This window comes from Streptococcus oralis (assembly GCF_004127215.1).
GTDB lineage: Bacteria > Bacillota > Bacilli > Lactobacillales > Streptococcaceae > Streptococcus > Streptococcus oralis_BD.
The window spans coordinates 1-56,975 of the sequence record NZ_QEWJ01000003.1; the positions used below are offsets into that span (position 1 = coordinate 1).

Annotated in this window: 59 protein-coding genes, 2 tRNA genes and 5 pseudogenes (1 of these 66 running past the window's edge); 10 read left to right on the plus strand and 56 right to left on the minus strand. The window is 41.1% G+C overall.

Features of this window, described 5'->3' with window-relative positions; translation table 11 throughout:
- From DF216_RS03340 to parE, 22 genes and pseudogenes are all read right to left on the minus strand, one after another.
- Positions 1-116: pseudogene (locus DF216_RS03340) on the minus strand (transposase); the annotation flags it as partial.
- A 68-nt stretch (positions 117-184) separates the two neighbouring features.
- Positions 185-1,582, minus strand: coding sequence for an APC family permease (locus tag DF216_RS03345; RefSeq protein ID WP_129325974.1), 1,398 nt, complete (start codon positions 1,580-1,582; stop codon positions 185-187).
- Positions 1,583-1,797: 215 nt separating this feature from the next.
- The gene (locus tag DF216_RS03350; RefSeq protein ID WP_129325975.1) at positions 1,798-2,367 is read right to left on the minus strand and encodes a hypothetical protein; all 570 of its coding nucleotides are present in this window, start codon (positions 2,365-2,367) and stop codon (positions 1,798-1,800) included.
- An 18-nt stretch (positions 2,368-2,385) separates the two neighbouring features.
- On the minus strand, positions 2,386-3,798 hold the full coding sequence (gene sufB, locus DF216_RS03355; protein ID WP_000797070.1) for a Fe-S cluster assembly protein SufB: 1,413 nt from the start codon (positions 3,796-3,798) through the stop codon (positions 2,386-2,388).
- A gap of 35 nt (positions 3,799-3,833) precedes the next feature.
- Positions 3,834-4,274 (minus strand): Fe-S cluster assembly sulfur transfer protein SufU, encoded by a 441-nt coding sequence (gene sufU, locus DF216_RS03360; protein WP_129325976.1) that lies wholly within the window; start codon positions 4,272-4,274, stop codon positions 3,834-3,836.
- Positions 4,261-5,487, minus strand: coding sequence for a cysteine desulfurase (locus tag DF216_RS03365; RefSeq protein ID WP_129325977.1), 1,227 nt, complete (start codon positions 5,485-5,487; stop codon positions 4,261-4,263). Before DF216_RS03365 ends, sufU begins: the two co-directional genes overlap by 14 nt.
- Before the next feature lie 10 nt (positions 5,488-5,497).
- Positions 5,498-6,760: a Fe-S cluster assembly protein SufD gene (gene sufD, locus DF216_RS03370; RefSeq protein ID WP_129325978.1), complete on the minus strand. Its 1,263-nt coding sequence runs from the start codon at positions 6,758-6,760 to the stop codon at positions 5,498-5,500.
- Between the two features lie 27 nt (positions 6,761-6,787).
- Entirely contained in the window at positions 6,788-7,558 is a 771-nt protein-coding gene (gene sufC / locus DF216_RS03375) for a Fe-S cluster assembly ATPase SufC (RefSeq protein ID WP_045615100.1), read from the minus strand.
- A 152-nt stretch (positions 7,559-7,710) separates the two neighbouring features.
- On the minus strand, positions 7,711-7,905 hold the full coding sequence (locus tag DF216_RS03380; protein WP_001081600.1) for a DUF3272 domain-containing protein: 195 nt from the start codon (positions 7,903-7,905) through the stop codon (positions 7,711-7,713).
- Between the two features lie 27 nt (positions 7,906-7,932).
- Entirely contained in the window at positions 7,933-9,591 is a 1,659-nt protein-coding gene (gene dnaX, locus DF216_RS03385; RefSeq protein WP_129325979.1) for a DNA polymerase III subunit gamma/tau, read from the minus strand.
- Positions 9,591-10,088 carry a GAF domain-containing protein gene (locus DF216_RS03390; RefSeq protein WP_129325980.1) on the minus strand — a complete coding sequence of 166 codons (498 nt, stop codon included), beginning with the start codon at positions 10,086-10,088 and terminating at the stop codon, positions 9,591-9,593. Before DF216_RS03390 ends, dnaX begins: the two co-directional genes overlap by 1 nt.
- A gap of 82 nt (positions 10,089-10,170) precedes the next feature.
- Positions 10,171-11,373, minus strand: coding sequence for a 30S ribosomal protein S1 (gene rpsA, locus DF216_RS03395; RefSeq protein WP_001001617.1), 1,203 nt, complete (start codon positions 11,371-11,373; stop codon positions 10,171-10,173).
- Positions 11,374-11,536: 163 nt separating this feature from the next.
- A tRNA-Gln gene (locus DF216_RS03400) sits at positions 11,537-11,608 on the minus strand.
- A gap of 8 nt (positions 11,609-11,616) precedes the next feature.
- Positions 11,617-11,697 (minus strand) — tRNA-Tyr (locus tag DF216_RS03405).
- Positions 11,698-11,746: 49 nt separating this feature from the next.
- Positions 11,747-11,977, minus strand: a complete 231-nt coding sequence (locus DF216_RS03410; RefSeq protein ID WP_000037107.1) for a DUF2969 domain-containing protein — start codon at positions 11,975-11,977, stop codon at positions 11,747-11,749.
- A gap of 112 nt (positions 11,978-12,089) precedes the next feature.
- Positions 12,090-13,127 carry a branched-chain amino acid aminotransferase gene (locus tag DF216_RS03415; protein WP_346427532.1) on the minus strand — a complete coding sequence of 346 codons (1,038 nt, stop codon included), beginning with the start codon at positions 13,125-13,127 and terminating at the stop codon, positions 12,090-12,092.
- Positions 13,128-13,242: 115 nt separating this feature from the next.
- A complete protein-coding gene (gene parC / locus DF216_RS03420) occupies positions 13,243-15,723 on the minus strand; it encodes a DNA topoisomerase IV subunit A (RefSeq protein ID WP_129325982.1) in 2,481 nt (826 codons plus the stop codon).
- Between the two features lie 207 nt (positions 15,724-15,930).
- Positions 15,931-16,491 carry a GTP pyrophosphokinase gene (locus DF216_RS03425; RefSeq protein ID WP_125827147.1) on the minus strand — a complete coding sequence of 187 codons (561 nt, stop codon included), beginning with the start codon at positions 16,489-16,491 and terminating at the stop codon, positions 15,931-15,933.
- Positions 16,492-16,520: 29 nt separating this feature from the next.
- Positions 16,521-17,384 (minus strand): aminoglycoside 6-adenylyltransferase, encoded by an 864-nt coding sequence (locus tag DF216_RS03430; protein WP_129325983.1) that lies wholly within the window; start codon positions 17,382-17,384, stop codon positions 16,521-16,523.
- The gene (locus DF216_RS03435; RefSeq protein ID WP_129326069.1) at positions 17,374-17,886 is read right to left on the minus strand and encodes a hypothetical protein; all 513 of its coding nucleotides are present in this window, start codon (positions 17,884-17,886) and stop codon (positions 17,374-17,376) included. The genes DF216_RS03430 and DF216_RS03435 overlap by 11 nt, the downstream gene beginning before the upstream one ends.
- A 406-nt stretch (positions 17,887-18,292) precedes the next feature.
- Entirely contained in the window at positions 18,293-18,769 is a 477-nt protein-coding gene (locus DF216_RS03445; protein WP_129325984.1) for a hypothetical protein, read from the minus strand.
- A gap of 12 nt (positions 18,770-18,781) precedes the next feature.
- On the minus strand, positions 18,782-20,725 hold the full coding sequence (gene parE, locus DF216_RS03450) for a DNA topoisomerase IV subunit B (protein ID WP_129325985.1): 1,944 nt from the start codon (positions 20,723-20,725) through the stop codon (positions 18,782-18,784).
- Between the two features lie 135 nt (positions 20,726-20,860).
- Between parE and plsY the strand changes: the two genes are divergently transcribed.
- Positions 20,861-21,502 carry a glycerol-3-phosphate 1-O-acyltransferase PlsY gene (gene plsY / locus DF216_RS03455; protein WP_061453715.1) on the plus strand — a complete coding sequence of 214 codons (642 nt, stop codon included), beginning with the start codon at positions 20,861-20,863 and terminating at the stop codon, positions 21,500-21,502.
- Positions 21,503-21,535: 33 nt separating this feature from the next.
- Here plsY and DF216_RS03460 read toward each other — a convergent pair whose 3' ends face one another.
- From DF216_RS03460 to DF216_RS03495, 8 genes are all read right to left on the minus strand, one after another.
- A complete protein-coding gene (locus tag DF216_RS03460; protein WP_125827152.1) occupies positions 21,536-22,492 on the minus strand; it encodes an ABC transporter permease in 957 nt (318 codons plus the stop codon).
- 2 nt (positions 22,493-22,494) lie between these two features.
- Positions 22,495-23,550 carry an ABC transporter permease gene (locus DF216_RS03465; RefSeq protein WP_129325986.1) on the minus strand — a complete coding sequence of 352 codons (1,056 nt, stop codon included), beginning with the start codon at positions 23,548-23,550 and terminating at the stop codon, positions 22,495-22,497.
- Positions 23,543-25,078, minus strand: coding sequence for an ABC transporter ATP-binding protein (locus DF216_RS03470; RefSeq protein ID WP_061453718.1), 1,536 nt, complete (start codon positions 25,076-25,078; stop codon positions 23,543-23,545). The genes DF216_RS03465 and DF216_RS03470 overlap by 8 nt, the downstream gene beginning before the upstream one ends.
- Before the next feature lie 137 nt (positions 25,079-25,215).
- Positions 25,216-26,271 (minus strand): BMP family lipoprotein, encoded by a 1,056-nt coding sequence (locus DF216_RS03475; RefSeq protein ID WP_129325987.1) that lies wholly within the window; start codon positions 26,269-26,271, stop codon positions 25,216-25,218.
- Between the two features lie 77 nt (positions 26,272-26,348).
- Positions 26,349-26,738, minus strand: coding sequence for a cytidine deaminase (locus tag DF216_RS03480; protein ID WP_125827155.1), 390 nt, complete (start codon positions 26,736-26,738; stop codon positions 26,349-26,351).
- Positions 26,725-27,387: a deoxyribose-phosphate aldolase gene (gene deoC / locus DF216_RS03485; protein ID WP_129325988.1), complete on the minus strand. Its 663-nt coding sequence runs from the start codon at positions 27,385-27,387 to the stop codon at positions 26,725-26,727. The genes DF216_RS03480 and deoC overlap by 14 nt, the downstream gene beginning before the upstream one ends.
- A gap of 19 nt (positions 27,388-27,406) precedes the next feature.
- A complete protein-coding gene (locus tag DF216_RS03490) occupies positions 27,407-28,684 on the minus strand; it encodes a pyrimidine-nucleoside phosphorylase (protein ID WP_129325989.1) in 1,278 nt (425 codons plus the stop codon).
- Positions 28,681-29,271, minus strand: coding sequence for a class I SAM-dependent methyltransferase (locus tag DF216_RS03495; RefSeq protein WP_129325990.1), 591 nt, complete (start codon positions 29,269-29,271; stop codon positions 28,681-28,683). The genes DF216_RS03490 and DF216_RS03495 overlap by 4 nt, the downstream gene beginning before the upstream one ends.
- Positions 29,272-29,505: 234 nt before the next feature.
- On the opposite strand from DF216_RS03495, the gene coaA reads away from it, so the two are divergent.
- The 3 genes from coaA to DF216_RS03510 all read left to right on the plus strand — a co-directional run bounded on the left by coaA (position 29,506) and on the right by DF216_RS03510 (position 31,316).
- Positions 29,506-30,426 carry a type I pantothenate kinase gene (gene coaA, locus DF216_RS03500; RefSeq protein ID WP_129325991.1) on the plus strand — a complete coding sequence of 307 codons (921 nt, stop codon included), beginning with the start codon at positions 29,506-29,508 and terminating at the stop codon, positions 30,424-30,426.
- A 67-nt stretch (positions 30,427-30,493) separates the two neighbouring features.
- A complete protein-coding gene (gene rpsT / locus DF216_RS03505; protein WP_001274000.1) occupies positions 30,494-30,730 on the plus strand; it encodes a 30S ribosomal protein S20 in 237 nt (78 codons plus the stop codon).
- Between the two features lie 52 nt (positions 30,731-30,782).
- Positions 30,783-31,316: a DNA topology modulation protein gene (locus DF216_RS03510; protein ID WP_129325992.1), complete on the plus strand. Its 534-nt coding sequence runs from the start codon at positions 30,783-30,785 to the stop codon at positions 31,314-31,316.
- A gap of 177 nt (positions 31,317-31,493) precedes the next feature.
- Here DF216_RS03510 and DF216_RS03515 read toward each other — a convergent pair whose 3' ends face one another.
- From DF216_RS03515 to DF216_RS03545, 7 genes are all read right to left on the minus strand, one after another.
- Positions 31,494-32,498 carry a DUF6287 domain-containing protein gene (locus DF216_RS03515; protein ID WP_240659315.1) on the minus strand — a complete coding sequence of 335 codons (1,005 nt, stop codon included), beginning with the start codon at positions 32,496-32,498 and terminating at the stop codon, positions 31,494-31,496.
- Complete coding sequence (locus tag DF216_RS10930; RefSeq protein WP_240659316.1) at positions 32,455-32,742, minus strand: hypothetical protein; 288 nt, start codon at positions 32,740-32,742, stop codon at positions 32,455-32,457. Before DF216_RS10930 ends, DF216_RS03515 begins: the two co-directional genes overlap by 44 nt.
- Positions 32,743-32,878: 136 nt before the next feature.
- A complete protein-coding gene (locus tag DF216_RS03520; RefSeq protein WP_129325993.1) occupies positions 32,879-33,805 on the minus strand; it encodes an aldo/keto reductase in 927 nt (308 codons plus the stop codon).
- Positions 33,806-34,060: 255 nt separating this feature from the next.
- A complete protein-coding gene (gene metG / locus DF216_RS03530) occupies positions 34,061-36,058 on the minus strand; it encodes a methionine--tRNA ligase (RefSeq protein ID WP_129325994.1) in 1,998 nt (665 codons plus the stop codon).
- Positions 36,059-36,193: 135 nt separating this feature from the next.
- Complete coding sequence (locus tag DF216_RS03535; protein WP_129325995.1) at positions 36,194-37,453, minus strand: ABC transporter permease; 1,260 nt, start codon at positions 37,451-37,453, stop codon at positions 36,194-36,196.
- Position 37,454: 1 nt separating this feature from the next.
- The gene (locus tag DF216_RS03540) at positions 37,455-38,156 is read right to left on the minus strand and encodes an ABC transporter ATP-binding protein (RefSeq protein WP_129325996.1); all 702 of its coding nucleotides are present in this window, start codon (positions 38,154-38,156) and stop codon (positions 37,455-37,457) included.
- Positions 38,140-39,291, minus strand: a complete 1,152-nt coding sequence (locus DF216_RS03545) for an efflux RND transporter periplasmic adaptor subunit (RefSeq protein ID WP_129325997.1) — start codon at positions 39,289-39,291, stop codon at positions 38,140-38,142. Before DF216_RS03545 ends, DF216_RS03540 begins: the two co-directional genes overlap by 17 nt.
- 264 nt (positions 39,292-39,555) lie before the next feature.
- On the opposite strand from DF216_RS03545, the gene gor reads away from it, so the two are divergent.
- Positions 39,556-40,902 (plus strand): glutathione-disulfide reductase, encoded by a 1,347-nt coding sequence (gene gor, locus DF216_RS03550; RefSeq protein WP_129325998.1) that lies wholly within the window; start codon positions 39,556-39,558, stop codon positions 40,900-40,902.
- 143 nt (positions 40,903-41,045) lie between these two features.
- A complete protein-coding gene (locus DF216_RS03555) occupies positions 41,046-41,582 on the plus strand; it encodes a biotin transporter BioY (RefSeq protein ID WP_129325999.1) in 537 nt (178 codons plus the stop codon).
- A gap of 35 nt (positions 41,583-41,617) precedes the next feature.
- Here the strand turns inward: DF216_RS03555 and DF216_RS03560 are convergent, their stop codons facing one another.
- On the minus strand, positions 41,618-41,836 hold the full coding sequence (locus DF216_RS03560) for a YdbC family protein (protein ID WP_000807436.1): 219 nt from the start codon (positions 41,834-41,836) through the stop codon (positions 41,618-41,620).
- Positions 41,837-41,940: 104 nt separating this feature from the next.
- On the opposite strand from DF216_RS03560, the gene DF216_RS03565 reads away from it, so the two are divergent.
- Positions 41,941-42,261, plus strand: a complete 321-nt coding sequence (locus tag DF216_RS03565) for a hypothetical protein (protein WP_129326000.1) — start codon at positions 41,941-41,943, stop codon at positions 42,259-42,261.
- A gap of 26 nt (positions 42,262-42,287) precedes the next feature.
- Here DF216_RS03565 and DF216_RS03570 read toward each other — a convergent pair whose 3' ends face one another.
- From DF216_RS03570 to rpsP, 8 genes and pseudogenes are all read right to left on the minus strand, one after another.
- The gene (locus DF216_RS03570; RefSeq protein ID WP_001196053.1) at positions 42,288-42,626 is read right to left on the minus strand and encodes an ATP cone domain-containing protein; all 339 of its coding nucleotides are present in this window, start codon (positions 42,624-42,626) and stop codon (positions 42,288-42,290) included.
- 11 nt (positions 42,627-42,637) lie between these two features.
- On the minus strand, positions 42,638-43,357 hold the full coding sequence (gene trmD, locus DF216_RS03575) for a tRNA (guanosine(37)-N1)-methyltransferase TrmD (RefSeq protein WP_061453853.1): 720 nt from the start codon (positions 43,355-43,357) through the stop codon (positions 42,638-42,640).
- Positions 43,347-43,865, minus strand: a complete 519-nt coding sequence (rimM, locus tag DF216_RS03580) for a ribosome maturation factor RimM (protein ID WP_129326001.1) — start codon at positions 43,863-43,865, stop codon at positions 43,347-43,349. Before rimM ends, trmD begins: the two co-directional genes overlap by 11 nt.
- 75 nt (positions 43,866-43,940) lie before the next feature.
- Entirely contained in the window at positions 43,941-44,798 is an 858-nt protein-coding gene (locus DF216_RS03585) for an alpha/beta fold hydrolase (RefSeq protein ID WP_129326002.1), read from the minus strand.
- 148 nt (positions 44,799-44,946) lie between these two features.
- Positions 44,947-45,150: pseudogene (locus tag DF216_RS03590) on the minus strand (EamA family transporter); the annotation flags it as partial.
- Positions 45,150-45,254: pseudogene (locus tag DF216_RS11140) on the minus strand (MazG nucleotide pyrophosphohydrolase domain-containing protein); the annotation flags it as partial. The pseudogenes DF216_RS03590 and DF216_RS11140, both read right to left, overlap by 1 nt.
- On the minus strand, positions 45,251-45,490 hold the full coding sequence (gene kphA, locus DF216_RS03595) for an RNA-binding protein KphA (RefSeq protein ID WP_000379617.1): 240 nt from the start codon (positions 45,488-45,490) through the stop codon (positions 45,251-45,253). The gene kphA and the pseudogene DF216_RS11140, both read right to left, overlap by 4 nt.
- Positions 45,491-45,509: 19 nt before the next feature.
- Positions 45,510-45,782 (minus strand): 30S ribosomal protein S16, encoded by a 273-nt coding sequence (gene rpsP / locus DF216_RS03600; protein ID WP_000268760.1) that lies wholly within the window; start codon positions 45,780-45,782, stop codon positions 45,510-45,512.
- 216 nt (positions 45,783-45,998) lie between these two features.
- Here rpsP and DF216_RS03605 point away from each other — a divergent pair, with 216 nt between their 5' ends.
- Positions 45,999-46,802 (plus strand): peptidylprolyl isomerase, encoded by an 804-nt coding sequence (locus DF216_RS03605; RefSeq protein WP_129326003.1) that lies wholly within the window; start codon positions 45,999-46,001, stop codon positions 46,800-46,802.
- A gap of 56 nt (positions 46,803-46,858) precedes the next feature.
- Here the strand turns inward: DF216_RS03605 and DF216_RS03610 are convergent, their stop codons facing one another.
- The 7 genes from DF216_RS03610 to DF216_RS03640 all read right to left on the minus strand — a co-directional run bounded on the left by DF216_RS03610 (position 46,859) and on the right by DF216_RS03640 (position 53,353).
- Positions 46,859-48,400 (minus strand): ABC-F family ATP-binding cassette domain-containing protein, encoded by a 1,542-nt coding sequence (locus tag DF216_RS03610; RefSeq protein WP_129326004.1) that lies wholly within the window; start codon positions 48,398-48,400, stop codon positions 46,859-46,861.
- Position 48,401: 1 nt separating this feature from the next.
- Complete coding sequence (locus DF216_RS03615; protein WP_129326005.1) at positions 48,402-48,881, minus strand: VanZ family protein; 480 nt, start codon at positions 48,879-48,881, stop codon at positions 48,402-48,404.
- A 1-nt stretch (position 48,882) separates the two neighbouring features.
- Positions 48,883-49,968 carry a 23S rRNA (adenine(2503)-C(2))-methyltransferase RlmN gene (gene rlmN / locus DF216_RS03620; RefSeq protein ID WP_129326006.1) on the minus strand — a complete coding sequence of 362 codons (1,086 nt, stop codon included), beginning with the start codon at positions 49,966-49,968 and terminating at the stop codon, positions 48,883-48,885.
- Positions 49,969-49,988: 20 nt separating this feature from the next.
- On the minus strand, positions 49,989-50,519 hold the full coding sequence (locus DF216_RS03625) for a YutD family protein (protein ID WP_001224374.1): 531 nt from the start codon (positions 50,517-50,519) through the stop codon (positions 49,989-49,991).
- A 153-nt stretch (positions 50,520-50,672) separates the two neighbouring features.
- Positions 50,673-51,278 carry a superoxide dismutase SodA gene (gene sodA, locus DF216_RS03630; RefSeq protein WP_129326007.1) on the minus strand — a complete coding sequence of 202 codons (606 nt, stop codon included), beginning with the start codon at positions 51,276-51,278 and terminating at the stop codon, positions 50,673-50,675.
- Positions 51,279-51,347: 69 nt separating this feature from the next.
- The gene (holA, locus tag DF216_RS03635; RefSeq protein ID WP_129326008.1) at positions 51,348-52,385 is read right to left on the minus strand and encodes a DNA polymerase III subunit delta; all 1,038 of its coding nucleotides are present in this window, start codon (positions 52,383-52,385) and stop codon (positions 51,348-51,350) included.
- A gap of 32 nt (positions 52,386-52,417) precedes the next feature.
- Positions 52,418-53,353 carry a dihydroorotate oxidase gene (locus DF216_RS03640; protein ID WP_129326009.1) on the minus strand — a complete coding sequence of 312 codons (936 nt, stop codon included), beginning with the start codon at positions 53,351-53,353 and terminating at the stop codon, positions 52,418-52,420.
- A gap of 204 nt (positions 53,354-53,557) precedes the next feature.
- Between DF216_RS03640 and gdhA the strand changes: the two genes are divergently transcribed.
- Complete coding sequence (gdhA, locus tag DF216_RS03645) at positions 53,558-54,904, plus strand: NADP-specific glutamate dehydrogenase (protein WP_129326010.1); 1,347 nt, start codon at positions 53,558-53,560, stop codon at positions 54,902-54,904.
- 30 nt (positions 54,905-54,934) lie between these two features.
- On the plus strand, positions 54,935-55,420 hold the full coding sequence (locus DF216_RS03650; RefSeq protein WP_129326011.1) for a GNAT family N-acetyltransferase: 486 nt from the start codon (positions 54,935-54,937) through the stop codon (positions 55,418-55,420).
- A gap of 166 nt (positions 55,421-55,586) precedes the next feature.
- Here DF216_RS03650 and DF216_RS03655 read toward each other — a convergent pair.
- The 3 genes and pseudogenes from DF216_RS03655 to DF216_RS03665 form a co-directional block, all read right to left on the minus strand.
- Positions 55,587-55,914: pseudogene (locus DF216_RS03655) on the minus strand (EXLDI protein).
- Between the two features lie 106 nt (positions 55,915-56,020).
- Positions 56,021-56,251, minus strand: a pseudogene (locus DF216_RS03660) (DUF2268 domain-containing putative Zn-dependent protease); the annotation flags it as partial.
- Between the two features lie 63 nt (positions 56,252-56,314).
- Positions 56,315-56,975, minus strand: partial view of an ABC transporter substrate-binding protein gene (locus tag DF216_RS03665; protein WP_129326012.1) — the 3' portion only. 410 nt of this gene lie beyond the right edge of the window; 661 of the gene's 1,071 nt are visible here — the last part of the coding sequence; its start codon lies beyond the right edge, outside the window — the gene reads right to left on this strand; the stop codon is at positions 56,315-56,317.

Consider the following 56,975-nt stretch of genomic DNA (forward strand, 5'->3'; position numbering starts at 1 on the left):
ATCATGTACCTAAGATTAGAATTGTTTATCCCAAACTTATTTGAAAGTTGCTCTAAGCTATATCCTTGTTTTCTAAGTTCATAGATCTGAACTTTATCCTCATAACTCAATTTCATAATAAAACACCCCAAAAGTTAGATTTTTTCTGTCTAACTTTTGGGGTGCAGTTCAAATTCCCAGCTTTTTATTCTTCTTCTGCGAGGGTTGAATGGCGGAACCCGTACGTAAAGTAGATGACTAGACCAACTACAAGAGCGATACCAAAGGCAATCCAGGTATCTAGACTATATTGAAGCATAAAGGAAAGACAGATAAGAATGGAAAGGATTGGCAAGAGGGGCACCAAAGGAGTTCTGAACTCTCCTTCTTTAGGCATTCCCTTATCCTTTCTGAGTTTTATAATGCCATAGGCTAGTAAGATGAGATAGGCTAGTGTACAAATATTTAGAAAGGCTGCTATACTGGCCAGTGGAAAGACTCCAGCTGCAATGGCTGAAGCAACTCCTGTTAAGATGGTTGCATTTTTAGGAACTCGACTGGTTTTGCTTAGTTGTTTAAAGCTTTGAGGTAAAAGCCCATCACGTGCTAGGCTGTAAATCATTCGAGAAAGGGCGTAGGTCATGGAAATACACACGGTAATCAAGGTTAGAATGGCTATGAGTGAAACATAGTTGGCGGCCCAACCAATCCCAATACTACGCAATGAAAACGCTACCGCATCATCCACATTGAGCTTACTGTAGTGAACAATCCCTGTCAATACTAGGGTTACCAAAGCATAGAGAATGGTTACGATTGACAGAGAAAGCACAATTCCGCGAGGAATATTTTTTTGTGGACTTTGAATTTCATCAACTGCCATTGAAATAGACTCAAATCCGAGAAAACCAAAGAACATCAAAGATGCACCTGCCATTATTCCAGTACTCCCACCATAAATTTGACCAAAGCCAAAGGGAGCAAAATTCGTCCAATTTTCAGGTTTGATATGCCAAATCCCAACCAGGATGAACAGAGCCAGAGCAGAAAATTTCAAGACCACTAGAAGCGAATTAAAGCGCAAGGCTGCCTTGGAATTTAATAAAACCAATCCTGTTACCAAAGCAAGCACCAAAATAGGTAAAAGGTCGATATAGGTACCTTGTTCGGGGTTGAAGGTCCCATTTAAGACTTGGGGCATAGAGATGCCATAATTACTGAGTAAGCCCTTAAAGTAAGCGGCCCAGCCAGACGCAACACCTGATATGGCCGTCATGAATTCCATGATGGTCAACCAGCCAGCAATCCAAGCTGGCAATTCGCCTAAGATCGCATAGAGATAACTATAAGCACCTCCCGTTGCAGGTACACGAGAGGCGAATTCAGCAAAAAAGAGAGCTGATAAAGAAACACACAGGGCAGAAATCACAATGGAAACCACTAGTGATGGGCCAGCTAGTGTAGCCGCAGCTGTTCCTGTAATGGTGAAAATTCCTGTTCCTACCATGGCACCAATTCCTAGTAAAATCAAATCCCATAATTTCAAATGGCGACGCATTTCCGTTCGTCCCAGACTAACATCCTTGGTTCTAAAAATATTCATTCTTCATCTCCACTAAATGTAATTGTTTTATTTTACCACATAAAAGTATTTTTGTGAATATTTATTAGTTTCTTTTTTGAAAAAAATCTGAACAGGAAGAATTCCTGTTCAGATTTTGCATATTCTTATCCGACTGAACCTTCCATCTCATAGCTAATCAAGCGATTGAGCTCAACTGCGTATTCCATTGGAAGTTTTTTGGGGATTTGGGAATCTTAAACTTCAAAGTAAGGGAACGGACGATCACTATCTAAAGGACGATTTGGAACTTCTTGTTCCAAAATAGCGCGCCAACCTGATACCAATTCTTCAAAAGTCAATTGGGCTTCAGGAGAAGATGTTGTCAGCTTCCGCCCAAACCAAGCCATGGTTGCAGTTTCAAACTGAAGCATAGCGTACTGGATTACTGGAACCTTCGCTTCTTCATAATTTTCATTAACTGCACGTGCCACACCTGGTGCTTGTGGAAGGAGTTGATTGCTGATTTTATCGACAACAGTCGCATCCATCTCTCTCCATGAAAGAAGTTGACCATTTACCTGATAAAAGAGCTCAAAGGTTTCTTGATTTTCCTTAAAATTTGCAAGAACAAAAGCACGTTCTACTGCCTCAGGACCACCAACAGCTTTTACAGCGTTTATCAAGAGGTTTTGTTCCATTTGTCGCCAATAATCATCTGCTTCTTCTACTAAATCAACTGTAAAAGGTGGAACAATTTCCTCGGCAGGAATCTCGCCTTTATTCGCTTTTTCAACATTACCAAATAATTTTTTTAAGAATCCCATTTGCTTCTCCTTTATCTTTTACCCAACAGAGCCTTCCATTTCATAGCTAATCAAGCGGTTGAGCTCAACTGCGTATTCCATTGGAAGTTCTTTTGTGAAGGGCTCCACAAATCCCATGACAATCATCTCAGTTGCCTCGGATTCTGATAAACCACGACTCATGAGGTAATAGAGTTGTTCTTCTGAAATCTTAGATACTTTAGCTTCATGCTCCAAAGCTACTTGCGAGTTGTGAATTTCATTGAATGGAATGGTATCAGATGCTGACAAGTCATCCATGATAATGGTGTCACACTCGATGTGAGAGACAGATTTTTTAGAGTTTTTGTTAAAGGTTACTTGTCCGCGGTAGTCCACCTTTCCTCCGCCTTTAGCGATTGATTTTGACACGATAGACGAGCTGGTATGTGGAGCATTGTGGATCATCTTGGCACCAGTATCTTGGTGTTGCCCTGCATTGGCAAAGGCAATCGAAAGCATGGTTCCACGCGCTCCTTCTCCATCAAGGTAAACAGATGGATATTTCATGGTCGTTTTGGCACCCAAGTTTCCATCAATCCACTCAACAGTTGCATCTTTCAAGGCTTTGGCACGTTTGGTTACCAAGTTATAGACATTATCAGACCAGTTTTGGATGGTCGTATAACGCATATAAGCTCCGTCTAAGGCAAAGATTTCTACAATGGCTGCATGCAAGCTGTTGCTTGAGTAAGTCGGTGCTGTACATCCTTCTACATAGTGGACACTTGCTCCCTCATCTACAATAATCAATGTACGTTCAAACTGACCTGTATTTTCATTATTGATACGGAAGTAGGTTTGAAGCGGAATATCTACCTTGACCCCTTTTGGCACGTAGATAAAGGTTCCGCCAGACCATACTGCTGAGTTAAGGGCAGCCAACTTGTTATCAGTCGGCGGTACCAACTTAGCGAAGTATTGTTTAAACAAGTCTGGGTATTCCTTGAGGGCAGAATCTGTATCTGTAAAGATAATGCCTAACTTCTCAAACTCTTCCTTCATGTTGTGGTATACCACTTCTGACTCGTACTGAGCAGAGGCTCCTGCTAGATAGGCACGCTCAGCTTCTGGAATCCCGATACGTTCAAAGGTTTCTTTGATTTTTTCAGGAACTTCATCCCAAGAACGGGCTGGTTTGTCAGATGGTTTTTGGTAGTAGATCAAATCATCAAAGTCAATCTCTGACAAGTCTGCTCCCCAAGTTTGCATGGGCATTTTCTTGAAGGTTTCATAAGACTTCAAACGGAACTCCAACATCCACTCAGGCTCACCCTTGGCAGCAGATAATTCACGAATAACACCTTCGTTGAGTCCTTTTCCTGTCGATAGGACAGGCTCTACATCATCATGGAAACCAAATTTATATTCACCAAGGTCAATTGGTTTTGGTTCTACTCTTTCTTCAGCCATAATATCCTTTCTTTCATTATATATTTCTATGTTTCTTATTTATCTTCTTGATTTTCAATTGTCTTCTTAAGAGCGTTCCAAGCTAGGGTTGCACACTTTATTCTTTGAGGGAATTTGGCAACACCTGATAAGAAGGCTGCATCACCAAGTTGGTCTTGGCGTTCATCTTTCTGCCCTTGAACCATTTCAGAAAAAATAGTCGCAAGTTCTAAAATTTCTTGTTTGTTTTTTCCAAAAACGGCATCAGTCATCATGCTTGCAGAAGCAGTTGAGATGGTACAACCTGAATTTAGAAAAGCGATATCTTCCAAACGACCCTCTGCATCAAACTTGACAGAGAGGTTGATGACATCACCACAGGTCGGATTGTTGAGACTGATTTGTTCAGCGTCTTCTAACTTCCCTTGGTGATGTGGATTTTTCGAATGGTCTGCTACCACTGCCATATAAAGGCTATCTAGTTTAGAAAGTGCCATTGAAAAACTCCTTTGTCTTTTGTAAGGCATCAACTAGCTTGTCGCAATCTGCCTTAGTATTGTAGATATAAAAACTTGCGCGAGCTGTTGCTGGGACGTCCAAATACTGAAGCAAGGGTTGGGCGCAGTGGTGACCCGCACGAACGGCTACTCCTTCATAATCCAGAGCCGTAGCAAGGTCGTGAGGATGGAGATCGCCTAGGTTAAAGGCAATCACTCCCGAACGTTGAGCCAAGTCCTGAGAACCATAAATAGTCAGTCCTTCAATCGCCTGCAGTTTTGGAAAGACGTATGCTATCAATTCTTGTTCATGGGCTTCAATAGCATCCACACCAATCTTTTCCAGATAATCCACTGCAGCAGCAAGTCCGATTGCACCTGCCATATTAGGAGTTCCAGCCTCGAATTTCCAAGGCAATTCCTTCCAACTAGCAGTTTGCTCGTAGACGAAGTCAATCATCTCTCCACCGAACTCGACAGGTGACATTTGTTCCAGATACTTTTCTTTGCCGTAAAGGACACCGATACCAGTTGGACCAGCCATCTTATGACCTGAAAAGGCAAAGAAGTCCACATCCAAGTCCTGAACATCGATCTTCATATGAGGCGTAGATTGAGCACCATCCACCACCATGATGGCTCCAACTTGGTGGGCCATCTGAGTGATTTCTTTGATTGGATTGACCACACCCAGAACATTTGAGGCGTGAGCAAGGGAGACAAACTTAACTTTATCAGTCAATTTAGCTCGCAAATCATCCATATCTAGAGCTCCGTCCTTGAGATAAACATAGACAAGCTCCGCTCCAGTCTTGCGACAGGCTTCCTGCCAAGGAATGATATTGGAATGGTGTTCCATGACGGAAATCAAGACCTGATCTCCCTCAGTCAAAACTTCCTCAGCGAAGCGCGCCACCCAGTTAAGACTGGTTGTCGTTCCTCTAGTAAAGAGAACTTCCTTCGTAGACCCTGCATTGATAAACTTACGAATGGTTTCACGAGCCCTCTCATAGGAAGCTGTAGCCCGTTCCGCCAAGGTATGGACACCACGGTGAACATTGGCATTGTCCTGCTCATAGTAGTGATTAATTTCTTCCAGAACAGCTAATGGTTTTTGTGTTGTCGCAGCATTGTCCAGATAGACCAAAGGTTCATCATTGACAACCTGGTCTAAAATCGGAAAATCCTTGCGAATCGCTTCTACATCTAACATAGGCTTCCCCTTAGCGTTTTGACAATTTTTCTTCGATGGTTGCAATCATTTCATCACGAACTTCCTTGACTGGAATCTCCACGATAACAGAGCCTAGGAAACCACGAACAACCAAACGTTCTGCAGTTGCCTTGTCCAAGCCACGGCTCATAAGGTAGTACATATCTTCTGGATCCACCTGACCGATAGAAGCCGCGTGACCTGCAGTAACGTCATTTTCATCAATCAAAAGAATTGGGTTGGCATCTGAACGAGCTTGGTCTGAAAGCATGAGAACACGACTTTCTTGTTGGGCATCTGCTCCCTTAGCTCCCTTGATGATGTGACCGATACCGTTGAAGGTCAAAGTTGCTTTTTCAAGAATAACCCCATGTTGGAGAATATTTCCGATAGAGTTGCAACCATAGTTTGTTACGCGAGTGTCAATCCCTTGCACCTGACGGCCACTTGAAAGAGCTACGACTTTAAGGTCAGCATGGCTACCATTACCAATCAAGTCGCTATCAAAGTCCGCAACGACGTTTCCTTCGTTCATGACACCAATCGCCCAGTCAATACTTGCATCGTTACCTAATTTACCACGACGGCTAATGTAGGCCGTAACATTTTCTCCTAGACGGTCGATCGCTGCAAACTTGACTTGCGCACCAGAACGAGCGATGACTTCTACTGTGATATTGGCTGTTGCCTTAGCACTACCTCCGCCACGTGACTCTAATCGCTCCAGATAACTAATCTTAGAATTTTTACCAGCGATAATCAGGATATGCTTGTTAAATGGAACATCGCTATCACTGTCTTGGTAGAAAATACCTTCGATTGGCTCTTTAATCTCAACATTATCAGGAATGTAGAGAACAGCACCACTATTGAAATAAGCTGTGTGGTAGGCTGCCAACTTGTCATCGTCATATTTAACTGATGACATGAAGAACTCCTCAATAAGCTCTGGAATTTCTTCTAAAGCTGAGTGGAAGTCTGTAAAGACCACCCCTTGCTCAGCCAATTCTACTGGAATTTGTTCAAAAACTGTTTGAGTACCTACTTGAACCAATTTCAAGTGATTGTCTAGAGTTGTGAAGTCAGGAACATTTGCTGATGGCTCGCTTTCTGTAATCGTACCATCTCCCAGATTCCAACGGTGAAATTTCACACGCTCGATAACTGGTAATTCCAAACTCTCAATCTTATCAAAAGCTTTTTGACGGAGGTCAGCTAACCAGCTTGGTTCAGCGTACATTTCTGAAAAAAGTTTAATAGTTTCTTTAGTCATTTACTTCTCCTAAAAGATACGAGGGAATTACAATTCTTCCTTGTAGTCATAGCCAAGTTCTTCAGCTAGTTTTGCGTATCCTTCACGTTCCAAACGCGCTGCCAATTCTGGACCACCAGAAAGGACAACACGACCTTCCATCATCACGTGTACCACGTCTGGTGTGATGTAATTCAAAAGACGTTGGTAGTGAGTAATGATCATGGCACCAAAGCTTTCACCACGCATGGCATTGACACCTTTCGATACAACTTTAAGGGCATCAATATCAAGACCTGAGTCAATCTCATCCAAAAGTGCAAAAGTTGGTTCCAACATCAAGAGTTGAAGAATCTCATTACGTTTTTTCTCACCACCAGAAAATCCTTCGTTAAGATAACGCTCTGCCATTTCTTCTTTCATGTTGAGCAATTCCATTTTTTCGTCTAGTTTAGTGATAAACTCACGAACTGAAATCTTTTCATCGTCTTCTTTACCAGCATTCATAGCTGCACGAAGAAATTCTGCATTGGTAATTCCAGGAATTTCAGACGGATATTGCATAGCAAGGAAAAGTCCCATGCGCGCACGCTCGTCCACTTCCAACTCAAGAATGTTTACGCCATCAAACAAGACCTCACCTTTTGTGACTTCGTAGTTAGGGTTCCCCATGATAGCAGCAGAAAGAGTCGATTTACCAGTACCATTTGGTCCCATAATCGCTGCAATTTCTCCTGTTTTCAGAGTCAGATTGACTCCTTTCAAAATTTCTTTTCCTTCAATCTCAACGTGAAGATCTTTGATCTCTAATACTGACATGATAGTTCCTTTCTTTTTCTGGCCTACTTCCTTTATCCTTAGAAAAATCACTTACATTTCTCAAAAAAATACATGAAAAGGTCCATAAATATACTCTACTAGTATAACAAAAAAAAGCCTAAAAGGCTTTGATTTTGTCTAGAAGCTGGGGGCTAATCCTTGCGGTTTAAATGCTGATCAATGGCGTCTACAATTTTTCCCATTACATAACTTAACCTAAAATTTCGAAAAAGTAAAATGGCCCAAAAAGCTGCCATAATGTAGCGACCAGTCATCCAAGCTTCATTGAAAAAATAAGTTTCAGCAGCCGTGAATAACGCTATAATGATAAATTGTTGTCTATTCATAAGATTATTGTACCATGAAATCCATTTTTAGTCTTCTTCAACCATGACTTTATCAGCCAGAAATTCAAATCCTTCTGGAATCAGTCTCTCTTCTTCCACCTCTTGGTCAGCTTGAGAAGACTTGTTTTTAGCTGAAAATGCTGCTCGAACTTCTTTCCATTCCTCTAGGGAAATAGCCAGAATCTCAGGTGAGAATCCAGCTGCTTGGCTGAGAATATTGCCGAACATAGTATTGAGGTTATCCCGTTTCATGGTTTGACCAGCATTGAAATTAGACTCAAAGGCTAAAATAGCATGGTGTTCATTGGCCGCAACTGGTTGAGAACCTACGAGAAGAGCCTTATCAGGTCCAGCTAGACTTTCAATCACTTCTCCCCATGCATTCTGGAGGCGGATTAAGTTTTGCCGTGCCAAATCAGGATTTTCGACAGCTTCTTGCAGGATAGACTGAACTTTGTTGCGATCCACTCGATAGACTGTCTTGGAAGTGACTGAACGACTAGGAACTGGCGCAACTTGTTTAGGAGCCGTGCCCACATTGGCAAGTTCTTGTTTGAGACGGACGACTTCCTGTCTTAGTGCAGAAATTTCACTTTCAACAACTCCCGAAACCGCAGATTCAGGCTTGATTTCCGCTAAACGAATGGTCATCATCTCAGCGTAAATCTTAGGTTGCAAGCTAGCCTTCATATCCGCTAAACTTACTGTCGCTAGACGAATCATTTCAAAAAGACTTTCCTGGGAAAGAGCTAGATTGTCCATAAAAACTGGACTATGATGAGTATTTTCACCACCTGTCTGAACAACCAGTAAATCACGCAAATACTGCAAGAGATCCGTCACAAACCGAGTCATGCTTTTGCCATTTTCAAACAAAAGATTCAAAGAATCTAGCGCTTTTGGGACATCCTGTTGGGACAAAGCAGCCACATAGTCATCTAGAGCTGATAGACTAATAGTGCCTGTAATCTCCTCGGAAATAGCTGTCGTTAAAGCATTCCCTTGCGTCAAACTCAAAGCTTGATCCAGAATAGACAAGGCATCCCGCATTCCACCTTCAGCCCGTCTAGCAATGATCTCCACAGCCTCTGGTTCAAAACTGATATTCTCTTTTGACAAAATAGTTTGGATATGGTCCTTAATATCTTGCGTTCTAATCGATTTAAACTCAAAACGTTGAACACGCGATAAAATGGTTGCTGGAATCTTATGTAATTCAGTTGTCGCCAAGATAAATACAACATTCTGAGTTGGCTCTTCTAGGGTCTTCAAAAGCGCATTAAAGGCTCCCGTAGACAACATATGAACCTCGTCGATAATGTAGACCTTATAGCGAGCCAAGTTAGGAGCATAGGTGGATTTATCGCGAATTTCTCGGATTTCATCAACTCCGTTATTCGAAGCCGCATCCATTTCGATAACATCTTCTAGGCTACCTTCAGTCACTGCCTGACAGATATAACAGTTATTACATGGTTCTCCGTCTACCTGGTTTGGACAGTTCATAGCCTTGGCAAAAATCTTAGCAACGCTGGTTTTCCCAGTTCCACGAGGACCTGAGAAAAGATAAGCGTGACTAATCTTTTCCTGCTCAACCGCTTGCCTTAGTGTTTTTGCCACAACCTCTTGTCCTACTAGTTGTGAGAAAGTCTGGCTTCTATATTTTCGATAAAGTGCTTGATACATTAGGCTTTCTCCTCAAACATCGTAAAGTCCCATTCTGTCTTCTCAAGCAAAATAGCGACAAATTGTTCCAAATAATCACGATCAATAGCATTGTAATCATCAATTAAAGAAGAGTCCAAGTCTAAGACACCTAACAATCGACCGTTCTTGAGCATGGGAACTACGATTTCACTCTTGGCATGACCATCACAAGAAATGTAGTTTGGATAGGTGTTCACATCCCCTACTAAAACAGTCTCCTGAAACTCAGCAGCTTCTCCACATACGCCTTTCCCAAGCGGGATGCGAATACAAGAAACACCACCCTGAAAAGGACCTAAAACCAACTCGCTACCATCAAACAGATAAAAACCTGCAAATACAGTATTCAGAAAGCGAGATTTTAGGAGAGCACTAGCATTCGAAAGATTGGCAAGAACATTGCTCTCACCTTCAAGTAAATAAGAGAGCTCCACATTTAACAATTGATATTGTGATTGTTTTTCTGAATCTAACATAGAACTATTATATCAAAAATGAGAAAGAGACAAAAGAAAAATCCCTTGTTTTAAACAAAGGATTTTGCGATTATCAATTTGATTAAAGTTCGATATCACCGAACAAGTCAGCCATTGAGAATCCTGTTTGTGTTTCTGGAAGTTCGAAATCACGTTTTTCTTGACGTTTTGGACGACGTGGACGAGCAGCACGTTTCTCTTCTTTTTGTCCTTCTTCTTGAGCTGGACGTTCTTCAAGAGCTTTGATAGAAAGTGAAACACGTTCTGCGTCAGCGTTAACATCAAGGACTTTAACAGTAACTTCTTGACCAACAGTAAGAGCTTCTTTTGGATTTTCGATACGTTTGTGTGAAATTTGTGATACGTGAACAAGTCCATCGATACCTGGCAATACCTCAACAAATGCACCGAAGTCAGTCAAACGTTTAACTGTTCCTTCTACTACATCACCTTTAGCCAATTTTTGCTCAACGCCATCCCATGGTCCAGGTGTTGTTGCTTTAAGTGAAAGTGATACGCGTCCTTCTTCTTCGTTAAGATCAAGAATCTTCACTTCGATTTCTTCACCAACAGTTACAACTGATTTAGGTGAAACGTTACGTTCATGTGATAATTCAGTCAAGTGAACCAATCCATCAACACCACCAAGGTCGATGAAAGCACCGAAGCTTGTGATACGAGCAACTTTACCAGTTACTACATCACCAACAGCCAATTTACCAAATACTTCAGCACGAGCTGCTGCAGTGGCTGCTTCAACAACTTCACGACGTGAAAGGATAAAGCGGTTTTCTTTAGGATCAACTTCTTTGATTTTAGCATCAAATTCTTGACCTACGAAACGCTCAGTGTTACGTACGAAACGAGTGTCCAACATAGAAGCAGGGATAAATCCACGTACGCCTTCAAATTCTACTGAAAGTCCACCTTTAACGGCACGAGTTCCTTTAACAGTAACAACTTCTTCTTCGCGTCCTACAAGTTTGTCCCATGCTTTGCGAGCTTCAAGGCGTTTTTTAGATACAAGGTATGTAACTGTATCAGTATCTTTACCGACTACTTGACGAAGTACAAGAACATCCAATACTTCTCCTACTTTCACAAAGTCATTGATATCTGCATCGCGATCGTTTGTCAATTCGCGAAGAGTCAAGACACCTTCAACACCAGTCCCAGAGATTGCAACGTTAGCTTGAGTCGCATCAACTGTCAATACTTCAGCACTAACAACATCACCAGGCTCAACTTGGCTAACGCTATTTAGCAAATCTTCAAATTCGTTCATCTAAAAAATCCTCCAACAATCAAGCTTTTTTCTAAACTTGACATACTTATAATTTTTTTCCTAAGCACCCGCAAGGACATGTTCATATCGTTCACGTCTTTCAATTATAAAAATAAAATACCCTAAGATATTTTCTTTTTATCTTGAATTTATTACCTAAGAACTGGGGTAGCTGGATTCGAACCAACGCATGAGGGAGTCAAAGTCCCTTGCCTTACCGCTTGGCTATACCCCATTGACAAATGGAGAGAGAGGGATTCGAACCCCCGAACCCGAAGGAGCGGATTTACAGTCCGCCGCGTTTAGCCTCTTCGCTATCTCTCCAATGTTTAACGAGAACTATTATATCATGAAATTTTCAATAAAACAAGTATTATTTTGTCAAATTATAGTTTTCAATCAAAATTTCCACAGCTTTTTCAAGTTTTTTATAAAAACTATCGACATTTCCATTCTTTATGATGGCAAATTGGCTATCTAATTCGGCAATTTCACCAATAACCTTTTTCCCGATCGTCAAAACGTAACCTTCATAACTGTCTTTTCCAACAGTCACTTTTGCATCTGTTAATTGAATTTCAATTTTCTTATCTTTTTTACTCATACTTTACCTCTTTTCACTTTTTCTATTGTACAAGAAAAAGCTCAAACTAGCAAGAAAAAACTCCATTTCAGCCCTTACAACTGCTATGGAGTTCCTCTTTACTTCTAGTCTTTTAATCCACTTTGACAATCCAGCCCTCTGGTGCGTCCACATCACCAAATTGGATACCAGTCAATTCATCGTAGAGTTTGCGTGTAACAGGACCTACTTCTTTTTCGCTATAGAATACATGGAAATCATCACCGTGTTGGATGCCCCCAATTGGAGAGATAACTGCTGCTGTTCCACAAGCACCTGCCTCTACAAAACGATCCAAATTGTCAATCGGAACATCACCTTCGATTGGTGTCAAGCCCAAGCGGTGTTCTGCCAAATAAAGCAAAGAGTACTTGGTAATAGATGGCAAGATTGATGGACTTAAAGGCGTTACAAATTCATTTTCTGCCGTAATGCCAAAGAAGTTAGCTGAACCGACTTCCTCAATCTTGGTGTGGGTAGCTGGATCTAGATAGATAACATCTGAGAAATGACGTGATTTTGCCATTTTACCTGGCAAGAGACTTGCAGCATAGTTACCGCCTACCTTGGCAGCTCCTGTACCATTTGGCGCTGCACGGTCAAATTCATCTTGAATCAAGAAATTAGTTGGAACCAAGCCGCCTTTGAAGTAGTTGCCAACTGGCATAGCAAAGATGGTGAAAATATACTCCTCTGCAGGTTTCACCCCAATAATATCTCCAACACCAATCAAAAGTGGACGAAGATAAAGGGTTCCACCTGTTCCATATGGGGGTACGTATTCTTCATTTGCACGCACAACCGCTTTACAGGCTTCCACAAACATTTCTGTCGAAACTTGAGGCATCAAGAGACGGTCGCAAGTACGTTGCAGACGCTTGGCATTTTCATCTGGACGAAAGAGTTGGATACTGTCATCCTTAGTACGATAGGCTTTCAATCCCTCAAATGCTTGCTGTCCATAGTGGAGACTTGGAGAAGACTCTGAAATATGCAAGGTCGCATCCTCTGTCAACTCTCCTTGATCCCATTGACCATTTTTGTAATGAGCGATATAACGATAAGGTAATTTCATATAAGAAAACCCAAGATTTTCCCAATCAATTGCAACTGTCATGTGTTTCTCCTTTATACTATTCAAACTATGTGTTCTATTCTACACTTTTCTAGTAAAATTTCAAGTATTATTTGTAATTTTCTGAAAATTTTTTCAACATAAAGAAATCAGTCTCTTGGACTGATTCTTTTTACGGATTTGCTTTGTCCTCTTTAAAAACTTTTTTGAGGTAAGCATCGAAAACTTCTTCATCTGAAATCGTGTCTGATATAAAGCTTCCATTGCTAGTGCGTTCTGACAAGTTCAAATCTTGCAATCGGCTTTCATAAATTGTTCCCTTGTTAGATTGGACAAGCAGCGTTTGGTCGTTTTCTTCCACTTCTGTACTGAAGAGATCACCGATGAAGCCTTGTTCTGCAACTGCTCCTGCTAAGAAGACACGATGCGGTTTGTTTTTCAACTCACGCAAGACTTGTAGACCTCGTTTGGCACGGCTGGTTGCTGGAATTTCGTCAATAGAAACACGTTTTAAACTACCACGTTGGGTCAAGAGGTAGAAGGATGAGGTGTTACAGATAAAGGCTGCCTGAAGCGCATCATCTGCTTTCAGGTTCATGGCCTTGACACCCGCAGCCTTGGCTCCGACAACCGGAACCTCTTCGATATTGAAACGAAGGGCATAACCATTTTGGCTAACCAAGAGAACATCATCCAGTTTGATTGGAGCCACTGCTACAATCTGGTCTGTCTCGTCTTTGAGCTTAGCATACTTGACAGATTTAGACTTGTAGGTTCGCCATGGAGAGAATTCTTTGCGTTTGACACGTTTGATTTGACCAAGACGAGTTGCAGCAAAGTAGGTTGTCGCATCCTCAAACTGATCTACCACTTCAACATAAAGTATTTCTTCATTGGTTTCGAAGTTTGTAATGGTCTGACTCAGATGCTCTCCGATATCCTTCCAGCGGATATCTGCTAATTCATGGATTGGTCGATAAATGACATTTCCAAGAGTTGTGAACATCAAGAGGTGTTGCGTTGTCTTGGCAGATTGTACAAAGATCAACCGATCATCGTCACGTTTGCCAATTTCTTCCAGCATTGAAGCCGCAAAGGAACGTGGGCTGGTACGCTTGATGTAACCTGCCTTGGTAACGCTAACATAGGTCTCTTCCTCAGTGATTAGACTAGCTGTATCAATCTCGATGACTTTTGCTGTATCTTCTAAAGAACTCAAACGTGGAGTCGCAAATTTCTTCTTGACCTCACGAAGCTCTTTCTTCATGAGGTTGTACATAGTCCGCTCATCACCGATAATAGCCGCAAGCATGGCAATTTTCTCACGAAGCTCTGCTTCTTCTTCCTGCAAGACAACCACGTCTGTATTGGTCAAACGGTAAAGTTGCAAGGTAACGATAGCCTCAGCCTGCTCCTCTGTGAATTCATAGCTGACCTTGAGGTTTTCCTTGGCATCAGCTTTATTCTCAGAAGCACGGATAAGGGCAATAACTTCGTCCAAAATCGAAATCACGCGAATCAAACCTTCAACGATATGGAGGCGTTTCTCAGCCTTTTCCTTGTCAAAGCGTGAACGCGCCAAAATTACTTCACGACGGTGGGCAATATAGCTAGACAAGATTGGAACGATCCCAACCTGACGAGGCGTGAAATTGTCAATCGCCACCATATTAAAGTTATAATTGATTTGTAGGTCAGTATATTTGAATAGATAGTTGAGAACAAGCTCCGTATTCGCGTCTTTCTTGAGCTCAATCGCGATACGAAGACCGTCACGGTCAGACTCATCACGAACCTCAGCAATCCCAGCTACCTTGTTATTAACACGAACATCATCGATTTTCTTGACTAGATTAGCCTTGTTGATTTCATAAGGAATCTCAGTAATAACGATTTGTTCCTTACCGCCTTTTAGCTTTTCAATCTCAGTCTTGGAACGAACAACAACGCGCCCTTTCCCAGTTTCATAGGCCTTCTTGATTTCATCACGACCCTGAATAATTCCTCCAGTTGGAAAATCTGGTCCAGGCAAGAATTCCATCAGCTTGTCAACCTTGGCTGTTGGGTGGTCAATCATGTAAACCGCAGCATCAATAACTTCAGCCAAATTATGGGGAGGAATGTCTGTGGCATATCCAGCCGAAATCCCAGTCGAACCATTGACCAAGAGGTTTGGAAAGGCTGCTGGCAAGACTGTTGGTTCTTTCTCCGTATCGTCAAAGTTCCAAGCAAAGGGAACTGTCTTTTTCTCAATATCCTGAAGAAGGTAGCCTGCAATCTCAGACAAACGCGCCTCAGTATAACGCATGGCCGCAGGCGGATCTCCGTCCATTGAACCGTTATTACCGTGCATTTCAACTAGAATCTCACGATTTTTCCAATCTTGTGACATACGAACCATGGCATCATAGATGGAACTGTCACCATGTGGATGGAAATTTCCCATGATGTTCCCGACTGACTTAGCAGACTTACGGTAGCTCTTGTCAAAGGTATTGCCATCCTTATTCATCGAATAAAGAATACGGCGCTGAACCGGCTTGAGTCCATCACGAATATCTGGCAAAGCCCGGTCTTGAATGATGTACTTGGAGTAGCGACCAAAGCGCTCTCCCATGATGTCCTCAAGGGACATGTTTTGAATGTTAGACATAGGATACTAAGCCCGTAAAATGCAAAGTGAAAATAGGAAACTCTTGCAATGAGCGATGCTCACAAGAGAATTTATCTTTTTCACACAGTATTTAGGGCGTGTTCAACTCCTTTCAAAGAATATAGAATAGGTTTTATGGAAAAGGGAAAAAATATATGGTAAGTGAGTTTCACCCAATTCCTGTATCATCATTTCCACTTGAAATATCTACTCCACAAATCCTCGTTTATACTTGATATGACTGGCGATATTGCTATCTACATCTTTCTTATCCCAAAGTTGGAGTTCCCATGGGTAGTAAAAATTACTTTTATTTTTAAAATAGATATGAATACCGACATAGCCATCTTTATCACGTAAATACCAATTTTTTAGTCCGTACATCTCTTGCCAATCATCTAATTTGTCCATGACTAGAGCTATCTCTTTAGAACTTAAAATCATACGAGCACCAAAAATATCATTAAGAATGGAATTCACAGGATAGCCCTCTTGACGCTCGGAAAAACGTGTAATTTTATCTAAAATAGACTCAGAAGTTTTGACACGATAAACATAGGCAATATCTTGGACATCCGCTTTCATCAGATAGTCATTAATTGACTCATGTAAATTCAGACGGTAGGCCAAAATCGCTTTAGTCGGGACTTTTGAAAAGGTATGCTTGAGATTGATTTTCTCCACTTTACCTGTTTCAAAATAATCTTTAGAATATTCTAGATGAATACGATTAATCTCTGTAATGAGGCGTTCCACTTTTTCAATCATGAGTCTTCTCCTCTCGCTTTTTCATTTTTCTAGTTATTCCCAAACTTCTTCACTCTTTCCTCAGCATACTCAATCATCTTCTCAGCCACGTCCTTCTTGTAGTCAAAACCCATCTTGTGAGCAAGGGATTGAGCCTCTTGGTGGAAAAGTTGCATCGTAGCAAACAAAGACTGAGTGATTTTCTCTTTACTTGAAAAATCAAGGAGAGCTGAGAATCCCTTCTCTTTCTCAGCAGGCAAATAGTTAAAGAGGTACTTGTAGTTCTTGCCGACGTCGACAGTCCCCTTATCACTTGCGACCTGCCAAGCCAAGACCTTCAAGAGTTCTTGTTGACAAATACCGTAGAGATGGTCAGTCGCGTAGATGATCTGATTGCGACAAATCCCTTTAACCACGTAGGCTGATACCCACCAAAATTCATTACAAGCTTTTTCAAAATCAATCGCACTAGCTGGGCTTGTCCAAAAACGTTGAGGACTTGGAAAGTAAGGTTCAAATAAACCCTTCTTATCTTCTAAAACGGTGAACCCTGCTTCACTATCCACCCACTCTTGAAGATACTCCGTAGGACAGAGGGTCAAATCAATCCGATTTCCATCTTCAAATAGCATCAGATAAAGTCGACGGTTGCCTAGGACATTATGCTGCTCAATGATACGCTTGCCAAAGGGATCCAACCAAGAAAGGTCACTCGTCAGATTATCTAAGTCGTCCACGACATAGACCACGTCGTAATCCTGAAACTCATCTTTTGGCGCTTTTGTATCAGTTCGTGAACCAGACATAGCGACAGCCTCAACTTGCAAAGTTTCGGCAGTCTGTGAAATCAATCTTAGCATTTGCGCTTCACTTCTATGTTGTCTGCACATATCTTTTATAGAATTATTCTTCATTGCCGTCTTGCTCCTCTTGTTTTTGGATGCCTCGTATTCTTTTCATCTCAAGTTCCCCTACAATGAATTGGATAGTTGAACAAATCCCCAAAACGATTAAAATAAAATAAAACAAATTCATATCGTTTCTATGATATATTTTAAAGCTTCTCCATAATACAAAAGTATTTACTAATGAAAGAAGGAAAAGTAAAATAGCATTGAATAGGAGTATTATAACAAACTTACTCTTAAAATACCTATAATGTTTTCCAATCCTATAGAGGGTATATAGTGAAAAAACAATCATCAAAGGTGTGAAGGCAAGTGCATAAAATAAGATAAACCCTGTTCCTGAGTATGGTTTACTTTCCATGGGTAGATCTAATAGACAGATACCAATAGTGAGGATGTTCAATATAAACAAAGATACTGTGCGAGCACACTCTTTTCTACCTTTATTGGTCATTAAGTCATATATAATTCCAAAAATGGCTAGGAGAACAAGGAAAAAAGGTAACATTAATAACGTAATCAATACCGCACCTCCAATAGTTTTAGCGATTGTTTACCTAAAAAAAGATAATCATCACCTTTACTTGAACTTTATAACTCCCCTCTCTGGTAAAGGTTATCCCCTTCGTAATAATATGAAGCATCCACACCCTTAAAGAAACGGGTTTGAGTAAGGTCATCCGTCAGATTATTGAGGAGGAGATACTTGAGTTCTTACCAGCGTCAACTTTTAAAGTTTTAACTGTCCCTAAAATCAGTCCAAGAATCTCCTGATCAGTTCTCATCTTTCACTCCTTCATCACTTAGAGCTGTTTGAAATTTTTTCATTATAAAATAAATTGTAAACAATTAGCCTTCTCTGACAGTAGCTAAGCAATTAATCACTATACCCAAGCAAAAAAGTATTTCGTGACTTACTGATTTCGTTTGGTGTAATGGAGATAGAGAGGAGGAAGATAGGAAACTAGAATCATCAAAATCATTACCAAGAATGTCAACAAATGGATCTGAACTAAATTTACCACATACCATCCCAGAATACCGACAGATAAGGGAGATAAAATATAGGACAGAAAAATCAAAAAAGCCTTCCACCGTTTCTCCGGATAGACATAACACAATCGAATAAGTGTGTAGACTAAGGCTCCCGCTATCAAAGGAAAACCAATAAAAAGCATGATAGCAGACGCCACCAAAGCACCGGATTCTGAGGAATCCATATTGAATAAAAGCATCAAGATCATAAATAAAGTAAATACAATCGGTGCATATAATCCTTGGAAACTTTTTTTCCGGTTATTGATGTAGCATGCAAGAATAGCCGAGGGTAAAGAAACTAAGAAAATCAAACCCAAGTAACTTCCAAAGATCGAATGTCCTGAACTATCCATTATTCATACTCCTTAAAACACTGTCGCTTCTTCCAACGTAAACTTGACATTGTCCTCAATCCACTTACGGCGTGGTTCGACCTTATCTCCCATGAGGACATTGACGCGGCGTTCGGCGCGTGCCAAGTCTTCAATCGTAACACGGATGAGGGTACGCGTTTCTGGATTCATAGTTGTTTCCCAGAGCTGGTCCGCATTCATCTCACCAAGCCCCTTATAGCGTTGGAGGGTAGCACCTTTGCCGAACTGCTTACGGAGTTCTTCTAGTTCTCCGTCTGTCCAAGCGTAGGCTACTTCTTCTTTCTTGCCTTTCCCTTTGGACATCTTGTAAAGAGGCGGAAGGGCGATATAGACATGTCCAGCTTCGACTAGCGGACGCATGTAACGGTAGAAAAAGGTTAAGAGCAAGGTCTGGATATGGGCACCATCGGTGTCGGCATCGGTCATGATAATAATCTTGTCATAATTGGCATCTTCAATAGAGAAGTCTGCTCCCACACCCGCGCCGATGGTATAAATCATAGTGTTGATTTCCTCATTTTTGAGGATATCTGCCATCTTGGCCTTGGCTGTGTTGATGACCTTACCACGAAGAGGCAAGATAGCTTGGAATTTACGGTCACGACCTTGTTTGGCAGAGCCACCGGCAGAGTCTCCCTCGACCAGATAGAGTTCATTCTTAGCAGGGTTTTTAGACTGAGCTGGTGTTAATTTACCAGACAACAAGCCCTTATCTTTTTTATTTTTCTTACCATTTCGGCTCTCATCACGCGCTTTTCGGGCTGCTTCACGCGCATCACGCGCCTTGATGGCCTTGCGGATGAGATTGGAAGCCAGTTCACCATTTTCCATGAGGAAGAAAGTCAACTTATCAGCTACAATGCCATCTACAACTGGGCGAGCCAGCGGACTGCCTAGTTTGTCCTTGGTCTGTCCTTCAAACTGGAGATGCTCTTCCGGAACTAGGATAGAAAGAACAGCCGCTAGTCCCTCACGATAGTCTGAACCTTCAAGGTTCTTATCTTTTTCCTTGAGGAGTCCAGTCTTACGTGCATAGTCATTCATGACCTTAGTGATAGCAGACTTGAGTCCCGTCTCATGGGTTCCACCGTCTTTTGTACGGACATTATTGACAAAGGATAGAATGTTATCTGAAAATCCATCATTGTACTGGAGAGCGACTTCCACTTGGAAGCCATTGTCTTCACCCTCAAAGTAGAGGACTGGCGTCAAGGTTTCCTTGTCTTCATTCAGATAGGAAACAAAGTCCTGAACTCCATTTTCATAGTGAAACTCAATCTCTTCATCTGTTCGTTTGTCAGTCAGAGACAAGGTCACATTTTTTAAGAGAAAGGCTGACTCATTGAGGCGTTCTGAAATGGTATTGTACTTAAAGTCTGTCGTAGAAAAGATAGTCGCATCCGGCATGAAGGTAACCTTGGTACCTGTCTTAGACTTGGGTGCTGTCCCCACCTTTTCAAGAGTCGTAACTGGCTTGCCTCCATTTTCAAAACGCTGTCTATAGACTGCACCATCACGAGTAATTTCAACTTCCAACCAGCTAGATAAGGCATTCACGACAGAAGATCCAACCCCATGGAGACCACCAGATGTTTTGTAGCCACCTTGACCGAATTTTCCTCCAGCGTGGAGAACGGTAAAGATAACTTCAACAGTTGGAATTCCCATAGCGTGCATCCCAGTCGGCATCCCACGACCATGGTCTTGAACGGTTAGACTGCCGTCTTTATTGATAGTTACATCAATACGATTACCAAATCCAGACAAGGCTTCATCGACTGCATTATCCACTATTTCCCAGACTAGGTGATGGAGACCAGCACCGTCGGTCGATCCGATGTACATACCTGGACGTTTACGGACCGCATCCAACCCTTCTAGCACCTGAATGGCGTCATCATTATAGTTATTAATATTGATTTCCTTTTTTGACACAAGGAACCTCCTATTTGTTCATCTTTACTATTTTACAGGTTTTCTAGGGATTTTGCAAAGTTTTTCCCATTCAGCTGTCACAATTTCACAAGATATTCTCAGCCTTTCTACACCATTTCATGGTATAATAGGTCTATGATGACATTTGTATTATTAATTTTAGCTTATCTGCTAGGTTCGATTCCGTCTGGTCTATGGATTGGACAAATCTTTTTTCAAACAAATCTGCGTGAACATGGTTCTGGAAATACTGGAACAACCAATACTTTCCGTATTTTAGGTAAGAAAGCAGGTATGGCAACCTTTGTGATTGACTTCTTTAAAGGGACCTTGGCCACTCTACTTCCTATTCTTTTCCACCAACAAGGTCTATCACCTCTCGTCTTTGGACTTTTGGCCGTAATTGGACATACCTTTCCTATCTTTGCAGGGTTTAAAGGGGGCAAGGCTGTCGCAACAAGCGCTGGAGTTGTTTTCGGATTTGCGCCTGTCTTCTGTCTCTATCTAGCGATTGTATTTTTTGGAACCCTCTATCTAGGTAGTATGATTTCACTGTCTAGCGTTACTGCTTCTATCGCAGCCGTTATCGGAGTTCTCCTATTTCCACTATTTGGTTTTATCCTAAACAGCTATGACCCTCTCTTCATTTTGATTATCCTAGCACTTGCCAGCTTGATTATCATTCGTCATAAGGATAATATCACACGCATCAAAAACAAAACTGAAAACCTCGTTCCTTGGGGATTGAACCTAACCCATCAAAATCCTAAAAAATAAAACGCCAGTTTAAACTGACGTTTTTTTGTATGCTTATTTTGATTTGATGTAGTTGATACCATCTGCCTTAGGCGCAACTGCTTTTCCGAAGAAGGCTGCCAAGACAAGGATAGTCAAGACATAAGGGGCGATTTGAAGGTAAACCGCTGGCACTCCTTGTAGGAAAGGCAATTGAGAACCGATAACTGCCAAACTTTGTGAAAGTCCAAAGAAAAGACTTGAAAGCATAGCACCAACAGGATTCCATTTACCAAAAATCATGGCCGCAAGAGCGATGAACCCTGGACCGACGATGGTTGTTGCAGAGAAATTGACAGATGCAGATTGTGCATACAAGGCACCTCCAACTCCTCCTAAAAATCCAGAGATGAGCACACCATAGTAACGCATGAGGTAAACATTAATCCCAAGGGTATCCGCAGCTTGTGGATGTTCTCCAACTGAGCGAAGGCGAAGACCAAACTTCGTTTTAAACATGATAAACCATGATACAAATGAAAATCCAATTGCGACATATCCCATTAAGCTTGTGTTCTTGAAGAAGATATCTCCAATGACAGGGATATCAGACAAGAAAGGAAAATCAAATTTACCAAATGACAAATCGATATTGTTGGTTTGACCTTTTCCGTAGATCGCTTTTACCAAGAAGACAGCTAAGGCAGGAGCCAACAAGTTCAATACCGTACCACTGACAACATGGTCAGCACGGAAGTTAATAGTAGCTACAGCATGGATGGCAGAGAAAATGAGACCAACCAAACCACCTGCAAGGAGAGATAGCCAGATGGTCATGCCACCAAGAGAACTAGCAAAAGTCAAGTTAAATACGACTCCCGTAAAAGCTCCCATAACCATGATACCTTCCAAACCGACATTAACGACACCAGCATGTTCGGAGTAGGCTCCTCCGATACTAGTGAAAATGAGAGGAGCAGCATAGACCAGCATATTCGATACAAGAATTGTTAGTATAGCAACAGTATTCATCCTTACTCTACTCCTTTCATTTGTTTTTTGGGCTTGATGTATTTTTCGATAATGTAATGAGCACTTACAAAGAAGATAATCGAAGCTGTCACAATATTGACAAGTTCTGGTGGAATGGTCGCTGTGATCATACCTGGAGCACCTGTTTGCAAGGTTCCAAGCAAGAAGGCCGCAAAGACAATCCCAATAGGAGAATTGCTAGCAAGGAGGGCCACTGCCATCCCATTAAATCCAATAGCCAAGGAACCAGGTTGAACATAAATGTTCTGGAAGGTACCAATCCCTTCTACTGCTCCACCGATCCCACAGAGAGCACCTGAAATCACCATGGAAAGAATGATGATTCGTTTAGCTGACATCCCTGCATAATCTGAAGCATTCGGGTTAAGACCAACGGAACGGATTTCAAAACCAAGTGTTGTTTTCTTAATAATGAACCAAACCACTGCAACAGCAATCAAGGCGATAAAGATACCAATATTCATCCTTGACTTGGTTAATTCAGTCAGAAAACCTAGACGATAACTTGCATTTGCCCCTACTGTGATACTGGATTCAGAATCGACCATGAAGTTTTTAGGGAAGTTCCGAATGATTTCATTTCCAGCAAACAGGACGATGTAGTTCATCATAATGGTAACAATGACTTCACTCGTTCCTAAAAATGCTCGCAAGATACCTGGAATCAAACCAACGAAACCTCCTGCAATTGCAGCCACAAGGACTGTCAAAGGAATCATTAAGATACGAGGGATATCTTGGAAAGATAAAGCGAACCATACTGCCGCAATCCAACCAGCCAAGGCTTGTCCTGGTAAGCCAACATTAAAAAATCCAGCTCGGCTAGCTATTGCAAATCCTAGAGCAATCAAAACCAGTGGTCCCATAGCGCGGAAAATTTCACCCACATTTTTAATAGAACCAAAAGCTGTCTTGAAGAGTTCTTCATAACCCCAAAGAGCATCATAACCAAAGATCCACATAATGACGGCTCCGAGGATGATTCCTAGGATTACAGAAATCAAAGGAACCGAAATTTGTTGTAATTTTTTAGACATCACTCTTCTCCTTTTCCAATTCACCACCAGCCATCAAGACACCAAGCTCTTGTTTGTTGGTCTCAGATGGCTTCACAATACCTTGGATTTTTCCATCATGAATAACAGCAATCCGGTCTGATAGGTTTAGAATTTCATCTAATTCGAAGCTAACAACGAGGACGGCTTTTCCTTTATCACGTTCACCAATCAAACGTTTATGAATATACTCAATCGCACCAACGTCCAATCCACGTGTCGGTTGGCTAACGATTAACAAATCTGGATTCCGATCAACTTCACGAGCAATAATGGCCTTTTGTTGATTTCCTCCTGATAGAGCACTTGCTGGAACAATCTCATTGGCTGCACGAACATCAAACTCTTCCATCAACTTGCGGGCATATGAATTGATCTGATTGTAATTCAACACACCGTTTTTGCTAAGTGGTTCTTTGTAGTAAGTTTGAAGTGCGATGTTTTCAGAAAGCATCATTTCGAGAACAAGACCATCACGATGACGATCCTCAGGAACGTGGCTGACATTCATTTCAGTAATCTTACGTGAGGAAAGGCCAACAACTTCTTGTCCCTTAATTTTAATACTACCTGATTTAACTTTGCGAAGTCCAGTAATAGCCTGAATCAATTCACTCTGACCATTACCATCAATCCCTGCAATCCCAACAATTTCGCCTGCACGAACATCAATAGATAGCTCTTTGACTGCAGGAACTCCGCGGTTTTCATTCACGACCAAGTCAGAAATTTGAAGAACCACTTCTTTAGGTTGCGCTTCTTCCTTCTCTGTTACGAACGAAACTGAGCGCCCAACCATCATCTCCGCCAAATCTTTATTGGTAGCACCTTCGATGCTGACGGTTTGAATGGATTTCCCACGACGAATAACTGTGACACGGTCTGCAACTGCACGAATTTCGTCCAGTTTGTGAGTGATGAGGATGATAGATTTTCCTTCTTTAACAAGGGTTTTCATGATATCCATCAACTCCAAAATTTCAGCAGGAGTTAGCACTGCTGTAGGCTCGTCAAAAATCAGAATATCAGCTCCACGATAGAGTGTCTTCAAGATTTCAACCCGTTGTTGAGCCCCGACAGAGATATCTGCCACTTTTGCTGTAGGATCCACAGCCAAGCCGTAGCGTTCTGACAACTCAAGGATATCAGCATTAGCCTTTTTCAAATCCAATACACCTTTATTAGTTACTTCGCTACCAAGAATGATATTTTCTGCAACAGTGAAAGCTTCTACCAGCATGAAGTGCTGGTGAACCATCCCGATCCCTAGAGAAGCAGCCTTTGAAGGAGAATCTAGTTTTTCAGACTTCCCATTGACCACAATTTCTCCGCTCGTTGGTTCCAAAAGACCAGCCAACATATTCATCAGGGTTGATTTCCCAGCTCCATTTTCACCAAGAAGTGCATGAATTTCACCTTTACGCAATTCGAGGTTGATTTTGTCGTTTGCGACAAATTCACCAAAAATTTTGGTAATTTCACGCATCTCAATGACGTTTTCGTGTGCCATTCGAATATTCCTTTCTAGAAAACTATATTTTATTTCAGTAGGACCTGCTAAACAAGTTAGTAGGTTCTATTGAGACAAAATGTCTCAACACCTCAAAAAAAGCGACCCAAGAAGGATGGATCGCTTCTGGAAGGTTTTTATTTCTCAGGTGCTTTTACGCTACCATCAATAATTAGTTTTTTAGCATCTTCCACTGCTTTTTTAGCATCTTCAGAAAGATTAGAAGTAGTCAAATCAACACCACCATCTTTCAAACCAAATGTAATCACTTTTCCACCTGGGAATTTACCGTCAGCAGTTTGAGTTGCGATTTCTTGAACAGTTTTACCAACTTGTTTCAAAGTAGAAGCCAATACGAAGTTAGATTCTTTACCATCTTTTGAAGTGTATTTACCTTCGTCAACTTGGTCACGGTCTACACCAATAACCCAAACTTTTTCGTCTTCATTTTTCTTCTCGTTCAAGTCTTTTGCTTCTTTGAAGACACCAGCTCCTGTACCACCAGCAGCTTGGTAAATGACGTCAGCTCCTGCAGCGTATTGAGTCGCTGCAATAGTTCTACCTTTTTCTGGGTTGTTGAAGTCTTCAGCATATTGTACATCTACTGAAATGTCTTTGTTTACAGACTTCACGCCTGCTTCAAATCCTTTTTCAAAACGAGTGATAACTTCACCACGTGCTCCACCGATGAAACCAACTTTGTTTGTCTTGGTAGTTTTGGCAGCAGCAACCCCTGCAAGATAAGCAGCTTCATTATCCGCAAAAACAGCAGATGCTACGTTCTTCTTATCACCAACAACAGAGTCAATGATAACGTAGTTGATATCAGCATTTTCATCTGCAGCAGCTTTAACAGCTGGAGCAAGTTTGTAACCAACACCATACACTAATTTGTAGCCGTTTGTAGCAGCTTGGCTGAAGTGGTTTGCAAAATCTGCTTCACTTGTAGATTGGAAATAAGTAAATCCGTTATCTTTAGAAAGACCGTTTTCTTTCCCCCAAGCTTGTAGACCTTCCCATGCAGATTGGTTAAATGATTTATCATCAACACCACCTGTGTCAGTAACGATAGCAGCTTTTAAATCAGTTTTTGCATCTGAAGAATCTTTGCGAGACGCACGGTTTCCACATGCAGCAAGTCCGATTGCAGCGACAGTTACTAGACCTAGGCCTAACCATTGTTTCTTGTTCATTCCTGAACCTCCTAAATAAGATATGCAACTTAGTTGCGAATTAATGAAAGGGTCAATAGACCGCCTTTACAAAGTTACTAGGTAAGATCTGTAAAGGAATATGGAAGTAATTCCCCGACCGTCATCTCGACCGTCGTTTTATCTTTGGCGACTAGAGTCACTTTTAGATCTTGTTCAAAAAACTCAACCATGACCTGGCGACAAGCACCACATGGCGAGATGGGTTTTTCAGTTTGTCCGTAGACAATCAACTCTGAAAATTCCCGTTGCCCCTCCGAAACTGCTTTGAAGATAGCTGTACGCTCCCCACAGTTAGTCAAAGGATAACTAGCATTCTCGATGTTCACACCTGTATATACGCTACCATCCTTGGCTACTAAAACAGCTCCAATAGGAAAGTGAGAATAGGGTACATAGGCATTCTTGCTGGTTTCAATTGCTAGTTCAATCAACTCAGTAGTCGCCATCAGCCAATTCTCCTTTTAAGATTGCTACACCAGCGGATGTTCCAATACGAGTAGCACCTGCCTCCACAAAGGCAAGAGCGTCCGCGTAAGAACGAGCTCCACCGGCAGCTTTAACACCCATATCAGGTCCCACTGTTTGACGCATTAATTTGACATCTGGCAGAGTTGCTCCTCCAGTTGAGAAGCCAGTAGATGTTTTAACAAAATCAGCTCCTGCTTTTTGTGACAACTGGCAGGCCACAACCTTTTCTTGATCTGTCAACAAACAAGCTTCAATAATGACTTTAACTAATTTGTCGCCACTTGCTTCTACAACGGCACGGATGTCTGACTCAACTAAATCAAGATTGCCAGATTTGAGGGCACCGACATTGATAACCATATCAATCTCATCTGCACCATTTTGGATAGCTTCTTTTGTTTCAAAAGCCTTCACAGCTGAAGTTGTTGCTCCCAAAGGGAAACCAACCACAGTACAGACCTTAACATCTGAGCCTTTAAGCCCTGTTTTTGCATGTTTTACCCATGTGGGATTGACACAAACACTGGCAAAATCATACTCACGCGCTTCAGATAGCAAACGATTAATTTGTTCTTGGCTTGCATCTTGCTTCAAAAGCGTATGATCGATATATTTATTCAACTTCATATTCGGATTCTCCCTGGTTTTATGAGATAATTTCAATAATTTCTCGTAAACATTGCACTCTATCATTCATTTTAACATATTTTTGAAATTCTGTAACTAGTTCAGAAGAAATTTTTCCATTTGTATAAACTTTTGCAACAATTTCTCCTTTTTGGACGGAGTCTCCAACTTTTTTTTCAAAAACAATCCCTGTTTCATAGTCCAAATCATCAGACTTGACTGCACGACCAGCTCCTAATCTCATGGCAAAGAGCCCAAATTCCATCGCCGGAAGGGCTGAAATGACACCTGACTCTTGCGCCGGGATATCCACTACATGTGCAACATTTACTGGGCGGTAGAGATCTTCTAGATCACCACCTTGAGCTACCACCATTTCTTCAAACTTAGCCAGTGCTTGACCATTCTCGAGATGTTTACGGATTTCCTCAACGGTTTTCTCAATATCAGCTAAACCAAGCATAATTTGAGCTAGTTCACAGATAAAGTGGGTAATATCCTGACGGCCTTGGCCTTGTAAAATTTCCAATGCTTCAAGGATTTCCAGACGATTTCCAATCGCTCGCCCCAAGGGTTGGCTCATATCTGTAATGACTGCTACCGTCTTTCGACCAACGGCCTTACCGAGATCCACCATGGTTTGAGCCAATTCGCGCGCCTCCTCAACAGTCTTCATAAAGGCACCCTCGCCAACAGTTACGTCTAGCAAAATAGCATCCGCACCTGCCGCGATTTTCTTGCTCATGACAGAACTCGCAATCAAAGGAATCGTGTCGACAGTTGCGGTCACATCACGAAGGGCATAGAGAAGTTTATCTGCTTTGACCAGCTGGTTCGATTGTCCAATGACAGATACACCAATGTCTTGAACCTGTTTGATAAAATCATCTTGACTCCGCTCCACTTGGTAGCCCTTGATCGCTTCTAACTTATCTAAGGTCCCGCCAGTGTGTCCTAGTCCACGACCACTCATTTTTGCAACCGGAACACCAAAACTGGCTACTAAAGGAGCTAAAATCAAGGTCACCTTGTCACCAACACCACCAGTAGAATGCTTGTCAACTTTAATTCCATTAATAGCTGATAAATCAAACTCTTGTCCTGTCTTGACCATATTCATCGTCAGGTCAGAAATCTCTCGTGTGGCCATTCCTTTGAAATAAACAGCCATAGCAAAAGCAGACATCTGATAGTCTGGAACAGTTCCTGCCACATAGCCTTCTACCAACCACTTGATTTCATTTGAAGTCAATTCTTGACCGTCTCGTTTCTTTTGGATTAAATCAACTGCTCTCATACTTTCACACTTCTAAGGATATAGTATCCCTTATCTTTTTTAACGACCTCACAATTGCCAAACACGTCTTCCATCTTATTTTTGGCACTAGGGGCACCCTGCTTTTTCTGGATAACGATTGTTAAGTCTCCACCGTCCTCCAGAAAATCCATGCTCTTTTCGATAATCTCATGAACAACTTGTTTACCTGCTCGAATGGGAGGATTGGAAATAACATGGTCAAATTTACCTTCAACTTGTTCATAGATATTGGATTGGAAAATCGTCGCTGCTACTTTATTTCTTTCAGCATTTTGTCGCGCTAAATCCAAGGCACGATTATTGATATCGACCATGGTTGCTTGGACCCCGTAAGCCTTAGCTAACGACAAACCCAATGGTCCATAACCACAGCCTACATCAAGGACCGTTTCTCCTTGGTTGACCTCAAGGCACTTGAGCAAGAGTTGACTTCCAAAATCAACCATTTTCTTACTAAAAACACCTGCATCCGTCAAAAAGGTCATTTTTTGTCCCAACAACTCTACTCTCAACTCATGAATGTCGTGAGCTGCATCAGGATTTTCTGCATAATACATTTTACTCATAAGTCTATTTTAGCATATTTTAAGGTTTTTTAAAACCGTTTACAAAGCTAAAATTCAACAAACAAACTAAATCTGTTATGATAACAATTAAAGAATTTTCGTATTATTTCCTCTATTTTTGACTTTTTAGAGCAACTTATAGCAACTTTCAAGAATCAGAATGAGAAATATCGAATTTCATTCTCTCTTTAGATTAGAAATATGATATACTAAGATATCGAACGAGGAAAGAATATGACCAACGAATTTTTACATTTTGAAAAAATCAGCCGCCAGACTTGGCAATCTTTACATCGAAAGACAACTCCTCCCTTGACAGAGGAAGAGTTAGAATCTATCAAGAGTTTCAATGACCAGATTAGTCTACAGGACGTAACGGACGTCTACCTTCCCCTAGTCCATCTTATCCATATTTACAAGCGCACCAAGGATGATTTGGCATTTTCAAAAGGAATTTTCCTCCAACGTGAAAGCAAATCTCAACCTTTTATTATTGGGGTTTCTGGCAGTGTTGCTGTGGGGAAATCAACCACTAGTCGCTTACTTCAGATTCTTCTATCACGGACTCTCCCAGATGCTACTGTAGAATTGGTGACAACCGACGGTTTTCTCTACCCCAATCAAACCTTGATTGAGCAAGATATCTTAAATCGCAAAGGTTTTCCTGAAAGTTATGATATGGAAACCTTGCTGAATTTCCTTGATCGCCTTAAGAACGGGCAAGATGTCGATATTCCTGTCTATTCTCATGAAGTGTATGACATCGTTCCTGGAGAGAAACAACGTGTCAAAGCTGCGGACTTTGTTATTGTTGAAGGCATCAATGTCTTTCAAAATCCTCAAAATGAGCGCCTTTACATCACTGATTTCTTTGATTTCTCCATCTATGTGGACGCAGCTGTTGAAGACATCGAAAGCTGGTATTTAGACCGCTTTTTAAAACTACTTAGCTTTGCCCAAAACGCTCCAGACAGCTACTACCACCGCTTTACGCAAATGCCGATTGGAGAAGTTGAAGCCTTTGCACATCAGGTTTGGACCAGTATTAATCTCATAAATCTACAAAACTATATCGAACCAACAAGGAATCGCGCCGAGGTCATTCTCCACAAGACTAAAAACCACGAAATCGATGAAATTTACCTAAAAAAATAATTTCCCCTTGTCAAAACCTAAGTTTTCAGATATAATGGTATAGTTAGTAAATATGGAGGTAAGAACATTGGCAAACATTAAATCAGCTATCAAACGCGCTGAATTGAACGTTAAACAAAACGAAAAAAACTCAGCTCAAAAATCAGCTATGCGTACTGCTATCAAAGCTTTCGAAGCAAACCCTTCTGAAGAACTTTTCCGTGCTGCTAGCTCAGCTATCGACAAAGCAGAAACTAAAGGTTTGATTCATAAAAACAAAGCAAGCCGCGATAAAGCTCGTCTTTCAGCTAAACTTGCTAAATAAGAAACAGTCCACAGAGGCTGTTTTTTTGTCCTCCATTACGAAAAGGTAGAAAATGAAAATCGCAATCATCGGTTATTCTGGAGCTGGTAAGTCAACTCTAGCAGAAAAGTTATCTAACTACTACTCCATACCCAAACTACATATGGACACCCTCCAATTTCAACCAGATTGGCAAGACAGTGATCGTGATTGGATGAAAGTCGAGATGAAAAACTTCCTCACTAATCATTCAGACTGGGTCATCGACGGCAACTACTCTTGGTGCTATTACGACGAAAGAATGCAAGAAGCTGACCAAATCATCTTCCTAAATTTTTCACCATGGACTTGTCTCTTTCGAGCCTTTAAACGGTATCTCACATATCGAGGTAAGGTCAGAGAAAGTATGGCAGCAGGCTGCCCTGAACGCTTTGACTGGGACTTTATCAGATGGATTCTCTGGGATGGGCGGAGCAAATCCGCTAAGGAACGCTACAAGGGGGTTCAAGAAACCTATCCAGAGAAAGTAATTGTCCTCAGGTCTCAAAAGGAGATAGACCACTTTTTAGAAAATCTCTCGCATAACAAGAAAAACCAACGTGCCTAACGTTGGTTTTTCGCTATTACCCAATCACACTTCCGTTTGGTACAGCTGGATCAACTGTGAGAAGGGTTAATTTGCCATCATGTTCAGCTGAGAGGAGTACATCAGAATAAATATTTCATAAAATTATTAAACTCAAAAAAAGCTCAAATGCTATCTGATTACTGAACATTTCACCTACTAATGAGAATCGCTTGACTTTACTCTGTAATAATAAAAATCTTTATCATAATTTCCAGCTGATTGACTAACAATTAAGCGTGGCCGTGAAATATCTGATTGGTCACCCATTGGGTTTTTAAATCCTATTTTAAACAATCCTATAGCTGCACTCGTAGGACCACTTTGTAAACTAACATATGGAACACTGCTCTTCTTAGATGAATCTTCTATTACTTTAATCCTATTTCCATTCCCTGTTGTTCCATCAGGATTAATTATCAATTCCTTACCACGACCATTCCTCCATGTTCCAACAAGTGTTGAAATATCACCATTTTCAATCGCTTCAATATCTAAATCGACCTCTGAAAGTGAGTTATGTTGATAAAGTTGCCACCAATCCACTTTATATGGTCTAAGATAACTTTTCCCATAAAGAATTCTGTTTTCTTGAGTTTTTTCATTATCTGGTCCAGTTTCATTAGCAGGGATAAATGTTAACACTAATTCTTGCCCAATAATGGCATTTCTATTATCCCCTACAAAATATACTTCATAATAATCATTGTTTTTCTTCGGTGTTTTACTTTTATCTAACTTGAATTGAGCATGCATAGAACCACTCCAAAAGATCCAATATCCATCTTGATAGGATAATCTTGGAAAAACAGAAGTTATGCCTTTATAGTAATCTTCTCTTTTATACCCATACAAAGTAAAATTTGATTCTGCAATTGCTTTTTCCAAATAATCATTAGAATAAGTTCCTTCAAAAGCACTTAAATCTCCTTGAAGAATATTATCCTTACTATTTTTAAAATAATCACTACTACTAGCAAATACCATTTTATGATTCTTATTTCCATCAGATAAGATGATTACCTTTAAAATTTTAGACGAATCATCTACGTTATTAACTGAAATAGATATTTTAAAATCCTTATTTCCGTCTGACTTATTAAATTCTGTAACAGAAGACCTATTGTTGCCATCTTCCTTCCCAATCCGTAGAAAAGTCTCCAAATACATCACCCTCATCTGTGCTGTATGAAATTCTCCAATTTTGATCATTCTTAGCAACAGTAGCTTTCTCACCTGAGACAGACACATAATTTCCCGATAAATCTATAAAGTCTGATTTTATTATTTTCTCAGTATTTGATTGTATTTTCTGGTTATCACTCTCTCTATGATTCTTAAATAAAAGAAATAAAACTAAAGTTGTTAAAAGAGAAACAACCCCAAAAAATATGAGTGTTTTCTTCATTCCAATCTCCAGTAGATATAAATTATTTCCCTCATTTTACTATATTACTTAAAGACTATCAAGTTAATTTATAAATAATGGAAAAAACCGTTTTTCAACGGCTTTTTGACTGTGATTTCTCGAATGCAAATTCCTCTTACGGCAAATCATTCCCTGCTGCGAGGTAAATCTCATACCATTCTTTTCGAGTTAGGTTGACATTACTTGCTTGGCTTGCTTCTATCAAATGTTTAGGGTTAGTTGTTCCTACTACTGCCTGCATCTTAGCTGGATAGCGTAACACCCAAGCGATAGCAATAGCTGATGGGCTCACACCGTATTTTAAGGCTAATCGATTTAGGACTTGGTTTAGTTGTTGGAACTTCTCATTTCCGACAAAATTCCCTTTGAAATATCCAAACTGCAAGACTGACCAGGCCTGAATAACCATGTCGTTTAATTTGCAGTATTCAAAGGCGCTACCATCACGCACAGCTGCCTTGTCACCTTCCATATTGACATGAAATCCTGCTTCAAATCCTGGCGTGAAAGCTGCGCTTAGTTGTAATTGATTGATAGATAAAGGTTGTTTGACCTCTTTCTTCAGTAATTCCATCATCATAGGATTTTGATTGGACACACCGAAGTCTCGAACTTTACCTGATTTGTGTAGAATATCAAAGGCTTGAGCCACTTGATCAACTTCCATCAAGGCATCTGGGCGATGGAGAAGCAAGCTATCTAGATAATCAACCTGCAATCTTTTTAGAATCCCGTCTACTGATTCTAAAATATAATCTTTTGAAAAATCAAAATAGGTAAATTCTTCTATGCGAATGCCACACTTGGACTGGATCCACATCTTTTCTCGCAGGTCAGGACGATTGTTTAACACTTGACCCAGTAATTCTTCACAACGACCTCCTCCATAGATATCCGCCAAGTCAAAGGCATTGATTCCTACAGATAGGGCTGTTTCAACCAACTCCTCAACCTCTTTAACCGACTTGTCACTGATTCGCATCATTCCTAAGACAATTTCTGACAGTTCTTTTTTCTCTTGACCAAATGGAATGTATTTCATGGCAATTTCCTCCGTTTTTCTTCATTATAAAGTAGAATGCCACTTTTATCAACTGATACCTTATAAAAGAAAGAGAGTGGGACAGAAATCGGTAATTCGTTAGAATTAGATTTCGTCGTCCCACCTCCGCACAGTTGAGTAGGGCTGTAAAAGCTGATGAAATCAGCGTAGTAGAGCCCACTCAACCACTGCGTCTTACTCGGCAATCCAAAGACAATTGAGAGGCTAGGACTTTTGTCCCAGCCTCTTTAAATCTTAGCCAATCACACTTCCGTTTGGTACAGCTGGATCAACTGTGAGAGGGGTTAATTTGCCATCATGTTCAGCTGAGAGAATCATCCCTTGGCTGACATATTTTTTCATCATTTTACGTGGTTTGAGGTTGGCAACGATTTGGACTTTCTTGCCGACCAATTCTTGTTCGTTTGGATAGTATTTTGCAATACCAGAAAGGATTTGACGGTCTTCACCATCACCAGCATCTAAGCGGAATTGAAGCAACTTGTCAGAACCTTCTACTTTAGAAACTTCTTTGACTTCAGCAACACGAATTTCAACCTTGTCAAAGTCTTCAAACTTGATTTCTTCCTTGTTGAGTTTGAGTTCGACTTCATCTGGATTCCATTCTTTCTCGACGGCTGGCTTGTTGCCTTCCATTTGTTCCTTGATATAGGCGATTTCTTCTTCCATATCGAGACGTGGGAAGATTGGTGTTCCTTTGGCAACTACTGTTACACCTGCAGGGAAATCAGCTAGGCTCAAGTTTTCAAGGCTAGAAACTTCTGCTAGACCAAGTTGTGTCAAGACTGCACGACTGGTTTCCATCATAAATGGCTCAATCAAGTGAGCTACGACACGAAGGCTAGCTGCCAAGTGGCTCATCACACTTGCCAATTGCTCACGGTGCGCTTCATCCTTAGCCAGTACCCATGGAGCTGTCTCATCGATGTATTTATTAGTACGTGAGATAAGAGTCCAGACTGCTTCAAGTGCACGTGGATAGTCAACTGCTTCCATGTAGGTATTGTAGTCAGCGATTGATTGTTCTGCCACTTGAGCAAGTTCATTGTCAAAGTCTGTTACACCTTCTACATAGGCAGGGATTTGACCATCAAAGTACTTGTTAATCATTGAAACCGTACGGTTGAGGAGGTTTCCTAGGTCATTTGCTAATTCATAGTTGATACGCCCTACATAGTCCTCTGGAGTAAAGGTTCCGTCTGAACCAACTGGAAGGCTACGCATGAGGTAGTAACGAAGTGGATCGAGACCGTAGCGCTCTACCAACATTTCAGGATAAACGACATTCCCTTTAGACTTGGACATCTTGCCATCTTTCATGACAAACCAACCGTGGGCAATTAAACGATCTGGCAATTTGATATCCAACATCATAAGAAGGATTGGCCAGTAGATGGAGTGGAAACGAAGGATGTCTTTCCCAACCATATGGAAGACTGTTCCATTCCAGAACTTATCAAAGTTACCATGTTCATCCTGACCATAACCAAGAGCAGTCGCATAGTTAAGAAGGGCATCGATCCAAACGTAGACAACGTGTTTCGGATTTGATGGGACTGGTACACCCCAGGTAAAGGTTGTACGAGATACTGCTAAGTCTTCCAAACCTGGCTCGATGAAGTTACGCAACATTTCATTAAGGCGACCATCTGGAGTGATGAAGTCAGGATGTGATTTGAAAAATTCGACCAAGCGATCTTGGTATTTGCTGAGGCGAAGGAAATAAGACTCTTCTGAAACCCATTCAACCTCGTGACCTGATGGAGCGATACCACCCGTCACATTTCCAGCTTCATCACGGAAAACTTCCGCAAGTTGGCTTTCTGTAAAGAATTCCTCATCGGATACTGAGTACCAGCCAGAATATTCACCTAGGTAGATGTCATCTTGAGCAAGCAAGCGTTCAAAAACTTGTGCTACTACTTTTTCATGGTAATCGTCTGTAGTACGGATAAATTTATCATATGAGATATCCAGTAATTGCCAGAGTTCTTTGACTCCAACTGCCATTCCATCAACATAGGCTTGAGGTGTGATACCAGCTTCTTCTGCTTTTTGCTGGATTTTCTGACCATGCTCATCTAAACCAGTCAGATAAAAGACATTGTAGCCCATAAGGCGTTTGTAACGTGCTAGGACATCACAGGCGATGGTGGTGTAAGCAGAACCGATATGAAGTTTACCAGATGGATAGTAAATCGGTGTTGTAATATAAAAATTCTTTTCAGACATAATTTTTCCTTTCCAGGCAAATGAAACCTGTTTTTCTAACACTTCATTATATCATATTTTCGGTGATTTTCGATAGGGAAATCCATACAAAAACAAGATAGACAAATGTCCATCTTGTTTTTCTTCTTGTTTATATTACTCATAGCGAAGGGCTTCGATTGGATCAAGCTTAGAGGCTTTATTGGCCGGTAAGACACCAAATATCATACCAACGCTGGCTGACACAGCCAAGCTAAAGAGAGCAATTGGGAGGGAAACCCCAACTTCGATGCCTGCAATCATATTTTGCAACAAGATACCTGCTAACATTGTCAAGCCTGCTGCACTGACTAGGCCGATGATCCCACCTAGCAAGGTCAAGATCATGGACTCGATCAAAAACTGTACTAAGATATTAGCCCGTGTAGCTCCGAGAGCCTTCCGCAGACCAATCTCACGCGTACGTTCTGTCACCGAAACCAGCATGATGTTCATAACTCCAGTTCCACCAACAAAGAGTGAAATCCCTGCGATGGCACTGATAATTGTGGTTATAAATCCAAAGAGTTTTTGAACTTCTTCAAAGGTTGCTGTTTCATCCGCAACTTGATATTCTCCTTGATGTACTCCTGATATTTCTGTCATTCTGCGTGCGAGTTCTGGTCCTAAAGTCGGAGTAAGACTTGTATCATTTACACGAAAGACAACATTAGAGATTTCATCCATATTAAAATTAACAGCAACAGATGTATTGGTTGTAATTGGCAAACCTCCGATACCAAACATCTTTGCAGTTTTAGCCTCAGAACTTGTGTATACTCCGATAACTCGATAATGAAAGTTATTAACTGAGATTATCTGATTAAGAGCTGCCTGTGGTGAGTCAAAAAGACTGTTAGCCAGTTCTTCATCAAGTAGGATCACACTTGCAAAATCTCTGTAATCTTGTTCTCTTAGACCCCTACCAGCGATTATTTCATTTTCAGTAGCAGTCATATAAGTCATATTACCACCTGTTAAACTAGCCTGCTCAACTTTTTTATCTTTATAAGTCAGAGTAACATTTATACTATTCGTCACAAAGTAACTATCTACACCCTTTAGTTTAGCGGCTTCCTTAACCCATGCTTCCTGTGTCTTGGGTGGGACAACATAAGCTGTATCCTCTCTACCAGATAGTGTTAGAGAAGACTGTTTTTGGGTAAAAGAGCCGTCCTTACTTTTAATAGGCGAGAAAAAGACCTGAATATTTTTCTGAGATTTAGTCATATTTTTATTGACCTGACGAGACATAGAGTCTCCCAGAGCCATGATGACAACTACTGAAGATACTCCTATAATAATCCCAATCATCGTCAAAAATGAACGCATCTTGTGTGCCATAATCGATGAAAAGGCAAATTTCAGATTTTCCATCTTAATGCCCCTCCCCTTCTAAATGCCCACTATCAGATGCAATAGCCCCATCACGAATTACAATCTGACGTTTTGCATAAGCTGCAATCTCAGGCTCATGCGTGACCATAATAATGGTCTTTCCTTCTTCATTTAACTCCACCAAAAGTTCCATGATTTGACTTCCCGTCCTTGTATCCAAAGCTCCAGTTGGTTCATCTGCCAGGATAATCGAAGGATTGTTGACAAGGGCACGTGCAATAGCTACCCGTTGTTTTTGTCCACCAGATAATTCCGAAGGCAAGTGGTGACTTCTATCAGTCAAATCTACCTTTTTCAAATAGGTCTCTGCCAATTTACGGCGTTTGGAAGCTGAAACTCCAGCATATATTAAAGGCAATTCAACATTCTGAAGGGCATCTAGTTTGGACAAAAGAAAGAATTGTTGAAAGACAAAACCAATCTCTTGATTACGAACTTTGGCCAACTGTTTTTCATCTAATCGAGCCACTTCCTGCCCCTCTAAGTAATACTCGCCACTAGTTGGAGTGTCCAACATTCCAATAGTATTCATTAGAGTAGATTTTCCCGAACCTGATGGTCCCATAATGGCAACAAACTCTCCCTCATTCACTTCCAAGTTGATATTTTTCAAAACCTGCAGTTCCTGATCTCCATTTCGATAACTCCTACAGATATTTTTTAGACTAATTAGTTTCTTCATCAGCCTTCACCTCTTTTCCTTCTTCCAAGGAAGTTGTTGGATTACTGATGACTTTAGCCCCATTTGTCAAACCAGAAGTGATTTCTTGGTTTTCTGCGTCAGCATTTCCTAAGCTAACTTCGATTTTCTTAGCCTTATTCTCTTCGTCAACAACCCAGACATAGTTTTTACCTTCTTCTTCTACGATGCTGGTTAATGGTACGAGAAGAGATGTACTGTCGCTTTTAACTTCTACACTAACAGAAAATCCTTGTTTTAACTCACCAATATCACTCGTAATTTCAATAGTGTATGGATATTTAGAGCCGACATTAGATGCACCTGTACCATTACTTCCATCAGCACCATTCTTTGAATAAGTTGCGATATAGTTGATCTTCCCTGTCCACGTTTTATCTGGGTATACTTTGGATGTGAAGGTCACTTCTTGTCCAACTGAAAGCTTGGCAAGGTTGTACTCTGACAGTTCACCTTTTACTTGCAAATTATCATTGCTCACTACATGGATCATGACCTTGCCATTACCTGCAGAAGATTTGGAGAGATCGCGATTTACCTCTACAACTGTTCCTTCTATTGTACTTAGGATAGTTGTAGCATCTAATTGGGCCTTTGCTTTTTTAACTTGTGCTTCTGCATCTGCGCGGTTATCACAAGCATCCTTAATCTGAGAATCAAGGGAAGATACTGTGCTAGCATCTGAACCACCATATTCTTCATAATAAGTCAAGGCCTTACTTCGTGATTCCCTCAATTCATTGATTTGACGATCAATCTTTGCTACTGCACGATTGGCAGCATCGTATGCTGCCTGAGCATCAGAACTATTGTATTTTACTAACGCTTGCCCTCCACTCACCTTGTCTCCAACAGAGACTAAAATTTCTTCAATCTCACCCATACTTGCATCAAAGTATACATACTGTTCATTTTTTACAGTAACAGTACCAGATAAGAGAATAGATGAGGCAACCGTTCCTTCTTTGGCAACAACCAAATGAGAGGGGGCATCTTTAACAGCAGCCTGAGAAGGTTGTCTAAAAAGTAAAATCCCCATAGCCCCGACAATAACAACACTTGCAGTTCCAATAGATGTGTAAAATTGCCATTTTTTTCTTTTCGTATTTTTCTTCATCCCAAAACACCTTTCATATTTTCCATTAAAGACCATTATATCAAATTTATCCACTCTGAACAATGATTGTACCGTGAGAAAAGAGAAGCATTCCAAAACTCACTTTCAGCTTCTTTCTGGTACATCAATTGTACTAGTTACACAATACATCTTATTTCTATATTTAGCAAGCAATTTCAACTTTTTACTTATGCCGTAGCAGATTTTTGCATTCAAAAAGCAAAAACGATAGAATATGACTATCAAAGCTATAAGGAGTTTTCTATGAGAGAATATGATATCATCGCCATCGGTGGAGGGAGCGGTGGCATCGCCACTATGAACCGAGCTGGTGAACACGGCGCCAAAGCAGCTGTTATCGAAGAGAAAAAATTAGGTGGAACTTGTGTCAACGTTGGCTGTGTTCCTAAGAAAATTATGTGGTATGGAGCTCAAATCGCTGAAAGCTTCCACCACTACGGTCCTGACTATGGGTTTACGAGTTCAGATGTTCAATTTGATTTCGCAAAACTTCGTCAAAACCGTGAAGCCTACATCGATCGTGCTCGCTCATCTTATGATGGAAGTTTCAAACGCAACGGAGTTGATTTGATTGAGGGGCGTGCTCATTTTGTTGATTCTCACACTGTCAGTGTTAATGGTGAATTGATTCGTGCCAAGCATATCGTGATTGCGACTGGAGCTCGTCCAAGCATCCCAACTATTCCTGGAGCTGAACTCGGTGGTAGCTCAGACGATGTCTTTGCTTGGGAGCAGCTTCCTGAATCCGTTGCTATCCTAGGCGCAGGCTATATCGCGGTTGAGTTAGCTGGTGTTCTCCATGCACTCGGTGTAAAAACTGATTTATTTGTCCGTCGTGATCGTCCTTTGCGTGGTTTTGACAGCTACATCGTTGAAGGTCTTGTCAATGAAATGGAAAAAACAGGCCTTCCTTTGCACACACACAAGGTACCCGTCAAACTCGAAGAAACTGAGCAAGGCATTACCATTCATTTCGAAGATGGTTCTAGTCACACTGCAAGCCAAGTTATCTGGGCTACTGGCCGCCGTCCAAATGTAGACGGGTTGGAGTTAGAAAAGGCTGGAGTTACACTCAACCAACGTGGGTTTATCCAAGTGGATGAGTATCAAAATACTGTTGTAGATAGTATCTATGCCCTTGGAGACGTTACTGGTGAGAAGGAACTAACTCCAGTAGCCATCAAGGCTGGACGTACCCTATCTGAACGTCTCTTTAATGGGAAAACAAGTGCCAAGATGGACTACACGACTATCCCTACTGTTGTCTTCTCCCACCCAGCAATCGGAACAGTCGGCTTAACTGAAGATCAAGCTATCAAAGAATACGGCCAAGAGCACATTAAAGTCTACAAGTCAAGCTTTGCATCTATGTACTCTGCCGTTACAAACCATCGTCAGGAGTCACGCTTCAAACTCATCACCGCCGGTGCTAACGAAAAAGTTGTTGGACTTCATGGGCTCGGTTACGGAGTGGATGAGATGGTTCAAGGATTTGCGGTTGCTATCAAGATGGGAGCAACCAAGGCAGACTTTGATGCTACAGTAGCTATCCACCCAACTGCTTCTGAAGAATTTGTGACCATGCGCTAATTATCTAAAGAGACCTCAAGAGGTCTCTTTTTACTTGTATAATCGGCCGTTACAAAATTGTTACCTCGTTATAAAAAATAGGTTGACTTTTTCTTCTGAATTAGTATAATAGTTACTATAATTTTAAAAAGAGGTTAACAGTTTTGAAAAAAGCTCATATCTATGCTATCCCTGCTATCGGCGCTGCTCTCATCGCCGTTTTGGCACAAATCAGTCTCCCTATCGGTCCTGTCCCCTTCACTCTACAAAACTTTGCGATCGGTCTGATTGCTACTGTTTTTAGACCCAGAGAAGCTGTTCTATCTGTAGCTCTCTATCTCTTGCTGGGTGCCATTGGTTTACCTGTTTTTTCAGGGGGAGGAGCTGGATTTCACGTTTTAGTTGGTCCAAGTGCAGGCTATCTTTGGTTCGACCTTGTCTATGCGGGACTTACATCTTATCTCATCCATCAAAATAGTGGCTACATTCGCATTTTCCTAGCCAACCTCTTGGGTGACTCCCTCGTCTTTGTCGGAGGTATTCTCAGCCTCCACTTCCTTGCTGGGATGCCATTTGATAAGGCGCTAGCAGTTGGTGTCTTTCCCTTTATTCTCCCTGATCTTGGTAAAATCATTGCCATTAGTTTCATTGGTCGTCCCCTACTAGAACGATTGAAAAACATCGCTTATTTCTCAAGATAAAAAAATGAGCCTGGAACAATAGTCCCGTGGCTCTTTTACTGATTGCCTTTGAAGGCATCCACCATTACTTGAAATTCTTCATTTGTAAGGGTGATTCCTTTTCCCATCTTGGTATGATCAGGGCTCCAAGTTCGAATATCAAACTTTGCTGGCGCTCCATTAAAACTAACTCGGTTTAGTTCTTTTGTCCATCCTTTTTCATTTTCAGACAAGGTCAGTAAGTGTTCTTCGATTTCAAATGTAAATTCTGCCATTTTTAACTCCTTTTTGTGATATGCTTTCTATAGTCTATTCGTAAAAATCTTGTAGTTTTTAGGAAAATTTTATATAATGTGGATAGATAAGAAGGGAGATGCCTATGAGGTACACATTCAAGCAAGTCTTAGATAAGATACGAGACTTTCTCAGTGGACATGATGAACAAGATTATTCTGAAAACGACTCCCTTATTAGCACAATTGAACAGGCAATCCAGAAAAAAACAGCTGTTCATGTCATACTCGCTGAGACAAGTTTTACAGGTGACATTGTCAAATATGATGTCAGTCGTCAGCAGATTATTGTCAAAAATTTTACCAGAAATGTGACACGTATTATCCGAATCGCTGATATCAAAAGGCTACGTTTTGTCCCATCCACTGTCCAGAGAGCTCAAAAAAATAGATTTAAGAAAGAGTGAGATGTTCATGCATCCCACTCTTTTCCTTAACGGATTTGTTCAAAATGAAGGTGAACTGCGATGTGGTCACCGTACCCACTTCTCTCCAAATCACGTTGCAAGCGATAAGAGATATAGTGCTCTGCAATGGTGATGTAACCTGCTCCTAGTAAACGATTTTCAACCATTGATTGGATCATACTGATAGTCGCACGTTCTACTTTTGCTTCTTCCAAGTCCAAGACTACTTTTTTAGTGACTTGAGCTAGGTTTTGACGTAGGTCATCAGTCAAAACATAAACTGTCTGCGCTGCTTTTAGGACAGCTTGGTAAATTTTATCTGGATCAAAGTCGGCAACTTCTCCGTTACGTTTGATTACTTGCATAGGTTTCTCCTTTATTCTTTGTTTTCTTTGATTTCTGCCAGCATTTTTTCTTCTTCTACTGTCAGTTGATAGTTTTCTAGCAAATCCGGTCTGCGCTCGTAGGTTTTCTTTAGACTTTCGTAAAGTCGCCACTGGCGAATCTTTTCATGGTGGCCACTCATGAGCACATCTGGCACCACCATGCCTCGATAGTCATAAGGGCGTGTATATTGGGGATATTCGAGGAGTCCTGAAGAAAAACTATCGTCTTGGTGACTAGACTCCTTGCCAATCACTTCTGGAATCAAGCGAACCGTAGCATCAATCATGGTCATGGCTGCTAATTCACCACCAGTCAAGACATAATCTCCTAGGGAAATTTCATCGGTTACCAAGGTCTTGATGCGCTCGTCATACCCTTCGTAGTGACCGCAGATAAAGATCAGTTCCTCTTCTTTGGCCAAATCTTCAGCGTAGGCTTGATTGAACTGTTTCCCAGCAGGATCGAGAAGAATGACACGGGGATTTTTCTTTTCAATGGCATCAAAAGCATCGAAAATAGGTTGGGCACGGAGCAACATTCCCTGACCGCCTCCGTAAGGCTCATCGTCAACATGACGGGCCTTTTCAGCATATTCACGAAAATTATGATACTGGATATCCAAGAGCCCTTTTTCTCGAGCCTTTCCAACGATTGAGTGCTCCAGCGGAGAAAACATCTCAGGAAAGAGGGTCAAAATATCAATCTTCATCATCTAGTCCTTCTAAGATTTCCACATCGACCCGTTTATTTGGAATGTCAACATTGAGAACTACTGGCGGAATGTAAGGTAAAAGCAAATCACGCTTGCCTTTTCGCTTGACCACCCAGACATCATTGGCACCCGGTTGTAGAATCTCCTTGATAGTTCCAATTAAGTTGTCTCCCTCGTAAACTTCCAAACCAATAATCTCGTGATAGTAGAATTCTCCATCATCTAAATCGTTCAAATCTTCCTCAGCGACCTTGAGACTGTACCCCTTGTATTTTTCAATCGCATTGATATGGTACATGTCTTTGAATTTGATAATGTCAAAATTCTTATGCTTACGGTGGCTAGCGATGGTCACTGTTTGGATAAACTGATCTTTTTCATCAAATAAAGCCAGCTCTGCCCCTTTTTTAAAGCGTTCCTCAGCAAAATCCGTCACAGACAAGACTCTCATCTCACCCTGTAGACCCTGCGTATTGACGATTTTTCCAACATTAAAGTAGTTCATCTTGTCTCCTGTATCTATTTCTATCCTTTATTTTATCACGTTCCAAGAATTTTCACAAGTTGGATAGATACTATCTTACGGGCCTACTACTTCTTCAAAAAATTCACCAATAAGTTGATTAAACTCTTCAGGATGGTCATTCATAGGTTGGTGTTTGCTATCTGAAATCGTTACTTGACGCGCATTGGGATTTAGAGCAATGATACCATCATAGATCTTCTTTAGGTGTTTAGGAAAATCGTTTTCACCTCTTACTAATAGCATAGGAGGATTTCCATGATAGCCGTCTATCTCATGGACAGTCAAAAAACCTGTGATACCAAGGTTCAAAAAAACATCTCGTCCAGTTTCTATAATGGCCGTCTTGACTAATTCTCTTGTGATAGGATTATCTGTACACATCTTTGAGTTCTTATCTGCAATCACCTTCCAAGGAATCGTTTTATACATAAGAGAAGAATATTTTATGCGATTTCTCTCTTTATCTGATAGGTAACGATGCTGTCCCCAACTATCTACCATGACCAAGGCTAGAACTCGTTCTGGATGACGATAGGTGTACTCTTGAAGTGGATTTCCTCCCCAAGAATGTCCGACCAATATCACCTCATCTAGCTGAAAATAGGACAAAATAGCATCTACATCTTGAACAGCACCTTCTAAGTCAGGTAGGCCAACTTTCATAGGTGATTCACCCTGCCCTCTAACATTCACAAAGTAGAGGTCAAATCCTTCAAAGGCATCATACTGATGGGCCCACATCTGACTACGACCACAAGCTCCATGATAAAAAATAATATGTCCTTTACTTGAGCATCCAGGACGATGATAAACAACCAAATCACAATCTAATACTGGTATAATGTGACGTACCAAAGTCTCGGTTTTTCTGTTATAAAAAGCAATAGCTTCAGCTATATCATTTTGCTTCATTTCTACACTCTCTCCTCTTTATCCTAGTATCATTCTTTTATCTATTTTATCATGCTATATTAAAATCATCGTTCTCTAAACTTTGTTTCATTAAAAATTTTGAATTTTCTGCATCATCTAGATAAAGAAAAAGACTGCTAAGCAATCTTTACTTTTTTCTCATCAGGTTCATGCCTAAAATTCCAGCAATTATCAAAGTTGCTACGATCACATGGTAGCTATAAATTGGTTCGTGGAGGATAAGAGCTCCAGCTAGAATGGTCAAAACTGTCCCAAGATTACCAAAGACACTGACAGTTGATGCTCCGAGGCGAACAATAGCATAGATAGAGAGACTACCAGTCACGATAGAGATTGCTGGTAATGTTCGAGTAAATAATCTTGTAATTGCCTAAACGTTAAATCTTTCATCTTCTGCTCTCCACAAAAAAACGAGACATCTGTCCCGCTTTTTATTTTTCATCGATAACGATTCTTACTTTTTTGTCTTCAGTTGGGACAGAGTAGACAATCGTTCTTATCGCTGAGATAGTGCGACCCTTACGACCTATAACACGACCAACATCGCTCTGGTCAAGATCCAAGTGATACTCCAAAAACTCTGGTGTGTCTTCAATCTTGATAGTTAAGGCATCAGGTTGTGAAATCAAAGGTTTCACAATCGCAATAATGAGATTTTCAATCGTATCCATCTGTCAACCTACTTTAGAATTATTTAGAGAATTTAGAATCGTGGAATTTTTTCAATACGCCTTCTTTTGAAAGGATGTTGCGAACTGTATCTGAAGGTTGAGCTCCATCAGCCAACCATGCAAGAACGCGGTCTTCTTTCAAAGTTACTTGGTTTTCAGCAACAAGTGGGTTGTAAGTTCCAACTGTTTCGATGAAACGTCCGTCACGTGGTGAACGTGAGTCTGCTACGTTGATACGGTAGAAAGGTTTTTTCTTAGAACCCATACGAGTCAAACGGATTTTAACTGCCATTTTTAATATCTCTTTTCTTTTATTTTTTATTTCGGTGAAATAGCTAAGCTATTTAGCACATTTTCTATTATAGCAGATTTCTGACAGGTGTCAAGAAAAAAACTTGACAGAATTTTAATTTTTTTACTACTAGAAATTTTTAGTAAAATCATTAACATTTGAAATCACCTCTCTTTTAGGGTACAATGGTAGAAATGAATTTTTGAGAGGAAAACAATGAAAAAACTAGCAACCCTTCTTTTACTATCAACTGTTGCCCTTGCTGGATGTACTAGTATCCAACGTGGTCTCCGTGGTGATGACTATGTCGACTCTAGTATCTCAGCTGAAGAAAGCTCAAAAGCAGCTGCTCAGGCTGCCAAAGATTTGAAAGACGCTTTAACAAATGAAAATGCCAACTTCCCTCAACTTTCTAAAGAAGTTGCCGAAGATGAATCGGAGGTCATTTTACACACAAATCAAGGCGATGTACGCATCAAACTTTTTCCAGAACTAGCACCTCTAGCAGTTGAAAACTTCCTTACTCACGCTAAGGAAGGCTACTATAACGGTATCACCTTCCACCGTGTCATCGATGGTTTTATGGTCCAAACTGGAGATCCTAAGGGAGATGGTACAGGGGGCCAATCCATCTGGCATGATAAGGAGAAAACAAAAGATAAGGGAACTGGTTTCAAAAATGAAATCTCTCCTTACCTATACAATATCCGAGGTGCACTTGCTATGGCTAACACTGGTCAACCAAACACCAACGGTAGCCAATTCTTCATTAATCAAAACTCAACAGATATTTCTGCTAAACTCCCTGCTAGCAAGTATCCAAAGAAAATCATCGAAGCTTATAAAGAAGGCGGAAATCCAAGTCTAGACGGCAAACATCCCGTCTTTGGTCAAGTCATTGATGGCATGGATGTTGTCGACAAGATTGCCAAGGCTGAAAAAGATGAAAAAGATAAACCAACTACTGCTATCACCATTGACAGTATCGAAGTGGTCAAGGACTACGACTTTAAATCCTAAATAACCTAAAAAATACAGTATCCGCATTCGATACTGTATTTCTTTTTCCCTCATTTTTAAGTTAGCTTATTAAAGTCCCAGATTTGGTCCATCCAGCCTTCATAAAAGTCTGGTTCGTGGCAAACCATAAGAATGCTTCCTTTGTATTCTTTAAGCGCCCGTTTAAGTTCTTCCTTAGCATCCACATCTAGGTGGTTGGTCGGCTCGTCCAGCACTAAAACATTGTTTTCACGATTCATCAAGAGACAGAAACGAACCTTGGCTTGTTCTCCACCTGACAAGACCTGAATTTGGCTTTCGATGTGCTTGGTTGTCAAACCACAACGAGCAAGGGCTGCACGGACTTCTGCTTGGTTAAGGGCAGGAAAGGCATTCCAGACAGCCTCTAGTGGTGTTTGACGATTTCCACCTTCTACTTCCTGTTCAAAGTAGCCAAGTTCTAGGTAATCACCGCGTTCAACTTCCCCAGCGATTGGTGGGATAATGCCCAAGAGAGACTTCAAGAGAGTTGTTTTCCCGATACCATTTGCCCCAATAATGGCAACCTTTTGATTGCGTTCAAAGGTGAGGTTTAAAGGCTTGGTAAGGGGACGGTCATAACCAATCTGCAAGTCCTTGGCTTGGAAGATAAAGCGCCCTGGCGTACGAGCTGGTTTGAAATCAAAGGATGGTTTTGGCTTCTCGCTTTGAAGTTCAATGATGTCCATCTTGTCCAATTTCTTCTGACGAGACATGGCCATGTTTCGTGTTGCAACACGGGCTTTATTTCGTGCAACAAAGTCCTTAAGGTCTGCAATCTCTTTCTGTTGGCGTTCGTAGGCTGCCTCTAACTGAGATTTCTTCATAGCATAGACTTCTTGGAACTGGTAATAGTCTCCAGAATAGCGAGTTAGCTGTTGGTTCTCCACATGGTAGACAATATTGATCACGTCGTTGAGGAAAGGAATATCGTGCGAAATAAGGACAAAGGCATTCTCATAGTTTTGGAGATAGCGTTTGAGCCAGTCAATATGCTCAGCATCCAAGTAGTTGGTTGGTTCGTCCAGTAACAAGATATCTGGCTTTTCAAGGAGGAGTTTAGCCAAGAGTACCTTGGTTCTTTGTCCACCTGACAAGGAGGTTACATCCGTATCCATACCATAGTCCATGACACCGAGGGCACGAGCTACTTCATCAATCCTGGCATCTAAAGTATAGAAATCACGACTCTCCAAACGATCTTGGAGTTCGCCAACTTCTTCCATCAGCGCTTCGATATCTGCTCCCTCTTCAGCCATCTCCATATAAAGATCATTGATACGAGTTTCTGCTTTAAAAAGCTCATCAAAGGCTGTACGGAGAACATCACGCACAGTTTGGCCTTCTTTTAGCACAGCGTGCTGGTCTAGATAGCCAGCGGTCACATACTTAGACCACTCAACCTTGCCTTCATCTGGTAGCATTTTACCAGTCACGATACTCATAAAGGTTGATTTTCCTTCACCGTTAGCTCCGACTAAACCGATATGTTCTCCCTTGAGGAGGCGGAAAGAAACGTCTTCAAAAATTGCACGGTCGCCAAAACCGTGACTCAGATTTTTAACTTCTAAGATACTCATTCTAATTCCTTATCTTGTTTTTATGTAGTAGTTTATAGAGGAGCCAAGCTAGGTAACCACCTAAAGTATTGGTCCACAAATCATCAATCTCAAATACCCGATTAAAATCAAAGAAAAAGTCTAAGACCAGTTGTGTGCACTCGATTCCCAAGCTCAGTATAAAACTGAGAAGAAGAACCTTTTTAGTTTTTCTTAGAGAGGGCAAGAGATAGAGAAGTTGGAAAATCAGAGGGAAGAGCAAGAAGACATTCAAAATGTTCTGCAAAAAGATCCAAATGACTTGTCCCAAACTAGTCACTTCACCCAGTTTCCAAAGGGAGTTTAAGGGAGTTAAAAGAAAAACCAGGCGTCCAAAAGTTTGAATACCTGGAGTTTCCACTCCTGTAGGAAGTTGAGGTTGGGGAGTAAAACAAAAACAGACAATGCAAAGACTGTAAATAGCCACTCCCAATCTTAAGATTAATTCTCTTTTTCTAGTCATTTTATGGATTTACCGCTGCGACTGCCTTCTGGCGGTCACGTTTCATTGTATTGGAACGCAATTGTCCACAAGCCGCATCAATATCTGTACCATGCTCTTGACGGACTACACAGTTAATCCCTTTTTTCTTGAGGGTATCATAGAAGGCCATCACCCGCTCTTTAGGACTACGGCTATATTGGTCATGTTCACTAACAGGGTTATAAGGAATCAAGTTTACATAAGATAATTTCTTGATGTTCTTTAGCAATTCAGCCAACTCCAAGGCTTGTTCAACTCCATCATTGACTTCATTCAGCATGATGTATTCAAAGGTCACACGGCGATTGGTTGTCTCGATATAGTACTCAATAGCAGCAAAGAGTTTTTCAATCGGAAAGGCACGGTTAATTTTCATGATGCTTGAACGCAATTCATTATTGGGTGCGTGAAGGGAAACAGCCAGATTAACCTGTACACCTTCATTAGCAAAGTCACGAATCTTATGGGCCAAACCTGAGGTTGAAACCGTGATATGACGAGCACCGATAGCCATTCCCTTGTCATCATTGATAGTACGGACAAAATTCAAGACATTCTTGTAGTTATCAAATGGTTCACCAATTCCCATGACAACGATATGACTGACACGCTCGTCCTGACCACGCTCATCAAAGTATTTCTGAACCAACATGATCTGCGCTACGATTTCCCCGTTATTAAGGTCACGTTGCTTCTTAATCAAGCCGGACGCACAGAAGGTACAACCAATATTACAGCCGACCTGAGTGGTCACACAGACTGACAGCCCGTAGTGTTGACGCATCAGTACTGTCTCAATCAACATGCCATCTGGCAACTCAAAAAGATACTTAACAGTACCGTCAGCTGACTCTTGCACGATGCGTTGTTTCAATGGATTTACGACAAACTGCTCATTGAGCTTAGCAATCAAATCCTTGGAAAGATTGGTCATTTCTTCAAATGACTGGACACGTTTACGGTAGAGCCATTCCCAGATTTGATCTGCACGGAATTTCTTTTCTCCTTGTTCTAATACCCATTCTTGCATGGTTTGACGTGTTAAACTGTAAATAGACGGTTTCATCTCTTCTCCTTATTCTCTATCTATTTCTGACGAATGACAAAATGGCGCTGTCCCTTGTCCTCTTTCTGAGACTTTTGGTCCTTATGACGACGTCTATTTCTCTTATCCGCATGTGGCTTTCTCTTGTTTTGCGAAGGTTTCTTTCCTCTTCTAGGAAGGTTTTCCTCTTCCTTTTTACGCATTTTCTTGTCAAATGACGCACGCTTAGGTGCTTGATTTTCTAGAACAAAATAGGCACAACCATAACTGCAATACTCTAAAAGATAGTCCTGTAAGCGACTGATCTTTTCAATTTTTTCCTCTGTTCGATCGTCTTTGTAAAAACCGCGTAGGCGAAGCTGTTCATTGCTCCAGTCCCCCACGACATAATCAAACTTGGTCAACACTTCTGAGAAGCGCTGGTTAAAGACTGTCACATCAAAAGCATCCTTGATATTCTCAACCAAGGTAAAAGCAATCCCTTCAGTCTCAACCTTATCCCCATTTACCTGAAATTCTGGGCCAGGAAACTTGTTATAATTGTATAATTCAGGTGCAATTTCTTTACGCATAGTCTTCCTTTTCCACGATTACTTAACACTTTATTTTACCATATTTTCTAGCAGTTAGCACGTTTCTCATAAAAATGAAAAAAGTCTGACGATTCTGTCAGACTTCTGCCTTATAAACCAAAAAAGAGAAGATTGACTCTTCCCTCCATATTTTTATTTAGCTGCTGCGTAAAGCTCATCTACTTTGTTCCAGTTAATCACTGAGAAGAAAGCTTTGATGTAGTCAGGACGCACGTTGCGGTACTTCACGTAGTAAGCATGTTCCCAAACGTCCAAGCCCAAAATTGGTTTTTTGCCTTCTGAGATTGGTGTGTCTTGGTTTGCTGTTGAAGTTACTTCAAGCTTCCCTTCTTTGTTGACAACCAACCATGCCCATCCAGAACCGAAGCGAGTTGTAGCTGCTGCTGTAAAGGCTACTTGGAATTCTTCAAATGAACCAAATGTTGCATTGATTGCTGCTGCAAGTTCTGCTGATGGAGCAGTTTTTTCAGGAGTCATCAATTCCCAGAAAAGAGCATGGTTCAAGTGTCCACCACCATTATTGATAAGTGCTTGACGGATATCAGCTGGGATAGAGTCTACATCAGCAAGCAAAACTTCAAGGTCTTCACCAATTTCAGGGTGTTTTTCAAGAGCTGCATTGGCATTGTTGACATAAGTTTGATGGTGTTTGTCATGGTGCAAGTGCATTGTTTCTGCATCGATGTATGGTTCCAAAGCGTCGTATGCGTATGGAAGGTCTGGTAAGATAATAGCCATCTGTAATACCTCTTTTTCTTTCTATATGAAAATGATAACGCAATCATCCTCTTTTTTCAAGTTTTTTGCTCAATTTGTCTCTGCCGCGATCTGCAAAAGTGCCTTTTCAAACAGGTACCCTTTTTCATAGACACCTGTCTTAATCTGGTAGTCTGTTTCAATCAAATAAGAAATCGCTCGCTTGAGAAAGGCCAAGGAAATCCCTCTCGAATCTCTCAATGCAAACTTGATTTGATAAGGATTAGGATTGCGCCCCAAGTAAGTTCCCAGACTGCTTGCGATCTGCGATTCCGTCTGACCAGTCTCTGATAAAATCTTCACTTGGGTAAAGGTACGAAACTGTCCCAACATAACAGCTATGAGCTTGATTTCATCCTCCCCTTGCAAGGTCAAATCTCTAACCAAGTCACGCGCCTGGTCGATTTTTTTGCCCAAGATAAGCTGAGTCAAATCAAAAATATTGTCCTGCAAGGTCTTTGGAATAGCCTCGACAATGTCCTTCTCCTCAATCATGCCGTCTGATTTATAAGACTGCAAAAAAAGGAGATTTTTCTGGATTTCACTAAATTGAAAACCAGATTTGAGAAGTAGATTTTCAAAAGATTGCCCCACAAACTGCAAACCTTGTGTCTGACTCCATTTTTGGAAATACTGGCGCAGTTCTTGTTCTTTGGCTTCTACTGCATCAAAAACCTTAGCATCACGCTTAAGTAATTTGACCAACCGTCTCTTACTGTCCAGTTTTCCTTCCGCAAATATCAATAACTTGGTTGTCGGTGAAGGATTGTCAAGGTATTCCTCAAATGATTTGAGCTCATCATCTGCTAAAAAGCGTTTCTTGGCTGTTGTGATATCGACAAAATGGTCTAATATCACGATTTTCTCATCCGCAAAGAAAGGGAGACTGACCAGCTCCAACTCTAAGTCTTTATAAGCTACTTCTTTCATATCAAAGTAAGCAAAATTGAGATCAGCTGGATCATAACCAATCTGTTTCAACACTTGACTCTTCATAACTTCAAACTGGCCCTGGTCTGTCCCTGTAAATAGGTTCAAGCTAGATAGATTTGATAACGTCAACTTCTGACTGTCTTCAATGGCTAGCATCTTCTCTCCTTTCTTCTGATTTTTTACTAACTTTAATCAATATAGCGCAATTTCCCACGGAAATCTTCTAGTCTCTCGTACCCTTTTTCCGCCATGATTGCTTTCAGTTCATTGGTAATGCGTTCAAAAACACCGACGCCTTCTTTGTGAAGGGTAGTCCCTACTTGCACCATACTCGCACCGCAGAGGATGTGTTCAAAGGCATCACGACCCGTTAGAACACCACCCGTTCCGATGATTTGGATTTGGGGATTTAAACGTTGGTAAAAGGCGTGCACATTGGCTAGAGCAGTCGGTTTGATATACTCTCCACCAATGCCACCAAAACCATTCTTAGGACGAATCACGACAGACTCGTCTTCTATATAAAGGCCGTTTCCGATAGAGTTAACACAGTTAACAAACTTGAGCGGATATTTGTTAAAAATAGCTGCCGCTTGATCAAAGTGAACAATATCAAAATAAGGTGGCAACTTGATTCCAAGAGGTTTGGTAAAGTAGGCAAATACCTCTGACAAGATACGGTCTGTTGTTTCAAAATCATAGGCAATCTGAGGTTTTCCTGGAACATTTGGACAAGAGAGATTAAGCTCTGTTAGTCCTTTGAATTCACTCTCTTGAACTTTTTTCAAGATGGTATGTGTTTCTGCTGGAGACATGCCAACTAGAGATAGGAAGAAAGTTCGGTTTGGCTCTCTTTCCTGCAAGTCCAAAAGATAGTCCAGATAGTAGTCTAAGCCATTATTTGGTAAGCCCATGGAGTTGATAGAACCAAGTGGAACATCCTGATAACGTGGCTCAGGATTGCCCTGACGAAAGTCCAAGGTCGCTGTCTTCGTGACAAAAGTACCCGCTGCTGAGTTTTTGACCCCTTCAAGCTCTTCTATCGTCATACAAGCCACACCCGCTGCATTCATCAAGCAATTGTCAAACTCAAAGCCAGCAATTTGTGTTTTCGTTGATACCATGATTCTGATCCTCCAGATTCCTTTTATTTCTAATATTATACCATACTTTAAGATTTTCTCTTTGAGAAACTAATTTCTATATAAAACGTTCGGTTTTGTAAATTGAAAGAATTTTTAGAAAATTTCTGTTTTTTTCTTTACACTAAAAAAAAATTCTGCTATAATGTCTCATGTAATAAAATATAACAACAAAAGGAGAACGATATGACATCTGCTAAAGACTATATCCAAAGCGTGTTTGAAACTGTGAAAGCTCGTAACGGGCATGAGGCTGAATTTCTCCAGGCGGTTGAAGAATTCTTCAGCACTTTGGAACCTGTATTTGAAAAACATCCTGAGTATATCGAAGAAAACATCTTGGCACGTATCACTGAGCCTGAGCGCGTAATTTCTTTCCGTGTTCCTTGGGTTGACCGTGATGGAAAAGTACAAGTCAACCGTGGTTACCGTGTTCAATTCAACTCAGCTGTTGGACCATATAAAGGCGGACTTCGTTTCCACCCAACTGTAAACCAAGGAATCTTGAAATTCCTCGGCTTCGAACAAATCTTTAAAAACGTCTTGACTGGACTTCCAATCGGTGGAGGTAAAGGGGGATCAGACTTCGATCCTAAAGGTAAGACTGACGCTGAAGTGATGCGCTTCTGCCAAAGCTTCATGACTGAATTGCAAAAATACATCGGACCATCACTTGACGTACCTGCTGGTGATATCGGTGTTGGTGGACGTGAGATTGGTTACCTCTATGGACAATACAAACGTCTTAACCAATTTGATGCGGGTGTCTTGACTGGTAAACCTCTTGGATTTGGTGGTAGCTTGATTCGTCCAGAAGCAACTGGTTACGGTTTGGTTTACTATACTGAAGAAATGCTCAAAGCTAATGGTAACAGCTTTGCTGGTAAAAAAGTGGTGATTTCAGGTTCTGGTAACGTGGCTCAGTACGCTCTTCAAAAAGCAACTGAACTCGGCGCTACTGTCATCTCTGTATCTGACTCAAACGGTTATGTCATTGATGAAAATGGTATCGACTTCGACCTTCTTACGGATGTTAAAGAAAAACGCCGTGCTCGCTTGACTGAGTATGCAGCTGAGAAAGCAACTGCTACTTACCATGAAGGTTCTGTATGGACTTACACTGGTAACTACGACATCGCTCTTCCATGTGCGACTCAAAACGAAATCAACGGTGAAGCAGCTAAACGTTTGGTTGCTCAAGGCGTTATCTGTGCATCTGAAGGTGCTAACATGCCTAGTGACCTTGATGCGATTAAAGTCTACAAAGAAAACGGAATCCTTTACGGACCTGCCAAAGCTGCCAACGCTGGTGGTGTAGCTGTATCAGCGCTTGAAATGAGCCAAAACAGCCTTCGTCTGTCATGGACTCGTGAAGAAGTGGACGGCCGTCTCAAAGACATCATGACCAACATCTTCAACACAGCTAAAACAACTGCTGAAACATACGGTCTTGGTACCGACTACCTTGCAGGAGCAAATATCGCTGCCTTCGAAAACGTAGCCAACGCTATGATTGCACAAGGTATTGTTTAATTAGTCAATACATCCTTTCGGAGGACAATCATGAACTTACGGCCAATGGAAGAGAGAGACAATTTAGCTGTAGCGCAACTCATTCGAACTAGCCTTGAAGAATTCGGGCTTGACAAACCAGGAACTGTCTACTTTGATTCTCATCTAGATCATTTGGCCGACTTTTATCAACATCAAGAGAAGGCAGCTTACTTTGTTCTGGAAGATGAAGGGCATCTCGTTGGCTGTGGTGGCTTTGCACCTGTGTCTGATAAGATTGCTGAATTACAAAAACTGTATGTCGCTAAAAACAGTCGTGGCAAAGGTTATTCCAGTCGGCTGATAAAGCAGATCGTCCAAAATGTCCGCCTAGCAGGTTATGAACAGCTTTATCTAGAAACCTCTACTGAACTGGCTACGGCCGTGGTCGTCTATCAACACTATGGTTTTAAACCACTGCAACAACCACTTTCTAACGCTACCGGCCACCCAGCTATGAATATCTGGATGATAAAATCTCTCTTATCAGATGAATAGAGGTCAGTATACTCTGGTCGAGTTGAGGTCATCAGTACCAACACCCTCAACACAGTTAAAACAACTTTCAAAAATGTAGCCAAGGCTATGATAGTCAAGGTATTGTTTAAGCACTATCAAACTATAACTCAAAGAAATCCGACTGCTTGTGAAAGTAGCCGGATTTTTATATATCTAATTTTTCAAAAAACTTGCCTGCTGACTGCTTTTTTTTTTAGCTTCTCCAGCAGCTCATTCTCCAGAAAAGGACTTAGTTCGTCAAAATATCGACAAACCTTAAAGACAGTTTCTCTGTCCAACTGGTCAAAAGCTAGTTCGTAATAGTCCTTATGATGGTACCAGTTCTGGTCATAGTTGATATCTGTTCGCTGATAGTAGACGATGTTCTGCTTCGGTGTCAGGTAAAGCTTCTGTGTTAGAATGCTTTTCTGATCTTTGGACAGCTTGCTACGATTGAAAATCTTGACACCTTGAAAAATCTTGCGCTCATGGATACCTTAATTTGTAACTTTCAATTCGGCTCTTTTATAGTGCATATAGTCACCTCCAGAAATTACCTACATTATATCAGGTTCAGACAGATTTTCAAGCAAAAATGTGTCATTGCCAAAAGTCTTTCGTCACCTCTAAAATCTCTTCTGTCGGTGTTACTGTCGCTTCAATAATGCTCTTGCCAGTCTTTTTCAGATAGGCTTGTATCAGATGATAGCCATAAGTATAGCCCGCAGCATAAGGCATACCGACTGGTATTTGACCTTGAATCTCAGCGATTTCATCACCGTAGAGATAAGGTGCCATTTCCGCCATCCCTGTTAGCTGAAGCTGACTAGAAAAGTAAAAAACAATAGAATCGGATTTTAACTCATTCTACTGTTTTTTCTTTATTCTATCTTTCTACTTCCGATACATTTTAAACTGTAGGAAGAGGTCGCTATATTTGCCTGTCCATTTATGGTCAAACTTCTCATAAACTTCTAGGTGTTTCATGGTATCAGCGTCTGGATAGAAGGCCTTATCTTCCTGGGTCTCCTCTGGGAGCATTTCCTTGGCTGGTAGGTTTGGTGTTGAGTAGCCCACATACTCCGCATTTTTCAGAGCATTTTCAGGTTTCAACATAAAGTTGATAAAGGCATAAGCTGCATCTTGGTTTTTCACGGTTTTTGGGATGACTATGTTATCAAACCAGAGGTTGCTGGCCTCAGTCGGGACGACATACTTGAGGTTAGGATTTTTCTCCAACATCTGGCTGGCTTCCCCTGAGAAGGTCACCCCGATAGCAGCATTGTTCTGAATCATGTAACCTTTCATCTCGTCCGCCACAATGGCCTTGATATTTGGAGTCAGTTTGTAGAGTTTGTTTACCGTTTCCTCCAACTGCTGAGGATCCTTTGAGTTGAGGCTGTAACCGAGCGAGTTAAGCCCGAGCCCCAGCACCTCACGTGCCCCATCAAAGAGCATGATAGAATCCTTATATTCTGGCTTCCAGAGATCATCCCAATGCTCAGGAGCCTCATCTACCATGGTTTCGTTGTAGACAATTCCCAAAGTACCCCAG

What these genes read in the sequence shown, in the direction of transcription:
- DF216_RS03345 (WP_129325974.1), bottom strand. Translation starts at nt 1,582, where the DNA reads ATGAATATTTTTAGAACCAAGGATGTTAGTCTGGGACGAACGGAAATG.
- DF216_RS03350 (WP_129325975.1), bottom strand. Translation starts at nt 2,367, where the DNA reads ATGGGATTCTTAAAAAAATTATTTGGTAATGTTGAAAAAGCGAATAAA.
- sufB (WP_000797070.1), bottom strand. Translation starts at nt 3,798, where the DNA reads ATGGCTGAAGAAAGAGTAGAACCAAAACCAATTGACCTTGGTGAATAT.
- sufU (WP_129325976.1), bottom strand. Translation starts at nt 4,274, where the DNA reads ATGGCACTTTCTAAACTAGATAGCCTTTATATGGCAGTGGTAGCAGAC.
- DF216_RS03365 (WP_129325977.1), bottom strand. Translation starts at nt 5,487, where the DNA reads ATGTTAGATGTAGAAGCGATTCGCAAGGATTTTCCGATTTTAGACCAG.
- sufD (WP_129325978.1), bottom strand. Translation starts at nt 6,760, where the DNA reads ATGACTAAAGAAACTATTAAACTTTTTTCAGAAATGTACGCTGAACCA.
- sufC (WP_045615100.1), bottom strand. Translation starts at nt 7,558, where the DNA reads ATGTCAGTATTAGAGATCAAAGATCTTCACGTTGAGATTGAAGGAAAA.
- DF216_RS03380 (WP_001081600.1), bottom strand. Translation starts at nt 7,905, where the DNA reads ATGAATAGACAACAATTTATCATTATAGCGTTATTCACGGCTGCTGAA.
- dnaX (WP_129325979.1), bottom strand. Translation starts at nt 9,591, where the DNA reads ATGTATCAAGCACTTTATCGAAAATATAGAAGCCAGACTTTCTCACAA.
- DF216_RS03390 (WP_129325980.1), bottom strand. Translation starts at nt 10,088, where the DNA reads ATGTTAGATTCAGAAAAACAATCACAATATCAATTGTTAAATGTGGAG.
- rpsA (WP_001001617.1), bottom strand. Translation starts at nt 11,373, where the DNA reads ATGAACGAATTTGAAGATTTGCTAAATAGCGTTAGCCAAGTTGAGCCT.
- DF216_RS03410 (WP_000037107.1), bottom strand. Translation starts at nt 11,977, where the DNA reads ATGAGTAAAAAAGATAAGAAAATTGAAATTCAATTAACAGATGCAAAA.
- parC (WP_129325982.1), bottom strand. Translation starts at nt 15,723, where the DNA reads ATGTCTAACATTCAAAACATGTCCCTTGAGGACATCATGGGAGAGCGC.
- DF216_RS03425 (WP_125827147.1), bottom strand. Translation starts at nt 16,491, where the DNA reads ATGATTGAAAAAGTGGAACGCCTCATTACAGAGATTAATCGTATTCAT.
- DF216_RS03430 (WP_129325983.1), bottom strand. Translation starts at nt 17,384, where the DNA reads ATGAAGAATAATTCTATAAAAGATATGTGCAGACAACATAGAAGTGAA.
- DF216_RS03435 (WP_129326069.1), bottom strand. Translation starts at nt 17,886, where the DNA reads ATGTTACCTTTTTTCCTTGTTCTCCTAGCCATTTTTGGAATTATATAT.
- DF216_RS03445 (WP_129325984.1), bottom strand. Translation starts at nt 18,769, where the DNA reads ATGGATAGTTCAGGACATTCGATCTTTGGAAGTTACTTGGGTTTGATT.
- plsY (WP_061453715.1), top strand. Translation starts at nt 20,861, where the DNA reads ATGATGACATTTGTATTATTAATTTTAGCTTATCTGCTAGGTTCGATT.
- DF216_RS03460 (WP_125827152.1), bottom strand. Translation starts at nt 22,492, where the DNA reads ATGAATACTGTTGCTATACTAACAATTCTTGTATCGAATATGCTGGTC.
- DF216_RS03465 (WP_129325986.1), bottom strand. Translation starts at nt 23,550, where the DNA reads ATGTCTAAAAAATTACAACAAATTTCGGTTCCTTTGATTTCTGTAATC.
- DF216_RS03470 (WP_061453718.1), bottom strand. Translation starts at nt 25,078, where the DNA reads ATGGCACACGAAAACGTCATTGAGATGCGTGAAATTACCAAAATTTTT.
- DF216_RS03475 (WP_129325987.1), bottom strand. Translation starts at nt 26,271, where the DNA reads ATGAACAAGAAACAATGGTTAGGCCTAGGTCTAGTAACTGTCGCTGCA.
- DF216_RS03480 (WP_125827155.1), bottom strand. Translation starts at nt 26,738, where the DNA reads ATGGCGACTACTGAGTTGATTGAACTAGCAATTGAAACCAGCAAGAAT.
- deoC (WP_129325988.1), bottom strand. Translation starts at nt 27,387, where the DNA reads ATGAAGTTGAATAAATATATCGATCATACGCTTTTGAAGCAAGATGCA.
- DF216_RS03490 (WP_129325989.1), bottom strand. Translation starts at nt 28,684, where the DNA reads ATGAGAGCAGTTGATTTAATCCAAAAGAAACGAGACGGTCAAGAATTG.
- DF216_RS03495 (WP_129325990.1), bottom strand. Translation starts at nt 29,271, where the DNA reads ATGAGTAAAATGTATTATGCAGAAAATCCTGATGCAGCTCACGACATT.
- coaA (WP_129325991.1), top strand. Translation starts at nt 29,506, where the DNA reads ATGACCAACGAATTTTTACATTTTGAAAAAATCAGCCGCCAGACTTGG.
- DF216_RS03510 (WP_129325992.1), top strand. Translation starts at nt 30,783, where the DNA reads ATGAAAATCGCAATCATCGGTTATTCTGGAGCTGGTAAGTCAACTCTA.
- DF216_RS10930 (WP_240659316.1), bottom strand. Translation starts at nt 32,742, where the DNA reads ATGAAGAAAACACTCATATTTTTTGGGGTTGTTTCTCTTTTAACAACT.
- DF216_RS03520 (WP_129325993.1), bottom strand. Translation starts at nt 33,805, where the DNA reads ATGAAATACATTCCATTTGGTCAAGAGAAAAAAGAACTGTCAGAAATT.
- metG (WP_129325994.1), bottom strand. Translation starts at nt 36,058, where the DNA reads ATGTCTGAAAAGAATTTTTATATTACAACACCGATTTACTATCCATCT.
- DF216_RS03535 (WP_129325995.1), bottom strand. Translation starts at nt 37,453, where the DNA reads ATGGAAAATCTGAAATTTGCCTTTTCATCGATTATGGCACACAAGATG.
- DF216_RS03540 (WP_129325996.1), bottom strand. Translation starts at nt 38,156, where the DNA reads ATGAAGAAACTAATTAGTCTAAAAAATATCTGTAGGAGTTATCGAAAT.
- DF216_RS03545 (WP_129325997.1), bottom strand. Translation starts at nt 39,291, where the DNA reads ATGAAGAAAAATACGAAAAGAAAAAAATGGCAATTTTACACATCTATT.
- gor (WP_129325998.1), top strand. Translation starts at nt 39,556, where the DNA reads ATGAGAGAATATGATATCATCGCCATCGGTGGAGGGAGCGGTGGCATC.
- DF216_RS03560 (WP_000807436.1), bottom strand. Translation starts at nt 41,836, where the DNA reads ATGGCAGAATTTACATTTGAAATCGAAGAACACTTACTGACCTTGTCT.
- DF216_RS03565 (WP_129326000.1), top strand. Translation starts at nt 41,941, where the DNA reads ATGAGGTACACATTCAAGCAAGTCTTAGATAAGATACGAGACTTTCTC.
- DF216_RS03570 (WP_001196053.1), bottom strand. Translation starts at nt 42,626, where the DNA reads ATGCAAGTAATCAAACGTAACGGAGAAGTTGCCGACTTTGATCCAGAT.
- trmD (WP_061453853.1), bottom strand. Translation starts at nt 43,357, where the DNA reads ATGAAGATTGATATTTTGACCCTCTTTCCTGAGATGTTTTCTCCGCTG.
- rimM (WP_129326001.1), bottom strand. Translation starts at nt 43,865, where the DNA reads ATGAACTACTTTAATGTTGGAAAAATCGTCAATACGCAGGGTCTACAG.
- DF216_RS03585 (WP_129326002.1), bottom strand. Translation starts at nt 44,798, where the DNA reads ATGAAGCAAAATGATATAGCTGAAGCTATTGCTTTTTATAACAGAAAA.
- kphA (WP_000379617.1), bottom strand. Translation starts at nt 45,490, where the DNA reads ATGGATACGATTGAAAATCTCATTATTGCGATTGTGAAACCTTTGATT.
- rpsP (WP_000268760.1), bottom strand. Translation starts at nt 45,782, where the DNA reads ATGGCAGTTAAAATCCGTTTGACTCGTATGGGTTCTAAGAAAAAACCT.
- DF216_RS03605 (WP_129326003.1), top strand. Translation starts at nt 45,999, where the DNA reads ATGAAAAAACTAGCAACCCTTCTTTTACTATCAACTGTTGCCCTTGCT.
- DF216_RS03610 (WP_129326004.1), bottom strand. Translation starts at nt 48,400, where the DNA reads ATGAGTATCTTAGAAGTTAAAAATCTGAGTCACGGTTTTGGCGACCGT.
- DF216_RS03615 (WP_129326005.1), bottom strand. Translation starts at nt 48,881, where the DNA reads ATGACTAGAAAAAGAGAATTAATCTTAAGATTGGGAGTGGCTATTTAC.
- rlmN (WP_129326006.1), bottom strand. Translation starts at nt 49,968, where the DNA reads ATGAAACCGTCTATTTACAGTTTAACACGTCAAACCATGCAAGAATGG.
- DF216_RS03625 (WP_001224374.1), bottom strand. Translation starts at nt 50,519, where the DNA reads ATGCGTAAAGAAATTGCACCTGAATTATACAATTATAACAAGTTTCCT.
- sodA (WP_129326007.1), bottom strand. Translation starts at nt 51,278, where the DNA reads ATGGCTATTATCTTACCAGACCTTCCATACGCATACGACGCTTTGGAA.
- holA (WP_129326008.1), bottom strand. Translation starts at nt 52,385, where the DNA reads ATGCTAGCCATTGAAGACAGTCAGAAGTTGACGTTATCAAATCTATCT.
- DF216_RS03640 (WP_129326009.1), bottom strand. Translation starts at nt 53,353, where the DNA reads ATGGTATCAACGAAAACACAAATTGCTGGCTTTGAGTTTGACAATTGC.
- gdhA (WP_129326010.1), top strand. Translation starts at nt 53,558, where the DNA reads ATGACATCTGCTAAAGACTATATCCAAAGCGTGTTTGAAACTGTGAAA.
- DF216_RS03650 (WP_129326011.1), top strand. Translation starts at nt 54,935, where the DNA reads ATGAACTTACGGCCAATGGAAGAGAGAGACAATTTAGCTGTAGCGCAA.